The organism is Sinobaca qinghaiensis (assembly GCF_003610495.1).
Taxonomy (GTDB): Bacteria; Bacillota; Bacilli; order Bacillales; family Marinococcaceae; genus Sinobaca; species Sinobaca qinghaiensis.
Map to the genome: position 1 here is coordinate 1 of NZ_RAPK01000001.1, position 43,416 is coordinate 43,416.

General features: G+C 45.2%; 44 protein-coding genes, 1 tRNA gene, 3 rRNA genes and 1 other annotated feature. Of the genes, 1 reads left to right on the forward strand and 47 read right to left on the reverse strand.

The genetic code is table 11. The features are described 5' to 3' along the window. From ATL39_RS00005 to metG, 36 genes are all read right to left on the reverse strand, one after another. Positions 1–245, reverse strand: a 16S ribosomal RNA gene (locus tag ATL39_RS00005); the annotation flags it as partial. 326 nt (positions 246–571) lie between these two features. Continuing rightward, positions 572–2,074, reverse strand: a complete 1,503-nt coding sequence (gene lysS, locus ATL39_RS00010) for a lysine--tRNA ligase (protein ID WP_147419318.1) — start codon at positions 2,072–2,074, stop codon at positions 572–574. A 105-nt stretch (positions 2,075–2,179) separates the two neighbouring features. After that, on the reverse strand, positions 2,180–2,683 hold the full coding sequence (gene folK, locus ATL39_RS00015) for a 2-amino-4-hydroxy-6-hydroxymethyldihydropteridine diphosphokinase (protein ID WP_120191234.1): 504 nt from the start codon (positions 2,681–2,683) through the stop codon (positions 2,180–2,182). Continuing rightward, on the reverse strand, positions 2,684–3,043 hold the full coding sequence (gene folB, locus ATL39_RS00020; RefSeq protein WP_120191235.1) for a dihydroneopterin aldolase: 360 nt from the start codon (positions 3,041–3,043) through the stop codon (positions 2,684–2,686). Next, complete coding sequence (gene folP / locus ATL39_RS00025; protein WP_120191236.1) at positions 3,036–3,881, reverse strand: dihydropteroate synthase; 846 nt, start codon at positions 3,879–3,881, stop codon at positions 3,036–3,038. The genes folB and folP overlap by 8 nt, the downstream gene beginning before the upstream one ends. Positions 3,882–3,898: 17 nt before the next feature. Then, on the reverse strand, positions 3,899–4,762 hold the full coding sequence (gene pabC / locus ATL39_RS00030; RefSeq protein ID WP_120191237.1) for an aminodeoxychorismate lyase: 864 nt from the start codon (positions 4,760–4,762) through the stop codon (positions 3,899–3,901). Positions 4,763–4,765: 3 nt separating this feature from the next. Then, positions 4,766–5,350, reverse strand: coding sequence for an aminodeoxychorismate/anthranilate synthase component II (gene pabA, locus ATL39_RS00035; protein WP_120191238.1), 585 nt, complete (start codon positions 5,348–5,350; stop codon positions 4,766–4,768). Further along, the gene (locus ATL39_RS00040) at positions 5,347–6,810 is read right to left on the reverse strand and encodes an anthranilate synthase component I family protein (RefSeq protein ID WP_120191239.1); all 1,464 of its coding nucleotides are present in this window, start codon (positions 6,808–6,810) and stop codon (positions 5,347–5,349) included. The genes pabA and ATL39_RS00040 overlap by 4 nt, the downstream gene beginning before the upstream one ends. A gap of 67 nt (positions 6,811–6,877) precedes the next feature. Further along, positions 6,878–7,807: a cysteine synthase A gene (gene cysK / locus ATL39_RS00045; protein ID WP_120191240.1), complete on the reverse strand. Its 930-nt coding sequence runs from the start codon at positions 7,805–7,807 to the stop codon at positions 6,878–6,880. 163 nt (positions 7,808–7,970) lie between these two features. Then, positions 7,971–8,867: an Hsp33 family molecular chaperone HslO gene (hslO, locus tag ATL39_RS00050; protein WP_120191241.1), complete on the reverse strand. Its 897-nt coding sequence runs from the start codon at positions 8,865–8,867 to the stop codon at positions 7,971–7,973. A 21-nt stretch (positions 8,868–8,888) separates the two neighbouring features. Continuing rightward, a complete protein-coding gene (locus tag ATL39_RS00055; protein WP_120191242.1) occupies positions 8,889–9,659 on the reverse strand; it encodes a type III pantothenate kinase in 771 nt (256 codons plus the stop codon). A 78-nt stretch (positions 9,660–9,737) separates the two neighbouring features. Next, on the reverse strand, positions 9,738–11,837 hold the full coding sequence (gene ftsH / locus ATL39_RS00060) for an ATP-dependent zinc metalloprotease FtsH (RefSeq protein ID WP_120191243.1): 2,100 nt from the start codon (positions 11,835–11,837) through the stop codon (positions 9,738–9,740). A gap of 33 nt (positions 11,838–11,870) precedes the next feature. Next, complete coding sequence (gene hpt / locus ATL39_RS00065; protein WP_120191244.1) at positions 11,871–12,434, reverse strand: hypoxanthine phosphoribosyltransferase; 564 nt, start codon at positions 12,432–12,434, stop codon at positions 11,871–11,873. Positions 12,435–12,599: 165 nt separating this feature from the next. Then, complete coding sequence (tilS, locus tag ATL39_RS00070; RefSeq protein WP_120191245.1) at positions 12,600–13,997, reverse strand: tRNA lysidine(34) synthetase TilS; 1,398 nt, start codon at positions 13,995–13,997, stop codon at positions 12,600–12,602. Beyond that, positions 13,981–14,427: a threonine/serine exporter family protein gene (locus tag ATL39_RS00075; RefSeq protein ID WP_253076121.1), complete on the reverse strand. Its 447-nt coding sequence runs from the start codon at positions 14,425–14,427 to the stop codon at positions 13,981–13,983. The genes tilS and ATL39_RS00075 overlap by 17 nt, the downstream gene beginning before the upstream one ends. Before the next feature lie 21 nt (positions 14,428–14,448). Continuing rightward, positions 14,449–15,207: a threonine/serine exporter family protein gene (locus tag ATL39_RS00080; protein WP_245960883.1), complete on the reverse strand. Its 759-nt coding sequence runs from the start codon at positions 15,205–15,207 to the stop codon at positions 14,449–14,451. 170 nt (positions 15,208–15,377) lie between these two features. Continuing rightward, positions 15,378–15,454 (reverse strand) — tRNA-Met (locus ATL39_RS00085). Positions 15,455–15,576: 122 nt separating this feature from the next. Beyond that, positions 15,577–16,020, reverse strand: coding sequence for a S1 domain-containing RNA-binding protein (locus ATL39_RS00090; RefSeq protein WP_120191246.1), 444 nt, complete (start codon positions 16,018–16,020; stop codon positions 15,577–15,579). Between the two features lie 116 nt (positions 16,021–16,136). Further along, positions 16,137–16,526, reverse strand: a complete 390-nt coding sequence (locus tag ATL39_RS00095; RefSeq protein WP_170146783.1) for an FtsB family cell division protein — start codon at positions 16,524–16,526, stop codon at positions 16,137–16,139. Between the two features lie 159 nt (positions 16,527–16,685). Beyond that, complete coding sequence (locus ATL39_RS00100; protein ID WP_120191248.1) at positions 16,686–16,946, reverse strand: RNA-binding S4 domain-containing protein; 261 nt, start codon at positions 16,944–16,946, stop codon at positions 16,686–16,688. A gap of 14 nt (positions 16,947–16,960) precedes the next feature. Next, positions 16,961–18,334 (reverse strand): bifunctional methyltransferase/pyrophosphohydrolase YabN, encoded by a 1,374-nt coding sequence (yabN, locus tag ATL39_RS00105; protein ID WP_120191249.1) that lies wholly within the window; start codon positions 18,332–18,334, stop codon positions 16,961–16,963. 1 nt (position 18,335) lies between these two features. Further along, positions 18,336–19,943 (reverse strand): putative polysaccharide biosynthesis protein, encoded by a 1,608-nt coding sequence (locus ATL39_RS00110; protein ID WP_120191250.1) that lies wholly within the window; start codon positions 19,941–19,943, stop codon positions 18,336–18,338. 101 nt (positions 19,944–20,044) lie between these two features. Further along, positions 20,045–23,581, reverse strand: coding sequence for a transcription-repair coupling factor (gene mfd, locus ATL39_RS00115; protein WP_120191251.1), 3,537 nt, complete (start codon positions 23,579–23,581; stop codon positions 20,045–20,047). Between the two features lie 104 nt (positions 23,582–23,685). Next, entirely contained in the window at positions 23,686–24,252 is a 567-nt protein-coding gene (gene pth, locus ATL39_RS00120; RefSeq protein ID WP_120191252.1) for an aminoacyl-tRNA hydrolase, read from the reverse strand. Positions 24,253–24,395: 143 nt separating this feature from the next. Further along, entirely contained in the window at positions 24,396–25,049 is a 654-nt protein-coding gene (locus ATL39_RS00125) for a 50S ribosomal protein L25/general stress protein Ctc (RefSeq protein WP_120191253.1), read from the reverse strand. Between the two features lie 112 nt (positions 25,050–25,161). Continuing rightward, positions 25,162–26,112, reverse strand: coding sequence for a ribose-phosphate diphosphokinase (locus ATL39_RS00130; protein WP_120191254.1), 951 nt, complete (start codon positions 26,110–26,112; stop codon positions 25,162–25,164). Between the two features lie 47 nt (positions 26,113–26,159). Then, positions 26,160–27,518, reverse strand: coding sequence for a bifunctional UDP-N-acetylglucosamine diphosphorylase/glucosamine-1-phosphate N-acetyltransferase GlmU (gene glmU, locus ATL39_RS00135; protein ID WP_120191255.1), 1,359 nt, complete (start codon positions 27,516–27,518; stop codon positions 26,160–26,162). Positions 27,519–27,702: 184 nt separating this feature from the next. Next, positions 27,703–28,002, reverse strand: a complete 300-nt coding sequence (gene spoVG, locus ATL39_RS00140; RefSeq protein WP_120191256.1) for a septation regulator SpoVG — start codon at positions 28,000–28,002, stop codon at positions 27,703–27,705. A 156-nt stretch (positions 28,003–28,158) separates the two neighbouring features. Next, positions 28,159–28,536, reverse strand: coding sequence for a RidA family protein (locus ATL39_RS00145; protein ID WP_120191257.1), 378 nt, complete (start codon positions 28,534–28,536; stop codon positions 28,159–28,161). 3 nt (positions 28,537–28,539) lie between these two features. Next, a complete protein-coding gene (purR, locus tag ATL39_RS00150) occupies positions 28,540–29,376 on the reverse strand; it encodes a pur operon repressor (RefSeq protein ID WP_120191258.1) in 837 nt (278 codons plus the stop codon). 68 nt (positions 29,377–29,444) lie between these two features. Next, complete coding sequence (gene ispE, locus ATL39_RS00155; RefSeq protein ID WP_120191259.1) at positions 29,445–30,305, reverse strand: 4-(cytidine 5'-diphospho)-2-C-methyl-D-erythritol kinase; 861 nt, start codon at positions 30,303–30,305, stop codon at positions 29,445–29,447. Positions 30,306–30,567: 262 nt separating this feature from the next. After that, positions 30,568–30,828, reverse strand: coding sequence for a Veg family protein (locus tag ATL39_RS00160; protein ID WP_120191260.1), 261 nt, complete (start codon positions 30,826–30,828; stop codon positions 30,568–30,570). Between the two features lie 170 nt (positions 30,829–30,998). Next, positions 30,999–31,892 (reverse strand): 16S rRNA (adenine(1518)-N(6)/adenine(1519)-N(6))-dimethyltransferase RsmA, encoded by an 894-nt coding sequence (gene rsmA / locus ATL39_RS00165; RefSeq protein WP_120191261.1) that lies wholly within the window; start codon positions 31,890–31,892, stop codon positions 30,999–31,001. Then, the gene (gene rnmV / locus ATL39_RS00170) at positions 31,885–32,457 is read right to left on the reverse strand and encodes a ribonuclease M5 (protein WP_120191262.1); all 573 of its coding nucleotides are present in this window, start codon (positions 32,455–32,457) and stop codon (positions 31,885–31,887) included. Before rnmV ends, rsmA begins: the two co-directional genes overlap by 8 nt. Further along, positions 32,458–33,231, reverse strand: a complete 774-nt coding sequence (locus ATL39_RS00175; protein ID WP_120191263.1) for a TatD family hydrolase — start codon at positions 33,229–33,231, stop codon at positions 32,458–32,460. A 54-nt stretch (positions 33,232–33,285) separates the two neighbouring features. After that, a complete protein-coding gene (gene metG, locus ATL39_RS00180) occupies positions 33,286–35,283 on the reverse strand; it encodes a methionine--tRNA ligase (RefSeq protein ID WP_120191264.1) in 1,998 nt (665 codons plus the stop codon). 59 nt (positions 35,284–35,342) lie between these two features. Beyond that, positions 35,343–35,602, reverse strand: a binding site (T-box leader). 369 nt (positions 35,603–35,971) lie between these two features. Here metG and ATL39_RS00185 point away from each other — a divergent pair. After that, entirely contained in the window at positions 35,972–36,265 is a 294-nt protein-coding gene (locus ATL39_RS00185; RefSeq protein ID WP_120191265.1) for a transition state genes transcriptional regulator AbrB, read from the forward strand. Between the two features lie 63 nt (positions 36,266–36,328). Here the strand turns inward: ATL39_RS00185 and rsmI are convergent, their stop codons facing one another. From rsmI to ATL39_RS00240, 11 genes are all read right to left on the reverse strand, one after another. After that, positions 36,329–37,201, reverse strand: a complete 873-nt coding sequence (rsmI, locus tag ATL39_RS00190) for a 16S rRNA (cytidine(1402)-2'-O)-methyltransferase (protein WP_120191266.1) — start codon at positions 37,199–37,201, stop codon at positions 36,329–36,331. Continuing rightward, on the reverse strand, positions 37,185–37,472 hold the full coding sequence (locus ATL39_RS00195) for a GIY-YIG nuclease family protein (RefSeq protein WP_425452947.1): 288 nt from the start codon (positions 37,470–37,472) through the stop codon (positions 37,185–37,187). The genes rsmI and ATL39_RS00195 overlap by 17 nt, the downstream gene beginning before the upstream one ends. Further along, on the reverse strand, positions 37,456–38,184 hold the full coding sequence (locus ATL39_RS00200; protein WP_245960884.1) for a tRNA1(Val) (adenine(37)-N6)-methyltransferase: 729 nt from the start codon (positions 38,182–38,184) through the stop codon (positions 37,456–37,458). The genes ATL39_RS00195 and ATL39_RS00200 overlap by 17 nt, the downstream gene beginning before the upstream one ends. Positions 38,185–38,283: 99 nt before the next feature. Beyond that, the gene (yabA, locus tag ATL39_RS00205) at positions 38,284–38,637 is read right to left on the reverse strand and encodes a DNA replication initiation control protein YabA (RefSeq protein WP_120191267.1); all 354 of its coding nucleotides are present in this window, start codon (positions 38,635–38,637) and stop codon (positions 38,284–38,286) included. 31 nt (positions 38,638–38,668) lie between these two features. Continuing rightward, a complete protein-coding gene (locus ATL39_RS00210) occupies positions 38,669–39,484 on the reverse strand; it encodes a PSP1 domain-containing protein (RefSeq protein ID WP_120191268.1) in 816 nt (271 codons plus the stop codon). 2 nt (positions 39,485–39,486) lie between these two features. Continuing rightward, positions 39,487–40,473, reverse strand: a complete 987-nt coding sequence (gene holB / locus ATL39_RS00215; RefSeq protein ID WP_120191269.1) for a DNA polymerase III subunit delta' — start codon at positions 40,471–40,473, stop codon at positions 39,487–39,489. A gap of 15 nt (positions 40,474–40,488) precedes the next feature. Then, a complete protein-coding gene (locus tag ATL39_RS00220) occupies positions 40,489–40,818 on the reverse strand; it encodes a cyclic-di-AMP receptor (RefSeq protein ID WP_120191270.1) in 330 nt (109 codons plus the stop codon). 92 nt (positions 40,819–40,910) lie between these two features. Beyond that, on the reverse strand, positions 40,911–41,552 hold the full coding sequence (gene tmk / locus ATL39_RS00225) for a dTMP kinase (RefSeq protein WP_120191271.1): 642 nt from the start codon (positions 41,550–41,552) through the stop codon (positions 40,911–40,913). Then, the gene (locus ATL39_RS00230) at positions 41,542–43,002 is read right to left on the reverse strand and encodes an aminotransferase class I/II-fold pyridoxal phosphate-dependent enzyme (protein WP_120191272.1); all 1,461 of its coding nucleotides are present in this window, start codon (positions 43,000–43,002) and stop codon (positions 41,542–41,544) included. The genes tmk and ATL39_RS00230 overlap by 11 nt, the downstream gene beginning before the upstream one ends. A 96-nt stretch (positions 43,003–43,098) precedes the next feature. Then, positions 43,099–43,215 (reverse strand): 5S ribosomal RNA (rrf, locus tag ATL39_RS00235). A 62-nt stretch (positions 43,216–43,277) separates the two neighbouring features. Beyond that, positions 43,278–43,416, reverse strand: a 23S ribosomal RNA gene (locus ATL39_RS00240); the annotation flags it as partial.

The following is a 43,416-nucleotide window of genomic DNA, read 5'->3' on the forward strand; positions in this document are numbered from 1 at the left end:
GTGCATGGCCCGAAGGCCATGCTTTTACAAGCAGATCAGGTGATCTGCTTGATTATCGGGTATTAGCTCCGGTTTCCCGGAGTTATCCCCGTCTAGAGGGCAGGTTGCCCACGTGTTACTCACCCGTCCGCCGCTCAATTCCCCGGTTTTCCTCCGAAGAGGTCCGCCGGGTGCATGCGCTCGACTTGCATGTATTAGGCACGCCGCCAGCGTTCGTCCTGAGCCAAGATCAAACTCTCCATGAAAGTTGATGCTTAGTTCTTGCTGGTCTTACCTTGCGCAGCAGGCCCTGCCTGCCGCGACTTGTTGTTCGCGCGTTGTTTTCATTCCATTTTCAAAGGACACGTGTTTTTCTGCTTCGCCTCAATTTGGCGACTTTATTATATTAACATTCTATCTTTTATATGTCAATACTTTAAGTGTTAACATTTTATTTGCTTTGCTGTTGCTCTAAAGCAACGTTTACTAATATATCATCGTACTGCTTAACTGACAAGTCTTTTTTCTATATTTCTTAAAAAAATATTAAAAAAGTAAAAGCCGGCTCATTCTGCCGGCTTCTCTCAGCTATTTACTGGTCACTATGCTGTTGGTTTCTCATCTGCGGGAACAATAATACATCTCTAATAGAAGGAGAGTTTGTTAAGAGCATGACAAGCCGGTCCATTCCGATGCCAAGACCTCCGGTTGGCGGAAGACCATATTCCATGGACTCCAGATAATCAGTATCCATCATATGGGCTTCGTCGTCTCCCTGTTCTCTTTCCTGTACCTGTGCTTCGAAACGCTGACGCTGATCAATAGGATCATTTAATTCTGTAAAAGCATTGGCGTGTTCTCTGCCTACAATAAACAACTCAAACCTGTCCGTAAATCTTCCATCCTCCGGATTTTTTTTAGCCAGCGGCGAGATCGCTACAGGGTGGCCGTAGATAAAGGTAGGCTGAATTAGCTTTTCTTCAACAAAGTATTCAAAGAACTCATTTACAACATGGCCAAAGGACATACTTTCTTTAATAGGAACGTTATGTTCCTTAGCAAGCGCGCGTGCTTGCTCATCGCTCATGTCTTTCCAGAAATCTACGCCGGTTTCTTCTTTAACAGCATCTACTATATGCACCCTGCGCCATTTTGGTGCCAGATCTACTTCCAGCTCTCCGTACATAACTTTTGTTTTGCCCAGAACATCTTGAGCTATGTGGGCAATTAAACTTTCCGTTAAATCCATGATGTCATTATAATCTGTGTACGCTGCATAAAGTTCCATCATCGTGAACTCGGGATTGTGACGCGTCGATATCCCTTCATTTCTAAATACACGGCCTACTTCATATACTTTCTCCAGCCCTCCGACAATCAGACGCTTTAAATGAAGTTCAATCGCTATTCGTATATAAAGTTCCATATCAAGCGCATTGTGGTGGGTAACGAACGGCTTTGCCGCGGCTCCACCGGGAATGGAATGAAGCATAGGCGTTTCTACTTCCAAATAGCCTTTGTCATCGAGGTATCTTCTCATTGACTGCATGATTCTGCTGCGAAGAACAAAAGTATCTCTTACTTCCGGATTAGCAATCAAATCCAAATAACGCTGACGATACCGCTGTTCTACATCCCTGAGTCCGTGGAATTTATCAGGAAGCGGACGCAGGGACTTCGAAAGGAGGTGGATAGAAGAAAGTTTCACCGACAGCTCGCCTACTTTAGTTTTGAACGCTGTACCGGATACTCCAATAATATCGCCGATATCAAGATCCTCAAACAGCTCATACATTTCGTCGCCTACTGCATCTTTTCTTACGTATATCTGTACTTGACCGCTTAAGTCCTGGATATGGGCAAAGCCGGCTTTTCCTTTTCCACGCTTTGTCATCACACGTCCAGCTAAAGATAATACTGTATCTTTCGTTTCAAGCTCTTCTTTTGAGAAGTCTCCAAATTCTGTTTGAACCGTATCTGCCGTATGGCTGCGGTCAAATCGTTCTCCAAAAGGGTCCTTTCCTTCTTCCTGCATTCGCGCTACTTTTTCTCTTCGCACCATCATTTGATCGTTATATTCTATTTCCTCACTCACAGCTATCTCTCCCCGGCTTGCGTTTTTAATCATATTTAAGGGAGCTGAGCCTTTTTGGGGCCAGCCCCCGCTGCTGCTTTGTATACGTGCTCTACATCACTTATGCTATGTCAGCCAGCCGTCTGTTTGTTTATACAGGCGCACCCCTGCTTTTTCTTCTGCAGGCAGACTGCTAAGCCAATGCTTTACTTCATCTGTCTTTGAGTTTGATATAACATCCATAAGCGGAATCAGTACAAATGCTCGTTCGGCCATTCTCGGATGAGGAATAATTAACTCTTCCATCATAATATTTTCATCATTATAAAGCAAAATGTCAAGGTCTATATTCCGAGGGCCCCAGCGTACATCCTTGATTCGACCCATTTCCTTTTCAATGCTCTGCGTCACCTGCAATAACTCTTGTGGCGGACTGGACGTAGCTGCCTTTAAAACCAGATTCAAAAAATCTGCCTGGTCCGTAACCCCCACCGGTTTTGTTTCATAAACATTGGAACATTCCAGCACGGAAATCGTTTCTGTTTTCTGCAAAAGCTCTATTGCAGTTTTCAATGCCTCGTTACGATCTCCAACGTTGGAACCCAGTCCCAGAAAAATATCTTTCTGCATTTATCTGGTCCTCGTAATCTCAATAGCTACGTGGTCATAATGGCCTGGAATCGGCGGATCCGGTTTAATCACCTTTACCGTTACGCGCTCAATGATAGAAAATGAGGCAAACAGACTGGATGAAATCTGCTCTGCTATAGTTTCAACTAAATCATATGTGTTTTCTTCAACAGCTCGTTTTACCGTTTCATAAGCTTCTCCATAGTTAACACTTTTATCAATGTTATCTTCCCGCGCTGCTTCTTTTAAGTCTGTTTCCATGACCAGATCAACACGAAACCGCTGACCCAGCTTGTTTTCTTCCGGAAATACTCCATGGTAGGCGTAAAATTCCATTCCTTGGATATAAATCTTATCCATGTTCGCTCATCCTTTCATTTCTAAGCATTGCATCCATCATAAGAGCTGTTCTTTTCATTTCCAGCACGTCATGAACGCGGACAATGCTGCAGCCCCTCTCAATACCGAGACTTACGGTTGCAGCAGTTCCCTCGACTCTTTCCGCTGAGGGAAGGTTCAATGTTTTAGCAATAAGAGACTTTCGGGAGCTTCCTAGAAGCACTGGATAGCCAAGATCTGTAAATTCCCGCATCCGTCGCATTGCTTCTAAATTCTGTTCATATGTTTTAGCAAATCCAATACCAGGGTCTAAAATAATATACTCTTCCTTTACCCCAGCTTTTTTACATATATTCACACTTTCAGAAATATCTTTTTTCATATCTTCCATTAAGTCGGTATATTCTGTATTATGCCGGTTATGCATAAGAATAATGGGCACATCGCACAGAGCTGCTGCAGAAGCCATATCAGGATCAGCTTTTGCGCCCCATATGTCATTGATGATGCCGGCTCCGGCAGCTACTGCCTGCTTTGCCGTTTCTGCTTTATAGGTGTCAATGGAAATAGGAACATCGAACCTCGAAGCAAGCGCCCGGATCACGGGCAGTACCCGGCCGAGCTCTTCTTCTACCGGTACCGGTTCATAACCGGGGCGCGTTGATTCTCCGCCTACATCAATAATGTCTGCTCCATTTTCAATCATTTCGCGGGTTCGTTCTATTGCATTTTCAATTTGATTGTAACGGCCGCCGTCGGAAAAAGAATCCGGTGTAATATTAAGTATTCCCATAATGTAGGTTCGTGTTGAAAGGTCCAGGGAGTGATTTCCCCATCGGATAATCCCGCTCATTATCATTGCTCCTTGCTCAGCTTCTATAGTAGATCTTTAAAAGACCAGGCAGACCGCCTCGCCTCAGCATAGTCGGAGGCCAGTTCAAAAGATATGCCTGAATGAAATGGATAGGTTTGTTTATCTATTCCCAGCAGGGGGCTGATTTCCTGGATAGAGTTTGTTACAAAGGCTTCTTCTGCCTCTATCAGCATTTTTTTGGAAAAGCAGCCCTCCCGGATATAATAACCCCGCTTTTCTGCCAGCAGCATAACAGCCTTTCTTGTAATTCCCGGCAGAATACCGGTTTTAACAGCAGGAGTGTAAAGAGTGGTACCCTTCTTCCAGAATATGTTGGATACTATTCCTTCTGCTACATATCCTTCTTTTGTTAAAAAAAGGCCCTCTGTACCGGAGAGTCCCCTTATCTCATTTTTGCCGAGAATACTGTTAAAATAATGATGCGATTTTAAGCGGACTTCCGACTCCGGGGTATTCCTTTTTGTTTCCAGAATCTGTCCTTTTTTAGGCAGAAGGTGTACTCCCGTGCATTCCTCCAGCGGCTTCGCATAAATGATCACTTCCGGGTGATCATACTGCCCCTGATCCAGCCCTAAAGGACCCGGACCGGCTGACACGTTAAATCTCACGTATGCATTTTTCCAATTGTTTGCTGAAAGTACCTTTTTGATTTGTGTCCGCACCAGATCCCGATCATATGTCCATTTAATATTCATCTCGAGAAGGCCGCGCTCCAGCCGAATCATATGTTCATCCAATAAAAAAGGGTGCCCGTCGTACACCCGAAAGGTTTCAAACTGTCCAAGGCCATACATAAAACCATGTTCAAATACAGAAAGACGGGCTTCGCCCGCCTTCTGAACAGCTCCGTTCTTTAGTACAAACATTATTTATACTCCCTGCGGAAGGGTATGAGTGGAAATAAAATTCTTCAAAATGGTTTTCCCTACATCCGTCATAATAGACTCGGGGTGAAACTGCACGCCTTCTACTGCCAGCTCTTTATGACGAAGGCCCATAATTTCTCCTTCTTCCGTCCATGAAGTAACTTCCAGGCAGTCGGGAAGCGTTTCTTTTTTGACGATCAGCGAGTGGTACCTTGTCGCTGTAAACGGATTGCTTAATCCTTTATAAATGGTTTCTCCATTATGATGCATGGCGGATGTCTTTCCATGCATCAGACGTTCTGCTCTGACTACGTCTCCACCAAACACCTGGGCAATCGATTGGTGGCCCAGGCAGACTCCAAATATAGGAATAGTACCGGCAAAATGCTCCACAGCCTGCATACTGATCCCAGCTTCATCAGGCGAACAGGGACCCGGGGAAATCATAAGAAAATCAGGCGCCAGTGCTTCAATCTCTTCAATTGTGATCTGATCGTTGCGCCTTACCACCAGGTCTTCTCCCATTTCTCCAAGGTACTGCACCAGGTTATAGGTAAACGAATCATAATTATCAATCATTAAAATCATTGTACATTTCCTCCTCTGCTCATCTCTTCTTCACTCAGCTCTTTCGCGGTCCAAAGCGCTTTTGCTTTTTTGAGGCATTCTTTATACTCTGCTTCAGCATGGGAATCAATTACAATTCCCGCCCCGGCCTGGACATAGGCCATACCATTTTTTGTGATCATCGTGCGGATTGCAATGTTTAATTCAGTGTCTCCATTATACCCAATCCATCCAATAGAGCCAGTATAAACGCCTCGACGTACTTGTTCAAGTTCCTCGATTATTTCCATTGTCCGCACTTTAGGGGCCCCAGTAATAGTTCCTCCGGGAAAAGCTGCCCGGATCATGTCATAGACATCCATATCGTCTGCCAGCACACCTTTAACATTAGAAACAATGTGCATGACATGGGAATACCGCTCAATTACCATCAGCTCATCCACTTCCACCGAGCCGAATTGGCAGACTCTGCCCAGGTCATTTCTTTCTAAATCCACCAGCATAATATGTTCAGCACGTTCTTTTTCCGTAGTAAGCAGCTCTATTCCGAGTTCATGATCCGCCTTTTCATCCATTCCCCGGGATCTGGTTCCTGCAATCGGCCGGGTCGAAGCTTCCTTCCCGCGCTTTTTAATGAGGAGCTCAGGAGAACCGTTTACGAGCTGAAAATCCGGAGTATGAAAATAGCCCATGTAGGGAGAAGGATTTATTTCCCGCAGTTTCCTGTAAATATCAAATGGATCGCTTCGAAGAGGCTTGCCTTCCCGCAGAGATAGGTTCACCTGAAATACATCTCCCTGCGCAATGTATTCTTTTACCTGTTCCACCGCTTCCGCAAACTCAGCCTGCTTCCAGGAAGTTTCCTGCGTCCGTTCTCTGCCGACCGTTTCTTCGTAAATAGCGGAGGCTGACGGATCTTCTTCTGCCGCGGTCAGCCAGTTGTTCATCATTTGATCGAGTTTATCCTCATCATCTTCTTCTGCGCCTGCGAGACGAAGCAACCAAAGCTTCTTTTTCTCATGATCATATACAGCTGCTTCTTGAAACGCTTGAAAGAAACAGTCCGGCGTATCCAGATCATCTGCTGTCGTTTCTTCCAATTGTTCAATATATCTAATGTAGTCGTAGCTTATAAATCCAAATAACCCGCCCTGAAAGTCAGGAAAATCCGGTACGGTTTCTACAGCGTATGTTTTCATCCATTCTTTCATCTGCAAAAGGGGATCTCCCGTTATATGAAAGGCCTCTTCTACTGTCTCCACAGTTAAATGATTATCTTTTCCTGTAAATAAAGCAAAAGGGTGCAGAGCTGCAATGCTGTAACGACCTCTTTGTCCACTTTCTAAAATAACGTGATACTCACAGGTGCGGCTCAAAGACGCATAGGCTGAAAAAAAACGGGCTTCTGGAAAATCAATAGATCTTCCGGAGACCCGGTATGCAGCGCTGGCTGCTGGTAGTGATGCTAATTGAGGCTCCATTGTCCTCCCCCTTTGATCAAAAATAAAAAGAGCAGGACCGTTTCGCCCTGCTCCCGTTTCTTTTATTTTATTGCTCGTCTTCAAAGTTGTAAAGCGGCGTGCTGAGGTACCGTTCCCCATTACTTGCAATAATAGCAACCACTTTTTTGCCTTTTCCGAGTTTCTTTGCTTCCTGAAGAGCCACATAAATAGCAGAACCGGAAGAAATACCGCCGAGAATACCTTCTTCTCTTGCTGCGCGGCGTGCATATTCAAATGACTGTTCTGTCGTTACCTGAACGACTTCGTCATAAATATCCGTATTAAGAATTTCAGGTACAAATCCAGCACCGATACCCTGGATTTTGTGAGGACCTTTCTGCCCTCCGCTTAATACTGGAGAATCTGCCGGCTCAATAGCGACAATACGCATGTCAGGATAGTGCTCTTTAAGCAGTCCGCCTGCGCCCGTGATTGTTCCGCCGGTACCAATACCAGAAACGAAAGAATCGATTTGGCCGTCTACCTGCTCGAGCAGTTCTTTACCTGTTGTCGCACGGTGAATAGCCGGGTTCGCTTCATTTTCAAACTGCTGCGGCATGAAATAACCATTTTCTTCGGCCAGCTCATGAGCTTTGCTGATTGCTCCACCCATTCCTGCTGGTCCTGGTGTCAGTACTAGTTTCGCGCCATAAGCACGAAGCAGGTTACGGCGTTCCATGCTCATTGTTTCCGGCATAACGAGAATAGATTTGTAACCTTTGGCTGCGGCTACCATCGCCAGGCCGACGCCTGTGTTTCCACTTGTAGGCTCTACAATCGTATCGCCTTCCTTCAGCCTGCCGTCTTTCTCTGCCGCTTCAATCATTGCCATACCGATCCGGTCTTTTACACTGCTTCCCGGGTTCATAAATTCAAGCTTCAGGTAAACATCAGCATCATTTTCTCCGGTAAGGCGGTTAAGCTTAACCATTGGTGTTTCGCCTATTAGCTCTAAAACATTATTTGCTACTCTCATGTAAATATCCTCCTCGACAATACCAAGTAATTTCATTGGTTTTATTGATTATATATTATCAGTCTTTTAAAACGGTGTCAATACAGGCATTTTCTATTTTCTGAGTATTCCTTCGCTTTTGAAAAAGGAACCTAATCAAAAATGATCAGATCCCTTTAGGCATTTACTGTACACGGTTTTCTTTCTTTTCTGCTTCTTCGCGGATATCTTCCAGCTCAGGTACATCAAAGTTATATATTTCATTACAGAAGTGACACTGGGTTTCAGCCCCGCCGTCTTCTTCAATCATATCCTTGATTTCATCACTTCCAAGAGAAACTAGCGCATTTGTAATGCGTTCCTTTGAACAGTGGCAGGAAAAGGAAACATCGTGCTTTTCCAAAAAGTTAATATCGGTTCCAAAAATCGTTTCAAGCATTTCTTCAGGTGTTTTACCCTTTTCAATCAGCTTTGAAACCGGGGGCATATTTTCAATTTGTTTTTCCAGCGCTTCAATCGCTTCTTCTTCCGCGCCCGGCATCAGCTGGATAATAAATCCTCCTGCTGCTTTGATACTATTGTCAGGATTGACGAGAACTCCAAGCCCGACAGAAGACGGCACCTGCTCGGAAGCCGCAAAATAATAAGTGAAATCTTCACCGAGTTCACCAGAAACAATGGGAACGGTGCCGGTAAAATGATCTTTCATTCCCAGGTCTTTTACTACGGCCATATGACCGCCGGTACCAACTGCCTGTGCTACATCGAGCTTGCCATGTGGATTTAAGTCAAAATGCACCTGCATATTATGAGCATAGCCCCGCGTATTGCCGTCGGACGTGCTATCTACAATAATAGGCCCCATTGGACCTCCGCCTTCAATTTTAATCGTCAGCTTATCGTCTCCTTTCAGCATTGCTCCCATCATTGAGCCTGCTGTCATCGCACGCCCTAAAGCAGCAGCTGCTGTCGGCCACGCCTGGTGGCGCTGGACTGCTTCATTTACCATATCAGTTGTATTAACTGCATAGGCCCTGATCTTATTATCAAACGCTGTTGCTTTTACTAGATAATCGCTCATGTGTTCTAACATCCTTTCTTCTCATTCTTTTGTGTTTTTTTGGTAAATAGAGTGAAGGCCGGAAAGAGTGAGATAGTTATCTATTTCATCTATTTCTTTCGTTTCCCGGCTGAGCCATTCAGCCGTTGTCCCTGTAGCAATGGTATACGCTGGTGTCCTCTGCTCTTCTTTTATCTTCCGGATAACACCATCTACCTGGGAGGCATAGCCGTAATACATACCTGCCTGCATGGCTTCTACGGTGCTTTTGGCCGTAATGCGGGCGGGCTGTTTCCATTCGATTTTTGGCAGTTTGGCCGCTTTTTCATATAAAGCTTCTGTAGACAGATTCAGTCCGGGGAGGATAACGCCTCCCTGATACTGACTGTTTTTATCAATATAGCAGAATGTTGTTGCGGTTCCAAAATCCACCACGATCAAGGGAGGTGCTTTTTTTTCAAGAGCAGCTACCGCATTAACAATACGATCTGCTCCGACTTCTTTAGGATTTTCATAACGAATATTTAAACCAGTTTTCACTCCCGGTCCTACTACTAAAGGAGATAGATCAAAATAATCTTTACATAACCGGCTCATCGTATTCATTAATGACGGAACAACAGATGAAATGATAATACCTCTGATTTGCTCTACTTTCCAGTTTTTGAACTGAAAAAAAGAAAAAAGCTGAAGTCCGTACTCATCAACCGTTCTATTTTGATCAGAGGAAAGACGCCAGGTATCGACCCTGATGTCGTCTTTAAATAATCCGAACGTAATTGTCGTGTTTCCAATGTCCATTCCCAGTATCATATTTGTCCCCTATCATTTCAAATAATCTGCCTTTAAGTTAAAAGAGATGCCGCGGAGGGCATCTCTTTTTTTTAACTATTATGATTTACGATCTTCATCGGAAGGCGGTTCATTTGTCCAAGGTGTAGCATTTTCCTTTGGATTTTCAGGATTCGCTTCCTTCTGCTCTTCTTGTTCCTGAGCTTCAGATGCGTCATCTGAAGAAGATCCGTTGTCATCTTCACGATCTGAAGACGACGACTCTTCTGTCTGGCCTTCTTCTGACTGATCTTCCTGTTCCGGCTTATTAACTACTTCCACTTCATCATCACTCTTGTTCAAATGATGATTTTCTGGAAGCTTGCCTTCTTCAACAAGCGATTCAATTTGCTCTGCATCCAGCGTTTCCAGTTCCAACAGCTGCTGTGCTACAAGCTCAAGTTTGTCTTTATGCTCTGTTAGAATTTGTCTGCAGCGTTCATATGATTCTTTAATAAAGCGCTGGACTTCCTGGTCGATTTCGTAGGCAATTGCATCACTGTAATTTTGTTCATTCTGCATATCACGGCCGAGGAATACCTGACCGCCGGATCCGGAACCGAATTGAAGCGGCCCAAGCTTATCACTCATGCCGTATTCTGTTACCATTTTCCGGGCGATAGCAGTAGCACGCTGAAAGTCATTATGGGCACCCGTACTTACTTCATTAAACATAACTTCTTCTGCTACGCGTCCGCCAAGAAGGCCGACAATCTTATCCAGCAGTTCAGGCTTTGTCATGAAGTAACGGTCTTCTCTTGGAAGCATAACGGCATAACCGCCGGCTTGTCCACGTGGAACAATAGTTACTTTGTGAACCATATCCGCATTTCTAAGCTTCACGCCGACCACTGTATGACCAGCTTCGTGATGTGCCACGATTTGTCTTTCTTTCTTCGAAATCACACGGCTTTTCTTAGCAGGACCGGCAATAACCCGGTCAATAGCTTCATCTACGTGGCTCATTCTAATCTTATCCATGTCGCCGCGGGCAGTGATAAGCGCTGCTTCGTTTAAAAGGTTTTCCAGATCCGCACCGGAAAATCCTGGTGTTCTCTGGGCAATCGCTTTTAAGTTAACATCATTTGCAAGCGGTTTGTTACGAGCGTGAACCTGCAGGACTTCTTCTCTTCCTTTTACATCGGGAAGACCTACCATAATCTGGCGGTCAAAACGACCGGGACGAAGAAGGGCGGGGTCAAGTACATCCGCACGGTTAGTAGCAGCAATCATAATGATACCTTCATTTGCACTGAAACCATCCATTTCAACAAGAAGCTGGTTCAGCGTCTGCTCACGTTCATCGTGCCCGCCGCCGACACCGGCTCCACGCTGACGTCCTACTGCGTCAATCTCATCAATGAATATAATACATGGAGCATTTTTCTTTGCGTTTTCAAATAAATCACGCACACGGGAAGCACCAACACCTACAAACATTTCAACGAAGTCCGAACCACTGACTGTAAAGAACGGAACTCCTGCTTCTCCGGCTACTGCACGTGCAATAAGTGTTTTACCTGTACCTGGAGGTCCAACAAGAAGTACACCTTTAGGAATACGTGCTCCCATATTGGCGAACTTGCGTGGATCTTTCAGGAAGTCAACTACTTCAATTAATTCTTGTTTTTCTTCATCTGCACCTGCTACGTCTTTAAAGCGGGCTTTTTTCTTATCTTCCTGATACAGCTTGGCTTTACTCTTACCAAAGTTCATCACTTTGTTTCCGCCGCCTCCGCCGCCTTGCGCACGGCTGAAGAGGAATAGGAATAAAAGAATAATAATCACAAATGGAATAGCAGTAACAAGCAGGTTGGACCAGATACTTGGTTCATCTGCCGGCTGTGTATTGATGGTGAGCGCATTTCCATCCGGGCCCTGTGCGTTTAGTATCAGCTGAGTATTTTCATCGGTCATTGGAAGGTAGGCTTCAAATGCTTCTCCCTCTTCCATGCCCTGTTCCTGTCCTTCAACTAAATACACTTCTCCTTCAGGCTGGAGGGTGGCTGACTCAATTTCATTATTTTCAAGTTTGGTTATCAATTCGGTGGTGCTCATTTCTTCTGTGGTCGTTTGATCGCCACTCAAAAAGCTGAAAATACCGATAATGACCAAAAACAAAAGCAAATACACCACAACGTTTCTAAACATTCGATTCATTCCTGACCTCCTTCTGTAAGCACTCGCGGTATTTTATAAAGTTTCTGATGCCGCTGCCTCATTGTTGTAAATTTTCGGTTTTAATACTCCTATATATGGAAGGTTTCTATACCGTTCTGCGAAATCCAGACCATATCCCACCACGAAAGCATCCGGTACGATAAAGCCAGCTACATCCGGTACAAGATCAACTTTTCTTCCATCCGGCTTATCAAGCAGCGTAATGATTTTTACTGATTTTGCCCCACGGTGTTTAATCAGGCTGATCAAATAGTTGAGCGTAATGCCGCTGTCGATAATATCTTCCAGAATAATGACGTCTCTACCCTCTACTGTTGTATCGAGGTCTTTAATAATTTTAACTTCCCCTGAAGATACAGTACCTTTACCGTAGCTTGATACATCCATAAAATCGATTTCAAGATGTGTTTCCACTCTTTTAATTATGTCAGCCATAAAAGGAAGAGCTCCTTTTAGAACGCCTATAACCAGTGGAAAACGGCTGTCGTATTCTTCGGAGATGGCTTTTCCCATCTCTTTAATCTTTGTTTGGATCTCTTCTTCGCTGATTAGTATGTGCTCAATATCGTCATGCATCAGAATCGCTTAAGCCTCCCAGAAAATTCATTATATCAATATACATTAAAAAATAGGGCGAATACCCGGCTTTAATCATATCATGAATAAAGCATGCATTTCATCCTTCACGTCTTGAAAACTGTACGAACCATTCTTTTATAATACCTTTTTCTTCCGCTGAACCTAGTTCTTTTGGCACTTAAATAAAATAGTACTGTGCTCCACCGGTGTTCTTTGGAATCTTTTTGTTTTAGCAAGCATCGGAACCCACAAAATGGTTTCATCGGAAGCAGCAACGACAGGCCAGCTGTCTCTTTGTTCTTTTGGTACTTTTTCGTCGATAAATAAACGGTTTAATTTCTTTCTGCCTGTCATTCCCGCTATATGGAGTTTTTCTCCCTGTTTTCTTGACCGGACCAGCACCGGCAGCCTCAGCTCCGACTCTGCTATGCAGAACACATCATTCCGCTCCGGATCAACCGTGCCATCATAACGGCCGGCCGTAATTGTCCACTCGTTAAAAGAGACGCTTCCCGGCACCTCTAAAAGTTTTGGGGCTTCTACCTGCACTAATGGGGCTTCCGTGCTGGCTTGAAGGTGAAATGTGCATGTATCATATGTCCGCTTAACCAACACTCCACCTGCCCAATTAACAATAAAAGACGAGGCTGGTTTATAGAGAAGCGAAAGCAGCTGTTCTATATGTATAGTAGAAACGGCCGTGTGTTGATTTTTGCAAAGATAAGTTAATAGTAGAGGAATAACCCTTCTTTGTAAAGCCAAATGAAGGGCTTTCCAACCACTTATAGAAAACGTCAAAGAATGTTCATTTTGGTCGAGAATCAGCCCGCGGGCTTCTTTTTCTGCTGCCTCTTTAATAAACAGCCTTTCTGTCGAGATCCATTCATTTAAGGTTTGAAAATGCTCCCGGGCTTCTTTGTTTTCATGAAGAACAGCCGGCAGGGCATGGTGTCTGATGCGGTTTCGTGCGTAGGCATTCGAATTATTGCTTTTGTCTTCCTTAAAAGGAATCGAATGTTGTTCACAATAAGCATAGATAGATTCCTTGCTTACTTCAAGCATAGGCCTGATAATTCTTCCGGATTCCTGATTACGGGAAGCGGATATGCCGACTTCTTCCCACAGCGCTCGGCCCGACGTCATCCGCAGAAGCATTGTTTCTATTTGATCATCGCCGTGATGACCCGTGGCCAGAACATTTGCTCCGCATTGTTTCATCACTTTTTCCAAAAATTGATACCGCAGCAGCCGTGCCTGTTCCTGTACTCCTTTTCCTTGATCAGATAAATATTCTTTTACAGGGAGCTCTTCAGTATAAAAAGAAAGAGAGCGTCTTGCGCAGAAGGCTTCCACCATTTCTTTTTCTACTGCTGCTTCGTCTGGACGAAGGCCGTGATCAGCATGTGCCGCCGATACCGAAATCTGCAGGGAATCCGCAAGTTCGCTGAGTACATAAAGAAGCGCCATAGAATCCGCCCCGCCCGATACAGCAGCTACTAAGTGATCGCCTTTCTGAAGCAGAGAGTGTTTTTTGATAAACGCTTCAATTTTCTGTTTCATAGCGCTGTCCTACTCCTTTTCCAATTGAAAATAAGGAAAGGGCAAATACAAGCCCTGCCGCTATTGCTCCAGCCTGCATAAAAGTCTGAACCCCCTGCTCCAGTCCTCTAATATGATTTTCTTCTACAAAAGCGAGCATGGTGGAATAGGCTCTGCCTCCCGGCACCAGCGGAATGATACCCGGAATGGTAAACATTGTAACCGGGACCTTTTTCCATATAGCCAGCCAGTGAGCAGCAAAAGCAGCTACAAAGGCTGCCGCTGCCGCTGCAAACACCGGACTCATGCCTAATTCCGGAAGCGTACTGTAAACAATCCATGCAGCCACTCCTGCAGCGCCTCCCCACCAGAGCAGCCGGAGAGGTATATTAAATATTACTCCAAAAGCTACCGTGGCGATAAAACATATCAGCCATTCCATAACAATCATTTTCTTTTCCTCCAGACCCTGCTACATATAAAAGATAGAAAGCGCAAGAGCTACCCCCGCTGCAATAGATAAAGAGGTAACCATAGCTTCTGATCCGCGGGCTACGCCGGCTACGAGGTCTCCTGACATTAAATCACGGACAGCGTTTGTCAGAGGGACACCTGGTACAAGCGGGATCAACGAGCCTATAATAACCTGATTTAATTCTGTGCCAAATCCTCCATTAACCATAATCAAAGCCATGATGCCGCCGGTTAAAGCAGCCGCAAATTCCGCGAAGAATTTCACTTTCAGTACTCTTTGTATAAGAACCAGCGTGATCGTCGTAGCGGTTCCTCCAATAAACGCTGGAAGCATATCAAAATAACTGCCTCCGACCAGATAAGAGAAAGCACCGCCGCCGATACCGGAAGCAAGGTAAATGAACCAAAGCGGATAATGCATCGGAGCATCTTTTATTGCTTTCAAACGTTCCTGTGTTTCATCCAAGGTAATATCCCCGTATGTGAATTCTCTGGCGAGCTGATTGACTTCCGTCACTTTCCCCAGATCCTGGTATCGTTCTTTAATTCGAATCATCTGCATACTGTCGTAATCTTCTTCTGTTTTAAAAGAAAGGAATATACCAGTTGTGGTGACAAAGCTGTGGACATTATTCATTCCGGCTGCTTTCGCCATTCTTACCATTGTATCTTCCACTCTATATGTTTCTGCTCCATAGCGGAGCAGGAGCCTGCCGCTCAGAAGACAGATGTCCATTGTTTTCTTCCCACGAACCACGTTATTCCCTCCATCTGTTCCTTATTTTCTTGAAATAAACTATACCTTATATATAAGCTGATGAATATACATTTAAAACACATTGGATACAAAAAAAACCGCACCTTTAACTGGCACAGTTTTATTATCAACAGACATTCTTTTATAGAGAATATCCTTCATATTATATTTGGTAGCGGCGGAGGGAATCGAACCCCCGACCTCACGGGTATGAACCGTACGCTCTAGCCAGCTGAGCTACACCGCCAAATTAGCAACATCCGTAATTATAAACAATGCATCAGGCCGCGTCAACACTTTTCTTTCCTGCACTTCCTAAAGACATTAAAAACCATGCCGGTTTTTAACATGCAGATCCGGCATGGTTTTTTATTTTCGTGAATGCTTCCCCCGTTTGTTATCTGTCTGCTTCCTTAGGGAGGATAAACGCTCTTCACTGTCTTTCATGAAATTATTCATTTTATCTTCAAATGACAGGGGCCTGGGTTTACTGCTGCCAGCAGATCCGCTGCGCCGGCTGTTATCTTTAGGACGGGCATTCGAAGGACGAACCGGTTTTGGCCGGCTTTCGGGCGGACGGTCCACAGCCTTGCGGATGGACAGGCTGATTTTTCCGCTTTCTTCTACCTTCATGACTTTTACAGTAACTTCATCTCCAACATTAACAAAGTCTTTAATATTGTCCACGTATTTATCTGCTACTTCACTAATATGAACGAGTCCGGTTTTCCCGTCCGCCAGTTCAACAAACGCACCAAAATGAGTAATGCCCGATATTCTGCCCTTTACTTTATCGCCTGGTTCTATGGCCATGTAGAAATTGCTCCCCTTCAAATGTTGATAAAAACAGTAAAGCTGTCAGCTTCTTCTTTAAAACAGCGTCCTACGTTTACATTGTAAGAAAAGGTTATACTGCCTGAAGATATCTTTTATTCAGCAGATTCTTCCGGCATTTTGTACAGCGTTTCGTTTTGTTTTGTAAAGTAATAGTCGCTTCTTGCTACTTCTGCAATGTAATCCAGGTCATGATAATTTTCTATGTCCTGCCTCAACTGCTCTTCCTCGGCCTGCATTTCCGTGTACTGCTTTTCTAAATTTGTTCTTTCTGTTTCCTTGGCATGAAGCGTCTGCCACTGTGTGATAAGAATAACAGCCAGTACTACAGCAATAATGGAGCCCGTGACGGCCATTGCTGTTAAGCGGCGCCGGAGTCCTTTTTTCCGCTTTGATTGAATAGCATCCTGAAGCTGTTGTTCCCGTTCCTGCTGACGGACATATGACTTGTTAATTTCTGTTACTTTCCTACTGTTAGAACCCAAGACCTTCATCCCTCCTTCTGTTACTATTTTTATATATTATATTAGCAGTGAGCTATATATTTTTCAGAACTGTTATACAATAACCAATTACTATCATCATAACGAAGGAGGAGGGGTCTTTCAATATAAAATTGTATAAATTATGCAATTTTCTTTTTATTAGCTGCCCGGTGTCTCTTCTTTTAGAATAGTATACATATTTTCTGCAGCTTCTTTTTTGGTTGTATCTTTAATTTCATCAACCGAAAAGGTAATCGTTTTGCTGGCGAAGCGGATAGACACTTCATCACCGGGCTTTACTTCCGTTCCTGCCTTAGCCTGATGCCCGTTCACTTTAATCCTTCCCTGCGCCGCCACTTCTTTAGCCAGCGTTCTCCGCTTAATCAATCGGGATACTTTTAGAAATTTATCTATTCTCATTATTATACTCTCCCTTATTTTCCGTTCTCCGTCCCATACCGCTGCTCAAATTTCCGATTAGCTGTATGAAGCGATTCTTCCGGGTGAAGCTTATGATGGTTAGCTATATTCACAAGCACAAAAAGCACGCTGCCAAACGCCTCTTTCTGCTGTTCTTTATCCGTACCCTGAAGTGCTTCTTTCCACTCCTGCAATTCTGCCTCAACCATTTCCCAGAGAAGCGGCTCTTCCTTCAATGGCCTTCCATGCTTTGCGGCCTGCTTTTGAAGTTCGGCCGTCCTCATCAATGCTGGAAAAGAAGCGGGAACGTCCAGGTTGTCTGTTTCTCTGTCCGAGCCCGCGCGCTCCGCCTGCTTAATTTTTTCCCAGTTCCGGTTTACTTCTTCACTTGTTTCTGCCTGAATATCTCCAAAAACATGAGGATGGCGGCGGATCATTTTTTCATTAAGCGTTCCTACAATATCCTCTATGGAAAAAAATCCTTCCTCTTCTGCAATACGCGCATGAAGCATAACCTGCAGAAGCACATCGCCCAGTTCTTCCTGAAGATGCTCATCATCCTCTTCATCTACAGCATCAATCACTTCGTACGCCTCTTCAATCAAGTACCGTTTTAATGAGGCATGCGTCTGCTTTTGATCCCATGGGCATCCACCCGGCCCGCGGAGGATACTGATAATTTCTTTTAACTTCCCAAATTCACGGTATAAAAGAGCCTCTTCTTTTACCGGCGGCACGTAAAGCGCTGTTAAATTGCTGAGCCCGGCGCGGCGGTCCAGTTCAAACAGCGGAAACGATTCCAGTTTTTCCTCTGATGTGCCTGCAGCCGTAACGAGCGTCACCTCATAATCGTCCGGATATTTTTCCATTAAAGTGAGCTTTGTATTAGAGGCACTCATCTGGTCATATACCTGTGAAATGAGTATGTGCTGAGTCAGCATAAGCTGCTCCGGTACAAGAGCTGTTGCATCCAGCAGTTGAAAACCATCATTGGGATCCACCCGGAGTGCCGAAAAGGCAGGATCCAGAAAGCTCTGGCCTCCCTGAATACGAAGCTGTATGGTGCCCTTTTTTTCTTCTTCTATTAAACGCTGCACCGTCTCTTCGGCAACAAGCGGATGACCTGGAACAGCATAAATAAATGCCTCTTCTTCTACCTCAAGCAGCTTTTCTACAATCTCGGCATATACATTTCCAAATTGATTATTTGCTTCATAAATATGGTCAAAACTTTGAAAGGCAATACCCTCTTCCTCGAGCATCGCAACAGCCGGATGCTCTTTCGTCCGCAGGTATATATGTTCAGCCCCGCGCAGCTGTTTATACACGCCAAAACTCATCTGATCGGCCTCTCCGGCTCCGAGGCCGATAATCGTAATATATTTCATGCTATTGGTTTCCCCTCTTTCGTAATGACTGTAGTTTTTTTATTCCTGGAAGCATTTTTTGCTCTTCTTTTGTAATAACCTGCATCACCGCCGTGAGGAATAAAAATAACACACCTCCTGCAGCACAGGTTATCAACGTGAAGCCGGCAGCCAGCAGCCGGTTTTCCCCATGCATAAGCTCTTCTCCGGCAGTCATTAGAAAATAAAGAAACAGGCTCATGCCGGCGAGTGCCACTGATGCTTTTCCAAGCCAGCTTGTCGAAAAGACGTCGATCATGCTTTTTCGGTAAATCCAGTATATGTTAACGGCAGCCGTTACCCCCAGACCGGCTACTGTCCCTATGGCAGCTCCATGTGTTTCCAGTAAGGGTATTAACAGCATATTGCAGATAAGCTTCACTAAAAATCCTGCCGCAAGCGAAATAGCGGGAATTCTAAAAAAACCGTTTCCCTGCAGAACAGCAGCTGAAATCATTACCGTTCCACTCATAACCAGAGCCGCAGACAAGGTGCGCAGCACACCGGTTCCATTGTCATTAGTAAACAGCATAATATTAATCGGCTCCGCTAAAATAATCATCCCGCCTGCAGCGGCGGCCCCCATTAAAAAGCTGACTTTCATCATGAGGGAGGCGTAATAACGGGCGGCATCAGCTTTTCCTTTTATTCTTTCTTCCTGAAGAAGCGGAACCAGCACCATGGCAAAAGAGGAGGCAATAACCGTACCAAACTGAAGCAGAGGCTGGCCCCGGTCGAAGACTCCTTTTGCTATCATCGCTTCTTCTCCAACTGCTCCGTTCATCTGCAGCAGCCGGACTACCGTAAACGCATCGATCATTTGATACAAAATAAACAAAAGCGATCCGAGGCATACAACAAGTCCCTGCGTGAGAAGCACTTTCGTATGCTCCGGCATTCTATGTACTGCTTTTTTGTGCGACATCGGCTGAAGCCCGGTTTTTTTTCTGTTTTTACCCAATAACCAGATCAGCACCAGCACGCTTACGGCACTGCCCAATACCGAACCTGCCGAGGCTCCTTCACCGGCATCATATGCTCCATTGCCAAACGTTACAGCCAGCCAGGCAAATACCAAAATGCCCGCCACTCTGATAAATTTTTCGGCCACATGCGAATAAGCAGTAGGTTCCATTTGATTTATTCCCTGAAAGTACCCTCTCACCACAGAAAGAACCGGCACCGTCAGTAGAACGTAAGACATGGTCCTGAGCGACCCCGCAAGTTCGGCGTCCCCCATAAACAAAGCAATAGTCTCTGCGCCGGTGTAAAACAATACAAAAAGAACAGTAAAAAGCAGGGACAGAATATAAAAAGCCGACCAGGCTGTCTCTTTTGCTTCCTGCATTCCATTATCCACTCTTGCATCAACGATCATTTTAGAAATAATCACCGGAAATCCGTACATAGCTATGACCATCGCGGCTCCGTATAAAGGGTATACCTGCTGATACACGTAATATCCCAGGTCTCCTGTCATATTTTGATAAGGAACTCTATATAATGAACTCAGCACTTTTCCTATAACAGCGGCCCCGGATATAAACAAAGCACCTGCCCATATTTTCCGGCCCGGGCTCTTTTCTTCCATTGCATTCGCTCCTTTTCCGTTCCCAGTATAGCATACGGCGCCCCTGTATCTTCTGCTGCCGTCATAAAAAAAGCCTCTGCTCTTCAGCAGAGGCCTTCTATTTATTTCATGATGGCTTCGTCTTCTTTTTTCGTATGAGGAAGCTGTTTGAGCAGCTCTTCAAGCACGTTCAGGAAAGACTTTCCGCCCAGGCGGTCCATGTAAACGGCCAGCTTTATCTTGGCACCGTTCGTGCCTATGCCAATTGCTTTTCCATATTCATTTACCACTTCAAATAACTTGGCTCCATCAACCTGCCGGCTGACCTCTTCGGTAACGAGCAGGTTGATTTTTCTGCCTTCCTGCGTAATCGCCTCCGCCCCTTCTTTTGCTGCAAGAAGCTTAATGCGGGATACGGCAAATAAATCCTCTGTTTCTCTTGGATAATCCCCAAACCGGTCGATCATCTCGTCCTGTAGATCCTGCAGGTCTTCCGGCGTTTCGATGCCCTTGAAACGCTTGTACATTTCAATTTTCTGCTTGGAATCATTGATATAGCTTTCTGGAATGTAGGCGTCTACTTTTACATCCATTTCAATTTCAGGCGGCTTTGGTTTAGGTGCACCCGATCTCCGCTCATCAATCGCCTCTTTTAGCATTTGTGAATATAAATCAAATCCTACCGACTCAATGTAGCCATGCTGCTGGGAGCCAAGCAGGTTTCCTGCACCGCGGATAGAAAGATCACGCATCGCGATTTTAAACCCGGAACCAAGTTCTGTGAACTCTTTAATGGACTGCAGGCGCTTTTCAGCTACCTCTGTCAGCACTTTATCCCGCTGATACGTAAAATAGGCGTAGGCCACCCGGTTGGAGCGTCCGACACGGCCCCGGATCTGATAGAGCTGGGACAGACCCATCCGGTCAGCATCTGAAATAATCAGCGTATTAACGTTTGGAATATCCACTCCTGTTTCAATAATAGTCGTCGTTACAAGCACATCCTTGTTTCCTTCTAAAAAGTCGATCATAACCGATTCCAGTTCCTGTTCATTCATCTGCCCGTGCGCATAAGCGACTTCCGCTTCCGGCACCAGCATGGAAATCTGCTCTGCTACCCGGCTGATATTCTCTACTCTGTTATGAAGGAAATACACCTGGCCGCCGCGGCTTAATTCCCGTTCTACCGCTTCTTTTACCAGCCCCGCGTTGTATTCCAGCACATACGTCTGTACAGGAAAACGATTTTCCGGCGGCGTTTCAATAAGGGAAAGATCACGTACGCCAAGCATCGACATATGCAGCGTTCTCGGGATCGGGGTAGCCGTAAGCGTCAGCACATCGACATTAGCTTTTAACTGTTTAATTTTTTCTTTGTGCGTTACGCCGAAACGCTGTTCTTCATCGACGATAAGAAGGCCGAGATCTTTAAAGACAACGTCTTTGGAAAGAACGCGGTGCGTACCAATAATCATATCCACGCCGCCTTCTTTCAGCGATTTCAAGGCTTCCGTCTGCTGTTTTCTTGTCCGGAAACGGCTTAAGAGGCCTATATTAATCGGATGTTCAGCAAATCGCTCTGCAATCGTTTCATAGTGCTGCTGCGCGAGTATAGTCGTAGGTACTAAAAGTGCCACCTGTTTCCCATCAGCAATGGCTTTGAATGCAGCCCGGATGGCTACTTCTGTTTTTCCATAGCCTACGTCCCCGCATAGAAGCCGGTCCATCGGACGCTCGCGCTCCATATCTTCCTTGATTTCCTGGATAGCTTTTACCTGGTCTTCGGTTTCCTGGTAAGGGAAGGATGTAGCAAACAGCGTTTCTTCCTTTTCGCTTGGGGAAAATGCATGACCTTTTGAGGCTTCTCTTTCCGCATACAGCTTGATCAGGTCATCTGCAATGTCTTCAACAGAAGACTGGACTTTGCGTTTTACTTTTTTCCAGTCACTGCCGCCGAGCGCATAAATTTTTGGATTTTTATCTTCTGCGCCTACATATTTCTGCACCTGGTCAATTTGTTCAACAGGAACATACAGTTTGTCATTGCCGGCGTATGATACATTCAAATAATCTTTATGAATGCCTCCTACTTCCAGCGTTTCAATGCCAAGATATTTTCCAATACCGTGATTCACATGAACGACAAGATCACCGATTTTTAAATCGGAATAACTTTTAATTCTTTCTGCGTTGGAAAGCTTCTGCCTTTTTTTGTGGCGGTTTACTTTTTTAGTGAATGTTTCCTGCTCTGTAATAATCGCTATTTTCTCTGCGGGCAGCTCAAAACCGCTGCTCAGCTGGCCGATTACAACGGAAGCCCGTTCTGTCGAAAAAGGCCCGTCGAATCCGCTTCGGTCTGTATCAACTTCATAGTCGGATAAAATATTCTGCAGACGCTGGGCCCGGTCTTCATCACTGGCTAAGAAAACGACTTGATAATCTGCTTTGACCCAGCGGTCCACCTCTGTTTTCAATGCCGGCATTTGACCGTGAAACGGCTGCATCGGCTTGCAGGAGATGCTCGTGGTCGAGCTTGGCTGGGAAGACGGCAGTGATCGTAAAAATAAAGAAAAATGAATCCGCGGCCATTTTTTCTCTGTAAAGAGTTGATCGAAAGGCAGGGATAAAGAAAGATCGAGCGGCAGCTCTCCCTGCTCCAGCACTGCCGTTTTCCATTCAGCTTCTTCCTCATCCAATCGTTCTGCCATTTCCTGAACCCGGCTGATTTCATCCATAAATACGATCGTCTCTTCCGGAAAATAAGACAGCAGCGTAGCCGGCTTTTCGTAAAAATATTCCGTATATTTATAAATGCCCTGAAACCGGCTTCCCTGCTCCAGCTGTTCTTTTTCATAAGAAAGATGTTCATGAAGCTTGTCTTTTACTTCATTATTTTTCACGGTTTGAATAGCTTTCTGCATACCCGTTTCCAGACGGGACGCTGCTTTTTCAAAATGGTGGGCATAAAGAATGGTTTCCTCTGCGGGACCTATCGTGATTTCCTGAATTTGATTCAGGGAACGCTGATCTTCGGCATGAAAATAGCGCAGAGAATCTACCTCGGTATCAAACAGCTCAATACGTACCGGGTAATCCTCTGTCAAAGAATAGGTGTCAATAATGCCCCCGCGCACGCTGAATTCACCGGGTGCGGACACCATGGTAGTCCGCTGATACCCAAGAGAAATAAGTCTGGCAATAAAGGAATCTATGTTTAAATCTTCTCCGGGACGAAGGGAAATACTTGCTTCCTGCCACACGTCCACCGGCGGAAGCAGCCGCTTGGCTCCCGACACCGGCACAATGACAACGCCTGTAAAGGTGCTTGAAGCAAGCTTGTTGAGTATATCAATCCGCTGTGCTCTCATTTCCGGACTGGCTGTAGCAATCTCAGAGGAAATCAGTTCATTTACAGGATATAAATAAACATCTGTGTTCATGAGCTCCAGTAAATCGTCGTATATCTTTTGGGCCTGCAGCAGAGTGTGCGTAATAATCAGCTGTGGGTAGTCAACGGACTGCTTAATATAAGACATAGCAAAAGCCCGGGCTGAACCACTCAGCCCGGCTACAAGCTGTTCGCCGGCCCCATCTTTAATTCCTTTAACTACCTTCTGCATTTCTTCATTTCCTGCGAGGGCATTAATTAATCCCTTCATAACATGTTTATCCTCCTTGTTTCGAACCCTGGTTCTGTATCGGCTGATGCATATTATTATTTATAGTTTACAATGTTTCCCGGAGCGTTAACAGCCGGCAGGCTTCAGGCTTTTTGATTAAATGTATTCATTACTTCGTTAAATGTATTAGACATCCAGGCTTCGGCTGCTTTAGCCGCCTGTTCGGATGCTTCCTGAACTCTATCTTTTTCGTCCGGAGCAAAGCGGCCGAGAACATGGTTCACAACGGAAACGCCCGGAGCCGGCCTGCCTACTCCGATGCGGACACGATTAAACTCTTTAGTACCTAAGTGATCAATAATAGAGCGGATGCCGTTATGGCCTCCGTGGCCTCCTTTTTGACGGAGACGGATCGTGCCGGGTTCGAGGTCAAGGTCATCATAAAGCACAACCAGATTTTCCGGCGGTACATCATAATAATTCATCATAGGCGCAATTGCTTCTCCTGATAAATTCATATACGTCAGCGGTTTTATAAGAATAATTTTCTCCCCGTTGGCAATGGTTTCGCAGGAAAGGAATAATTTTTTGTTTTTCACCCACTGAAGACCTAGACGGTCGGCCAGCTTGTCTACTGCATCAAATCCAATATTATGTCTTGTCTGATCGTATGTTTTGCCTGGATTCCCCAGACCGGCTATGATTTTCATCGTTGAATTCTTCCTTTCAATTCTGCGTCCAGAAAAGCGCAGACAGCGGCTAAGTTCTCTTAAACGCTGTCTGCACCTTTCTTATTAAAACAAGTGGTAAAAAGGCATAACCTGTGACGGTTATACCTTTTTACTGCTGCTTATTATTCGGATTTCTTCTCTTCATCTGTTCCTTCGGAATCGTCGCTCTCTTCACCGATTACTTCCGGCTCCTGCTCTTCATCGTCTTCCTCAGGCTCTTCTTCGATATCCGGCATTACTACTGTAACAACTGTTTCTGTCGGCTCATTGATAATTTCAAATTTGCCGGATGTCTGCACATCTTCCACAGAAATAGAGTCACCGATGTTAAGCTCGGATATATCAACAGTGATTTCTTCAGGAATGTCAGCTGGCAGTGCACTTACTGTCAAAGTGAACAATAGGTTTGATACAACGCCGCCGTCTTTTTCTCCTGGTGCTTCTCCAACAAGATTAACGGAAACTTCTGCTTCCATTTCAGATTTCATATCGACTGCAAAGAAGTCAATGTGAAGAATCTGATCCTTGATGCGGTCAATTTGCACGTCATGTGCAATAACCTGATGTTTCTTTCCGCCTTCTACTTCTAGATCGATGATACCGTTACGTCCTACTTCACGAATAGTTTTTATAAAACCAACACTATGCACTGAAACTGCTGTGCTTTCGGTTGTCTTTCCGTAAAGAACGGCCGGTACCTGCCCGTTGCGGCGCAATGATTTGTTCTCAGAAGTTCTGAGATCCGTGCGCTTCTCGGCTTTTAGTACTGTAGCCATGCTTCTTTCACCTCATTTAGATTGTCTTCGCAGGGGTTAATATTTTTTACCCACTTGAGACGAGATTATACCAGTCTTTTTTAGAAAAAGCAAGTCCCTGCCCGCAGGATACTTATTCAAATAATGTGCTGACAGATGCATGTTCGTGGACGCGTATAATCGCTTCACCCATTAATGGAGCAACTGACAGCTGTGTAATTTTATCAATTTTCTTTTCTTCCGGAAGAACGATAGTATTTGTTACCACAAGTTCTTTTATCTGCGAATTCTCAATACGCTCAATAGCCGGTCCGGATAATACAGGATGCGTGCTGCATGCATAAACTTCTTTAGCTCCTGCTTCGATCAGCGCATCTGCAGCCAGCGTCATCGTTCCCGCTGTATCAATAATATCATCAATAATAATAGCTGTTTTTCCCTGGACTTCCCCTACAATATTCATTACTTCAGAGACGTTCGGCTTTGGACGGCGCTTATCGATAATAGCAATCGGTGCTTTCATTCGATCTGCCATTTTTCTGGCGCGTACTACGCCGCCGTGGTCAGGCGATACGATCACAACATCTTCAAGGCCTTTCTGCTCGAAATGATGGGAAAGAATCGGCTCTCCAAGCAGCTGATCGACCGGAATATCAAAGAAACCCTGAATTTGGGTAGCGTGAAGATCCACACTCAATACGCGCGTAGCGCCGGCTGTTTCAAGAAGGTTTGCTACCAGCTTCGAGGTAATAGGTTCTCTTGAACGCGCCTTGCGATCCTGGCGCGCATATCCATAATATGGAATGACAACATTTATCGTATGCGCAGAAGCACGCTTCATTGCATCAATCATAATAAGCAGTTCCATAAGATGCTCGTTAGCCGGGTCAGAGGTAGATTGAACAAGGAAAACATCGCATCCACGGATGCTTTCTTCAATATTCATCTGCACTTCTCCGTCGCTGAAGCGCTTAACAGAGCTTTTCCCCATCGGCACCCCTATTTTTCTGCTGATTTCTTCAGCAAGAGCGGGGTTGGAATTTAAGGTAAAAAGCTTTAAATATGGATCTTCATAGGTTGGCATTAGTAAATTTCCCTCCGTTAACATTTTAAAATCCAGGCCTGTGCTGCTTATTTTATATAATTTTCTTTGTTTGTCTGACGGGAACGAGCTATTGAAAGAGACTGGCTCGGCACATCTTCGGTAATAGTGGAACCGGCTGCTATAACCGCATTCTCACCGATGGTAACAGGTGCTATTAAGTTGGCGTTGCAGCCTACAAAAGCCCCATCTTGCACTTTCGTCAAATATTTCTTTTTCCCATCGTAATTGACAGTAATGGAGCCACAGCCAAGGTTTACTCCGCTTCCGATTTCCGCGTCGCCAATGTAACTTAAATGCGAAGCTTTGCTTCCTTTACCGAACGAGGCTTTCTTCACTTCCACGAAGTTGCCTACTTTCACCTCGTCTGCAAGAACAGAGGCTGGGCGGATGTGCGCAAATGGACCGATATTGACACTGCTTCCCACTTCACTTTCGGACACCACAGAATGTCTGATTACCGTTTCGCTGCCTACAGCGCTGTCGGATATTTCTGTGTGGGGCCCGATTGTACATTTGCTTCCAATGGTTACATGGCCATTTAGGATCGTTCCTGGGTACAGCACGGTGTCTCTTCCGATGACAGCGTCTGCTGAAACATAGGTTTGTGCATCATCAATAAATGTAACTCCCTGGCGCATCCAGTAGGTATTAATTCTACGCTTCATGGTCTGCTCTGCTTCCGCCAGGGCAACTCGGTCATTCACACCGAGAGTTTCCGAGAAATCCGGTGTCTGCCAGGCAGATACGACTTCCCCTTCTTCTTTCAATATACCGATTACATCAGGAAGGTAATATTCCCCCTGCACGTTATCATTGCCCACCTGTTTTAGGACGCGGAACAGCGTTTCGTTATCAAAGCAGTACGTTCCGGTATTGATTTCTCCAATTGCAAGCTCTGCTTTCGAAGCGTCTTTTTGTTCTACGACGCGCAGTACATTTCCAGTTTCCTCTTCCCGAACGACACGGCCGTACCCGGACGGATTTTCTGTAGCGGCTGTTAATACGGTCGCTTTTGCGCCTGTTTCCTGATGATGGGCAAACAACGCTTCCATCGTTTCAGAGCTGATTAACGGAGTATCTCCGCAAAGCACAATCGTTACGCCCTCTTTATTGCCCAGCAGCTCTTCTGCCTGCATAACAGCATGGCCTGTGCCCAGCTGCTCTTCCTGCAGCACATAAGACGAACGGTTTCCAAGATGCTCTTTCACCATTTCCGCTCCGTGACCGGTTACCGTAACGATGTTTTCTGTGCCCGTTTCGGCTACCTGGTCTACTACATGTTCTACCATTGGTTTTCCGCAGACAGGATGCAGCACTTTATATAATTCCGATTTCATCCGTGTTCCTTTTCCGGCAGCTAAAATAACAGCATAGCGTTTATTCATTATTCATCCTCCAAGTATCCGATTTTCCATAACGAATATATCCTAAAAGGCGCTTTATTTCAAGACAGGCGGAGAAAGTCTCATTATTCTGTAATGCTTTCTCTGCCTTATTCCCTGATGATTACGTACAAAAAACGACCCTGCCTGCTGCAGAGCCGTACATTACTTCAATAAGTATACCATGTTACAGCGGGGTCTGGGCTTCTTTTTCCCACTCCGTTGAATCAATTTCTTTTTGGCGGCTGTACTCCTGCAGGACCGCCTGCTGTATTTTTTCCCGTGCCCCTGTAGAAATCGGGTGGGCAATATCCCTGAATTCTCCATCGGGAGTACGTTTGCTTGGCATTGCTACAAAATAGCCATTGTTGCCGTCTATGACCCGTATATCATGGATCACAAATTCCCCATCCAGTGTTATAGATGCAATAGCGCGCATGCGCCCCTCTGTTTTCACACAGCGAAGCCTCACATCGGTTACTTCCATCTGCTCCACCCCCTTTTTGTTTAAGATGTATATCAGCTACATTCAACAAAAGAAAAGAGAGTCCTTCTAAAAAAATTAAATTTTTAGAAAATGATGGTAAAAAAGCCCTCTTTCTTTTAACAAGAAAGAGGGCGAAGGCATTGTTTCACTGTTTATTCAGGCATTAACTAACGCAATAACTTCTATTTCGATCAGTACATCTTTAGGGAGCCTCGCTACTTCTACACAGGAGCGTGCAGGCTGATGTTCACTAAAGTACTCTCCGTACACTTCATTAATCAAAGGAAATTCGTCCATATTTTTAATAAATACCGTCGCTTTTACAACCGTATCCAGAGAAGCACCGGCTTCGGCCAGAACCGCCTGCAGATTTTTAAACACCTGATGCGTCTGCTCCTGCACGTTTCCTTCCAGCAGTTCTCCGTCTGCCTGAAGCGGGATCTGTCCGGAGCTGTAAAATAAATTGTTCACAATAATTCCCTGCGAATACGGCCCGATAGCTTCGGGAGCATTTTTTGTAAATACTTTCTTCATGTATTATTCCTCCATTTTTAATTTATTCATAATATTGCCGGGCTCTGCTTTTACCTGCTTCTGCTGATTGTTTACATCCGCCAGCCTTGCAATGGAAACATAATCATCAACAAGACGCTCTTCTACGTCTTCTGCTTCTACAAGCACGCCGATGCCGACGACCTCTGCTTTAAATTCACTTAACAGATCCATCATGCCCCGGGCAGTTCCGCCCGCTTTCATGAAATCATCTACAATTAGAACCCGGGCGCCTTCCTGAAGGCTCCGCCTGGCCAGAGACATCGTCTGTATACGCTTAGCTGATCCGGACACATAGTTAATACTTACCATAGAGCCTTCCGTCACCCGGTGGTCGCGCCTTACTACACTTACCGGCACGTTTAAATGGGAAGCAATGGCATAAGCAAGAGGAATCCCTTTCATTGCTACTGTCATCACGGAGTCAATTTTCTGTCCTGCAAATACTGTAGCAAACAGGCGCCCGATTTCTTTCATAAGCTGGGGCTTTCCGAGAATATCCATCATATACAAATATCCGCCCGGAAGAAGGCGCTCTTTATCCTCAAGTTTTTCGCAAATATTCTGTACCAGTTCAGCTGCTTCCGCACCCTGAATTTTTGGTATGTATTTCACTCCGCCGCTCGCTCCGGCTACTGTGAGCAGGGAACCAATCCCCTGTTCTTCAAATACCTCTTTGACAATGGTCAAGTCTTCGCTGATAGAAGACTTGGCTGAATCATACCGATCTGAAAAATAACTTAGTGATACGAGCTGGTGAGGGTGTTCTTTTAAGAAATGTGTCATATCTACAAGCCGTCCGCTTCGTTTCCATTTTTTCATGTAAACCTCCGTATCAAATCCGAATATTATACCCAAAATATATCATTAATATACGGATTTAATCAAGCCTATTCCTCATGACGAATCATCCGTACTGCATAAACCTGGTCGCAGAACCCTCTAAGGGCATTATATACACGGTGCACCTTGGCTTCCTTTTCAATCAGGCCAAACACAGTCGGTCCGCTCCCGCTCATTAATGCGGCGTCCGCACCTGAATCAAGCATCCGTTCTTTAATCCGTGTAACCTCGGGATACATGGGCAGCGTCACTTCTTCAAGCACGTTGTTTAAGTTGGCACACACATCGGTAAAGCTTCCGGCTTCAAGCGCTTTTACAATAGCAGGGCTCGCAGGCTTTCGTTTTTTCCCCGCGTCTACTTTTTTATAAATGTCTCCTGTTGATACACCAATAGGCGGTTTTGCTAAAATCACCCAGCACGGAGGAGGTGCCGGCAGGAGCCTGATTTTTTCACCCCGGCCTGTAGCCAGTGCCGTCCCCCCGTAAACACAAAATGCCACATCAGAACCGATTTCTGCAGCATAAACGGCAAGTTCTTCTATAGAGAGACCCAGCCCCCACATTTCATTGGCACCTTTAAGCGCAGCAGCTGCATCACTGCTGCCTCCTGCAAGTCCCGCCGCTACGGGAATATATTTATGTATATAAATATGAAGACCGCTTTTTACCTTATACTTTTTCTGCAGAAGCCGCGCCGCCTGATAAGCAAAATTCCGGTGATCCACAGGAAGAAAGCCTTCAGACATTTCTACGGTAATTTTACCGTCGGTACGCAGCGTAAAATCCAGACGATCTGCTAAATCCACTTGGGCCATAACCATTTCCACTTCATGAAACCCGTCTTCGCGCTTATGAAGCACATCCAGGCTCAAGTTAATTTTCGCAGGTGCTTTAATTGATCGTTTCACCTAACATTCTCCTTCTCTGTCTTCAGCCGCTGATAGCAGCCTTTGCATCTGCCGCATCATTATCTCTGTATATTTTAGTTGAAAACATCCTGTATGTACAGTTTACGCCCGCAGAAGATCAGGCAGGACTTTTTTGAGGCCGGAATTATTTTTATGTACAAAAAAAAGGCTCTGACAGAAAAATCTTTTCTGCCGGGGCCTTTTGGTACGCACCTTATTATAAGGAGACGCACTTTTCATTCATATGTGGTGAAGGCTGCAATTACATTTTTTCAACTAATACTTCTTCTTCTGGAAGAAAAAGCTGAACGGTTTTCGTGAGTACATCTGTGTAACTGTAAGAAATTCTTTCCACGTGATGCTTTTCCTTGTCAAGCTTCACAATAAAAACAGAAGGATATGTTTCTTCCAGAAAACCGGATCGTTCAATCGTTTTCTTTCTTCCTCCATTAGCAATAACCGTGACTTTTTTACCGACCTTTGCATCTAGCGACTCTTTAATTTCTACCAGTGTTTTTCCCATTGTCTAAGATCCACCTCACTCATACAATAGTGTATCACCAGTGAACGATTATGTCAAGTAAATTTATGATTATATCAAGGATGGCTGGAGCATGTCAACGATTTAATTTGAAGAATTAAAAAGAAGAAAATACAGCTTCATTCTGCAGGTTAAAACGCGGCTCGTGCCCTCTATTCCGCTTTTTCCTGCATGTTCTTCCACATTGGATACATCCGGTTGCTCAATAGGGCAAACTCTTCTATAGAGAGTGTTTCTGCCCGTCTGATGGGATCAATATCAATTTCGGAAAAAAGATTCTGAAGCTCTTCCTTATACGTTTTGTTCATCACGCTGTTCTGTACATTATTCCAAAGCGTCTTCCGGCGCTGGGTAAATGCCCCGCGCACCAGTGTGAAAAAGAAAGCTTCATCCCTTACTTCCACCGGTGGTTCGCTGCGCACGTCCAGCCGGAGGATGGCAGAATCCACATTAGGTTTTGGCATAAATACCGTTCTTGGTACTACGAGTTCCTGCGTGACCTCTGCATAATACTGGGCCGCGATGGAAAGGGATCCATACGCTTTGGAGCCCGGGGAGGCTGCTATCCGCTCAGCCACTTCCTTTTGGATCATAATAACAATCCGGTCCACCGGCAGCTTTTGTTCCAGCAGCCCCATTAAAATAGGAGTGGTAACATAATACGGCAGATTGCCGACTACGGCTGTTTTTCCGGACATACGGAGCTCTTCCAGCAGTGGACGCAGGTCAGCCTGAAGAATATCCTGATGATGTACAGTTACATGAGGATAGGGTTTTAACGTATCAGCTAAAATGGGCAGCAGACGGCGGTCAATTTCGAATGCTTCGACCCGGCCGGCCGCTTTTGCAAGCTGTTCTGTAAGTGCGCCAATCCCCGGCCCGATTTCTATGACTGCATCCTCTTCACCCATTCCCGAAGCCTTTACAATATGCTGCAGGATATTTGTGTCTATTAAGAAGTTCTGGCCGAGACTCTTCTTAAAAGAGAAGCCGTACTTTTCCAGTATTTCTTTTGTTCGTGTAGGTGTGGCAATATCTTTAGACACCTCGATCTTCCTCCTCTAATACTTCCTTCATTGCTTTGGCGAATTCTTCTTTCCGGATCTGAAAAATGACCAGCCTCTTTTGAAATTGTTTTCCATTCGCATAGCCGATTTTTAATTTTTCTCCCATTTTCTCCCGCCGTCTTTTCGCATCAGGACCGGCAAGAAGCCCGGCTGCAATAAGGTCTCCATGTGAAATATCCGTTTCCGGCCGGCTGCTTCCGTAGTCCTCCCGCACAGCAGAGAGCGCCGCCTGAATATCTTCCGGAGAAGCATGTTCAATGCCGAGGCTGCCTTTAAATTTGGAGGCTGCCATTGTTTTTGTAATAAAGGCATGTTTACAGCCGGGAACACGTTCACTTACGATACGCCGGATTCGTTCTCCCGGCGTATCCGGATCCGTAAAAATGATGACGCCGCGACGTTCATTTGCCAGCTCTATACGCTGCAGAACGGATTCTCCAATCGCGGAGCCGTTTGTTTCAATGGTGTCAGCTTCAACCGCTCGTTTTACAGCAGCTGTATCATCTTTTCCTTCCACGACAATACATTCTTTGATACGAAGCATTTATTTGTCTTCCAATCGAAACAGGCGTCTGGCATTAGCTGTAGTCCGGGCATAAAACGCTTCAGGCTCCATCCCTTTAAGCTCAGCGATTTTATCTGCGATAAGCGTGACATAGGATGGCTCATTTCGCTTGCCCCGGTAAGGGTGCGGCGCCAGAAACGGGCAGTCTGTTTCTATTAGAATCCGGTCCATCGGTACGCCTGCCGCTACTTCTTTTGGCAATTTGGCGTTTTTGAACGTTACCGGTCCTCCAAAGGAAATATAAAAATTCATCTCCAGACATTTGGCGGCCATTTCTGCATCGCCTCCGAAGCAGTGCATAATGCCGCCGGTTTTTTCTGCCTGTTCTTCCTGCAGCACCGCCACGACATCTTCATGAGCTTCGCGGTCGTGAATTACAATCGGAAGATTTACTTTCTGGGCGAGACGGATCTGCTTTCGAAATACTTCTTTTTGAATGTCTGCCGGCGATTTATCCCAATGATAATCCAATCCCATTTCACCAAGGGCAATCACTTTAGGATGGGAAGCAAGCTCTTCAATCCAGCGCAGATCCTCCTCTGTCATATCTATAGCATCTACCGGGTGCCAGCCGACGGTCGCATAAATAAATTCATAGGTTTCTGCGAGTTCAATCGCCCTTCTAATAGTGGGACGATCGAAACCAATTACATTCATCCATTCTACGCCGGCTTTTTTTGCGCGTTCTATCACTTCTTCTACATCTTCATCAAATTGTTCTACATTTAAATGCACGTGAGTATCAAACAGCATACGTGTATCCTCCTTATAAAAAAGGCAGGCCGGAGCCTGCCTTTTCACTTCGATTTAATTTACGACGGAACCATTGGGAAGAGAATCCGCTACAGTGGCAAGCGTCAGTTTCTTTCCTTTGGAAGCAGCAAGAATCATCCCCTGCGACCATTCGCCGCGAAGCTTCACAGGTTTTAGGTTCGTAACACAGATCACTTTCCGCCCTACGAGTTCCTCAGGTGTATAATGTTCGGCAATACCAGATACGACCTGCCTTGACTCTCCGCCCAGTTCGAGCTGGATCTTTAAGAGCTTATCCGCTTTTTTCACCGGTTCGGCCGCTGTTACTTCAGCGACTTTGAGCTCTACTTTATGAAATTCATCTATTGTAATTTCATTGTTTTCGCTCTCCTGCGTTTCTTCTTCCTCGCCCGGTTCAGATTCTTCTTCTTTTGCTACGCCCCCCATATCTTCAATAATGTGGGTCACTTCTTCTTTATAATCGAGTCTCGGAAACACCGGGGTGCCCTTTTTGATAACGGTAGTGCCTTCAGAAAGCACACCAAAACTATGCAGGGATTCCCATGTGGTATCTTCTTTTTGAATGCCAAGCTGTTCCCACATTTTCTGCGGTGTTTTTGTCATGAATGGCTGAATCATAATAGATATATGGCGAAGCGATTCTGCTAAATGATAAAGAACCGCTCCAAGCTGTTCAGCATGTTCTTCGTTTTTTGCGAGCACCCATGGCTGTGTTTCATCGATATATTTATTCGTGCGGCTTACCAGCTGCCAGATGGCCGTTAAGGCTACAGAGAATTCCATATCCTCCATTGCGTCTTCTACTTTAACCACTGTCGCTTCGACAAGATCGACAAGAGAAGCATCAAATGGCGTTGCATCTTTTAAATAAGCCGGCAGCGTTCCGCCTTTGTATTTGTTAACCATAGCTACGGTACGGTTAAGAAGATTTCCCAGGTCATTGGCCAAATCGTAATTGATGCGGTCTACGAAGCCTTCCGGCGTAAATACACCATCGGATCCAAACGGCACTTCACGCAGCAGGTAATAGCGGAGAGCATCCAGTCCATAGCGCTCTATCAATGGAATCGGATCGACAACGTTCCCTTTAGATTTCGACATTTTTCCATCTTTCATCAACAGCCAGCCGTGGCCGAATACTTTCTTTGGAAGCGGCAGATCAAGTGCCATCAGCATAATCGGCCAGTATATCGTATGAAAACGTACGATTTCTTTCCCGACAATATGCACATCCGCCGGCCAGAATTTCTGGTAATCCACGTCCTGATCCGTACTGTAGCCAAGCGATGTAATATAGTTGGATAAAGCATCTATCCATACATAAACGACATGCTCCGGATCGCTTTCTACCGGAATTCCCCATTTAAATGCGGTACGGGAAACAGCGAGGTCTTCTAGCCCCGGTTTAATAAAGTTATTAATCATTTCGTTTTTCCGCGACTCCGGCTGGATAAATTCAGGATTTTCCTCATAGTACTTTAAAAGCCGGTCGGCGTATCGGCTCATCCGGAAAAAGTAGGAGCGTTCCCTCACCCATTCTACGGCGTGGCCGCTGTCAGGGCTTTTGCCGCCGACAATTTTTTCGTTTTCATATATAGGATCATCAAGCTGTCTTTCGGTATAGAACGTTTCGTCGGGTACCGAATACCAGCCTTCATATTCGTCCAGATAAATATCGCCGTTTGCCTTCAGCGTTTCAAAGATTTTCTGAACTACTTCTTTATGCCTTGATTCCGTAGTCCGGATAAAATCATCATAGGAAATATCAAGCTTTTCCCAGAGGTCTTTAATACCTGTCACTACTTCATCAACAAATTCCTGCGGGGAAACACCTTTTTCTTCGGCCTTGCGCTCAATTTTCTGGCCGTGTTCATCGGTGCCCGTTAAATAGCGTACGTTATACCCGCGCAGCCGCTTATAACGGGCCATAGCATCCCCGGCAACTGTCGTGTAGGCGTGGCCGATATGAAGCTTGGCGCTTGGATAATAAATAGGCGTTGTCAGGTAAAACGTCTTCTCATTCTCTGTCATCGTGGGGCCTCCTCAATAGAAAAACTTCTTTATATAAAATAAAATAAACCCTCATCCTGCAAAGGGACGAGAGTTTTACTCACGCGGTACCACCCAAATTTCCCCGGCAGTCTGCCTGGGCTCGGTGCGCTTCTGCGGACTGCTTCAGCAGAAAACAGCGCTCATCTTTAACGCAGACATACGTTTCTCTTTTGTTTTATGCAAACTCAAGAGAAAACTCCTCCCGGACCATTTTCGAAAATTCCAGCTGTACCGGTTTTCAGCATTCCCGGCTCTCTGTTACAGCGTCCTTTTGTACTTATCCTTTCACAGGAAAACAGTATTCATATTTTACTGGATATCAACAATAAATATATCGGGGAACGCCTTCACTGTCAATATCCTGGTCGCCGTAATTTAATTCGACTTTTTTCGACAAATTTAAATAAAATCATTTCTTTTTTATCCTTATATTGGATATGTAAATGGAAATTACACCAGGGGAGAAAACTAAATATATTTCATTAATACTGATTTAAATACTGATGCAGTAGTATTTTATGAATATGAAAAAATTTCTATATATTACAATAATGTAAAGTAAAAAATATTTGACTTGGTTTCTAAACATTGGTATTCTTAGGTTACAAATAGAGAAAAATGTCGAAAGATGACATAAAAAGATTTCAATCCTAGGAGGACGAACATTATGAAATCAACAGGTATTGTACGTAAGGTAGACGAATTAGGACGAGTGGTTATTCCTATAGAACTTCGCCGCACATTGGAAATTGCAGAAAAAGATGCGCTGGAAATCTATGTGGATCATGACCGCATTATTTTGAAAAAATACAAGCCGAACATGACCTGTCAGGTTACCGGTGAAGTATCAGATGATAACGTCTCTCTTGCCGGCGGTAAAATTATTCTCTCCCCGGAAGGCGCAGAGGAAATTATGAAAGATCTTCAAAGCTATACAAGCAAGCATAAGACGAACGCCTAAAAAGCCAAATAAAGCAGCGGCATCCAAAAGGATGCCGCTTTTTTTTTTGAAAGAAATGATTATTTATTCTCCCTGAATTTCGTGATAGGCCGCATATACTTCACGCTTGGGAATATCCCGGTCGACAGCGGCCTGTTTAATCGCCTCTTTTGATGTCATTCCTTCTTTTATATAATAATGCACATGGCTTTGCAGGCTGTATTCTTCCCACCAGTCGTTTTTTTTCACAAGGTCTCCGCTTCCTGCTTCCACTACGAGTGAACATTCTCCTTTTATATGATGGGAAGCAGCATAATCAGCCAGTTCCGATATACGCCCGCGTGTAAATTCTTCAAAGCGTTTGGTCAGCTCTCTTCCGAGAGAAGCCTGGCGGTCTCCCCACACGCTGCTCATATCTTTAAGCATGTCTTTCAAACGATGGGGAGCTTCGTAAAAAATCAGCGGCGCCCCAACTTCAGAAAGCCGGTTCAGTTCTTCGAGACGATCTTTCTTTTTTCTTGGCAGAAATCCGTAAAAGTAAAATCCCTGGGCAGCAAGCCCCGATGCAGCCAGTGCAGGCAGAACCGCATTCGCTCCGGGAAGGGGAATAACAGGTATATCGAGGTCCACACACTGCTTTACAATTTCCAGACCCGGGTCGGAAACAAGCGGCATACCTGCATCACTTACTAACGCTACCACTTTTTGTTCATGAAGCGCCTGCAGAATAGCTTCTCCCTTGTACTGCTTGTTATGCTCATGGTAGCTGTTCATAGGAGTATGGATATCGAAATGCGAGCAGAGCTTTTTGGTTTGTCTCGTATCCTCCGCAAAGATAACATCCGCCTCCTTTAAAATCCGGACGGCCCGCCACGTCATGTCTTCTAAATTCCCTATCGGGGTGGCAACCAAATACAGGCTTCCGCCTTCCTGTGCAAAACTATGTTGTTGTTTCATGCCTGCCTCCTCTGTTGTTTTGAATCAACATTTCTTTTTTCTCCCGGTTCCAGGATTTAATTTCCCGTTCCCTCTGCAGTGCTTCCCGCTTGGTCAAATATGCTTCCTGATGCATTAAAACAAGAGGTCCCCGTCCTCTCGTATACTTCGCACCCTTTCCCGCTGCGTGGGCCGCTATTCTTTTTTCTACATTGTCGGTGTATCCGGTATACAAGGTATGGTCGGCGCAGCGAAGAATATATACATAATGCTGCTTAATCGCTTCCTTCATAATATCTCTGAAACTCCTTTGTATATTGTCTCTGATCATCGTAAACAATCAAAGGGGGTTCTATTGTCAAACCCGGCCGGCCGGCTTTTATTCCTTCAAGCAGCAGAATATTTGCCGGGCGGTCCGCCAGGGGATGGATCCATTTCGCCCGTTTTGGTTCAATACCATACTGTTGATAGAGATGCACTAATTCCAAAAAGCGCTCCGGGCGAAGGACCATTGCTACTTTTCCTTTCTGCTTGACCATACGGGAAGCAGCTTTCACGATATCCTGCAGAGTGCCGTTTCGTTCATGGCGGGCGGCGTCAAAATGAGGATTGTTATGGTACTCCGTTTCTCCGGCTGCAGCAAAGTACGGCGGGTTGCAGGTTACCAGATCAGCCTGGGCCGGCGGGGCAGTTGTTTCCCGTACATCTGCTTCGATGCACTGAATTTGGGCGGAGAGATGATTGAGGTGTATACTCCGATCAGCCATATCTTTTAAACGAGGCTGGATTTCTACCCCTGTAATAGGCACCCGGCTTCTTGTTGATAATACGAGAGGAATTACTCCGTTGCCGCTGCACAGGTCAACAATACTGCCCTGCGTGATAGGTACCCAGGCAAACCTCGCCAGTAGTACGGCGTCCATGGAAAACGAAAACACGTCCTCACTTTGAATAATCTGCAGGTTTTTTGTTATGTAATCAATTCGTTCGTTCTGGTCTGTCACGTGCTGCCACTCCCTTATTCCAATAAACTGCCGGCTGTCATCTATTTACACAAAAAGACTGCCCAAAGAGTGAAAAATCACTTTTAGACAGCCTGTTCTTTATTTTTGCTGGAGAAAGGATAAGCAGAATAAACAATCGCCATCTGTACGAAGGCTTCCATAATGCATGTTGCAGATATGAAAACCTTCGTGATAAAGGCGGGCCAGGTTATCGTATCCCTCGCCTACACTTGTACGCTTCGGTTTTTTGTTTACCTGAAGCTTTTCCATTTCCAGTCTGGCTTCTTCTTTTACGTCCAAACGTTTACGCAGATGCTGATTTTCCAGAGAAAGGGCTTGATTTTCCTCAATCAGCATAGCCAGCTGTTCTTTTAATTCTCCCAGCTCATCATGTAAAGCGCCAATTCGTTCTTCCATATGAATGACCTGCGAAAATATTTCTCGTTTCTCCACGTTCCTCCCCACCCCAATTTTCCGTATGCTATCAGCGAGTAATGAATCCCTGCTCCATTAATTCATCCAGGCTGTATTCCAGCGCATTTTCATGTTCTGCAATATGAACCTGTACCAGGCGCTCCAGTATGTTAATTCCGGCTACTTTTCCACGGCCTTCCGGTGTTTCAATTTTCTGCCCAATGTCAGGCAGATCTTTTTTCGCCTGCTCATAATGATCGTTCTCATATTTAAGACAGCACATTAAGCGTCCGCACAGTCCGGAAATTTTGGCCGGGTTTAATGAAAGATTTTGGTCTTTGGCCATTTTAATGGAGACCGGTTCAAAATCGCCGAGAAAAGTGGAACAGCAGAGCACCCGTCCGCAGGGACCGATACCTCCAAGCATTTTGGCTTCATCTCGTACACCGATCTGCCGAAGTTCAATGCGGGTCCGGAACACTGAAGCTAAATCCTTTACTAAATTTCTGAAATCGATGCGGCCGTCCGCTGTAAAGTAAAAAAGCACTTTATTGCGGTCAAAAGTATATTCTACATTGACGAGCTTCATATCTAAGCTGTGTTCAGCAATTTTTGCCGCACAGGTGGCGAATGCCTTCTCCGACAATGTTTTATTTTCTTCCATGGCTTTTTTATCTTTGCTGTCTGCGATACGCAGCACCTTTTTCAAAGGCAGCACGACATCGTCTTCATTAACCTGTTTATTGCCAATGACTACTTTCCCATATTCCACACCCCGGGCGGTTTCTACAACAATCCATTCCTCGGCGGGAATCGTTAACTCACCTGGTGAAAAGTAATATATCTTGCCTGCTTTCTTAAACCTGACTCCTACTACGTCATGCAAGGCTATGATCCCTCCTGTAAATGAAGCACTAACTGCTCCATCAGAAGCTGGTTATTTACATTAGCACGAAGACGTCGTTTTGCGTCCAGGATAAACTGCATCGATGCAGCAATCTCTTGTTCTGTTATAGAAAGGGCTTGTGATTCAAGCTTTTGCATTTGATCGGGATAAGCAAATTCTCCGCCTGCTTTCTGAACAGAGAGTAGATCACGGTACCAAAAAAGCAGAAGATCCAGGCCAATGTCCAGCTCTTTTCTATCTTTAAAATGAACGAGCCACTTTTCCTGTAATGTTAGTAATGCCTGCTGAGGCCTTTGCTGTACCTCGCTTATTAATTGTATCACTAGAGCCCGCCCCTGTACAATCCACTCTTTGCTCTCTTCCTCGTAATTGGCAAGGGTTTCATCAGGAAGCCGTGCCAGCAGGCCGGCACTGGCCGGACTCATTCCCTGCTCTTGAAAATAAGCGGTTCTTGTAGAAAGAAGCGGCGGAGCAAAGCTGATCCGCTGTGCTCTTGATTGGATGGTCGGAAGCAGAAAATGGGCATTTTCTGTTAACAAAACCGCCATCGTTGGACTCGCAGGTTCTTCTAAGAATTTAAGAAGGCTGTTACCGGCACTGGCAGTCATCGTATCAGCCTGGTGAACAAGATAAACTTTTGTTCCTGCTTCCATCCCTTTATACGTAAACTCTTTTTGAAGAGCTTCCACCTGGGCTTTTTTAATAGAGTCTCCATCCGGATGCAAAAACATAACGTCGGGGTGGTTTCCATGCGCAATCCGCTTGCACTCCACACAGGATTCACAGGGACGGCCTTCAGTCTGCCTGGCACAAAAAATACTTTGTGCCATCAGAAGGGCCGCCTCTTCTTTTCTACTTCCGTGCATGCCTTCAAAAATATAAGCATGCGACAGCCTGTCTTTTTTGACAGCCTGCCGCAGCATGGTCATTACTGTGGGCTGCTCCACTTCCATTTCCGTCCATTTCATTAATTAACGCCTGCCTTAAAACTTCTCAAATCGTTCTACATCCATAATAAATACCGTAGCGCCGCCCACCTGCACTTCTACTGGGTAGGGTACATAGGAATCGGCATTGCCTCCCATCGGAGAAACGGGTGCTACAAGCTGATCCCGTGATTTGCAGTGATTTTTTATTATTTCAAGGACAGCATCTGTCTCTTCATCTTTTATGCCTATGAGGAATGTCGTACTGCCTGCTTTTAAAAATCCACCGGTGCTGGCAAGTTTTGTCGCCTGAAAATCGCGTTCTACCAGGGCGTTGGAAAGTCTATTGCTGTCTTTATCCTGAACTACAGCCACGATTAACTTCACGCTGATCCCCCTCTTTCTATAGGATAATATAAGTATGTTTTCTTTAATATTACTGGAAATCCCAAAAATCGCAAGCAGGAAATCCGGGGCTGTTACGCTTGATCAAACAGTCTGGCCTGAATAATCTGCACAGCCTCCTCTATAACCTCTTCTCTGGGCTGATCGGCATTAACCCGCACTATACGGTCCGGAAATCGTTCCATCAGCTGATGATAGGCATGATACACAGAATGGTGAAACGACATCGCTTCTCCATCAAGGCGATTAAACTCTCTATCCTGATTTTGCAGGATGCGGGCCATGCCGTTCTCCGGTGATATATCGAAAAACAGGGTTAAGTCCGGCATACAGTCCTCAATTGCAAAAGCATTGATACGATAAACAGCGTCTATGCCTAGTCCACGGGCAGCTCCTTGATAAGCCAGGCTGCTGTCAACAAAACGATCACATAAAACAATACTCCCCTGCTGCAGCGCAGGAAGAACCTTTTCCACCAGATGCTGCCTTCTCGCAGCAGCATACAAAAGAGCTTCTGTTCTGGCGTCCATCTCCTGATGCCCCGGATCTAAAATGACAGCCCTGATTTTTTCAGCGATAGCGATCCCGCCTGGTTCTCTTGTCACAACCACATCTTTTCCTGCCTGTTTTAAAAATTGTTCCAGTTCATGCATTGCTGTTGTCTTTCCGGAGCCTTCTCCGCCTTCTAACGTGATAAACCGGCCTTTATAAGTCATATGTATCCTCCATAATTGTTTTAACCTTCCAGAAGCCCTGATGCTGGTATATACCCTGCACGCGGCCCCCCTGATGAATCCATTCGTTTAGAAAATCCCATCGGCCGCCTTCCAGTACCTCTCCTTTAAAAAATAGAGGAACTCCCGGCGGATAAGGAATAATATCAGATGCCGCCGTGCAGGATTTTGCTTCTGCCAGTATCTTGTTCTGTCGCTTCCCGCGAAAAACAGCCGGAAGAACCTGACCTTCAGTGATAGATTTCTCTAAAAACGGTGATAAAGGAACAGTAGAAGAACGCTGCTTTGACGGGCTTTTCTGCTGTAGCCTTTTCAGAGCTTTTGAAGCCCTGTTCTTCCATTCTTCCGGCCAATTCGTACGTTCGAGCGGAAGAATAAGCAGAACCGTTTTCATAGTAGCAAGTTCAGGGTACAATCCTTCCTCTTCCAATAAAGAAGCAAGCTCCCAGCCGGTATAGCCTGCCGGTGTTCTAATAATACACTTTAATGGATCTTTATGATAAGGCGAAGGGGGAGTATACAATTCAAAACCAATATTCTGTATGTCCTCTTTAACCTGGATAAAGTACTGCTTCCACTGTTCCGTAGAAACCTGCTGCTGATCAACAGCATACTGCCTGGCTGCATCCAAAGAAGCCATAATAGGGTAAGAGGGGCTGCTTGATTGAAAAACCGCACAGGCAGCCTGTACTGCCTCAAAGGATATACGACTGTTGGAACCTATGTGTAGATAAGCACCCATCGTCATGGCAGGAAGCGTCTTATGAGCAGAATGTACAACAGCGTCTGCCCCCTCAGCAAGACTGGATACTGGAAAGTATTCGTTCACCGCAAAGTGGGCACCGTGTGCTTCATCGACTAATACAAGTCCTCCCTTATCATGAACGAAAGAAATAAGCTCACGCAGAGAAGAAGAAACGCCAAAATAGGAAGGCGATGTTAAAACAATTCCCTCTGCTTCCGGATAAAGGTGATAAGCCCGCTTCACTGTTTGAATTTCCAGACCCAAAGAGAGTCCTGTTGTTTTTTCAACAGCAGGCATTAAAAAAATAGGCTTCAATCCGGCCAGGCGGATACCATTTATTACTGACACGTGCGCATCCCGCTGTACAAAAACGGCAGCACCTTTTTCAAATGCGCTAAATATCATTGCCTGATTGCCTGAGGTGGATCCGCCTGTTAAAAAAAAGGTATGGCCGGATTGATAAAAAGAAGAAGCCAGGTTCTGCGCTTCCTGAATCACACCCTCTGGTGCATGCAGATCATCAAGACCCGGAAGTTCCGTAAAGTCATAGTTGAGGATTGAAGTAAATATTGTTTCTTTGGCATAAGGAACAATACGGCCATTCTTATGGCCCGGTACGTGAAAAGAAACAGGTTTTTTTTGATGATGGGCAAGCAGAGCATCTAATAAAGGCGTATTCGGGACCATAATATAGATTTCCTCTTTTCATTTAAGAATGTTTCACGTGAAACAAAAACATATAGAAAAAGCACCCTTCCCTTTAAGGGAAAAGTGCTTGCAGTAGCCCGGCAACGTCCTACTTTCACAGGGGGTCGCCCCCCAATTATCATCGGCGCACAAGAGCTTAACTTCCGTGTTCGGCATGGGAACGGGTGGGACCTCTTGGCCGTTGTCACCGGACAACATCGGGAACCGGTGGTTCCTTCAAAACTGGATAGCGACATCCGAAATGGAAAAAGTATTTGGATAAGTCCTCGATCGATTAGTATCTGTCAGCTGCATGCGTCGCCGCACGTCCACCTCAGACCTATCTACCTTGTCATCTCCAAGGGATCTTACTCACTTGCGTGATGGGAAATCTCATCTCGAGGGGGGCTTCAT

Bases quoted from the DNA above. Each gene is read 5' to 3' on its own strand.
- folK (WP_120191234.1), bottom strand. From the start codon at position 2,683: ATGCAGAAAGATATTTTTCTGGGACTGGGTTCCAACGTTGGAGATCGT.
- folB (WP_120191235.1), bottom strand. From the start codon at position 3,043: ATGGATAAGATTTATATCCAAGGAATGGAATTTTACGCCTACCATGGA.
- folP (WP_120191236.1), bottom strand. From the start codon at position 3,881: ATGATAATGAGCGGGATTATCCGATGGGGAAATCACTCCCTGGACCTT.
- pabC (WP_120191237.1), bottom strand. From the start codon at position 4,762: ATGTTTGTACTAAAGAACGGAGCTGTTCAGAAGGCGGGCGAAGCCCGT.
- pabA (WP_120191238.1), bottom strand. From the start codon at position 5,350: ATGATTTTAATGATTGATAATTATGATTCGTTTACCTATAACCTGGTG.
- ATL39_RS00040 (WP_120191239.1), bottom strand. From the start codon at position 6,810: ATGGAGCCTCAATTAGCATCACTACCAGCAGCCAGCGCTGCATACCGG.
- cysK (WP_120191240.1), bottom strand. From the start codon at position 7,807: ATGAGAGTAGCAAATAATGTTTTAGAGCTAATAGGCGAAACACCAATG.
- hslO (WP_120191241.1), bottom strand. From the start codon at position 8,867: ATGAGCGATTATCTAGTAAAAGCAACAGCGTTTGATAATAAGATCAGG.
- ATL39_RS00055 (WP_120191242.1), bottom strand. From the start codon at position 9,659: ATGATACTGGGAATGGACATTGGAAACACGACAATTACGTTCGGATTA.
- ftsH (WP_120191243.1), bottom strand. From the start codon at position 11,837: ATGAATCGAATGTTTAGAAACGTTGTGGTGTATTTGCTTTTGTTTTTG.
- hpt (WP_120191244.1), bottom strand. From the start codon at position 12,434: ATGCATGACGATATTGAGCACATACTAATCAGCGAAGAAGAGATCCAA.
- tilS (WP_120191245.1), bottom strand. From the start codon at position 13,997: ATGAAACAGAAAATTGAAGCGTTTATCAAAAAACACTCTCTGCTTCAG.
- ATL39_RS00075 (WP_253076121.1), bottom strand. From the start codon at position 14,427: ATGATTGTTATGGAATGGCTGATATGTTTTATCGCCACGGTAGCTTTT.
- ATL39_RS00090 (WP_120191246.1), bottom strand. From the start codon at position 16,020: ATGGCCATAGAACCAGGCGATAAAGTAAAGGGCAGAATATCGGGCATT.
- ATL39_RS00100 (WP_120191248.1), bottom strand. From the start codon at position 16,946: ATGAGAATAGATAAATTTCTAAAAGTATCCCGATTGATTAAGCGGAGA.
- yabN (WP_120191249.1), bottom strand. From the start codon at position 18,334: ATGAAATATATTACGATTATCGGCCTCGGAGCCGGAGAGGCCGATCAG.
- ATL39_RS00110 (WP_120191250.1), bottom strand. From the start codon at position 19,943: ATGGAAGAAAAGAGCCCGGGCCGGAAAATATGGGCAGGTGCTTTGTTT.
- mfd (WP_120191251.1), bottom strand. From the start codon at position 23,581: ATGAAGGGATTAATTAATGCCCTCGCAGGAAATGAAGAAATGCAGAAG.
- pth (WP_120191252.1), bottom strand. From the start codon at position 24,252: ATGAAAATCATAGCCGGTCTGGGGAATCCAGGCAAAACATACGATCAG.
- ATL39_RS00125 (WP_120191253.1), bottom strand. From the start codon at position 25,049: ATGGCTACAGTACTAAAAGCCGAGAAGCGCACGGATCTCAGAACTTCT.
- ATL39_RS00130 (WP_120191254.1), bottom strand. From the start codon at position 26,112: ATGCCAACCTATGAAGATCCATATTTAAAGCTTTTTACCTTAAATTCC.
- glmU (WP_120191255.1), bottom strand. From the start codon at position 27,518: ATGAATAAACGCTATGCTGTTATTTTAGCTGCCGGAAAAGGAACACGG.
- spoVG (WP_120191256.1), bottom strand. From the start codon at position 28,002: ATGGAAGTAACCGATGTGAGGCTTCGCTGTGTGAAAACAGAGGGGCGC.
- ATL39_RS00145 (WP_120191257.1), bottom strand. From the start codon at position 28,536: ATGAAGAAAGTATTTACAAAAAATGCTCCCGAAGCTATCGGGCCGTAT.
- purR (WP_120191258.1), bottom strand. From the start codon at position 29,376: ATGAAAAAATGGAAACGAAGCGGACGGCTTGTAGATATGACACATTTC.
- ATL39_RS00160 (WP_120191260.1), bottom strand. From the start codon at position 30,828: ATGGGAAAAACACTGGTAGAAATTAAAGAGTCGCTAGATGCAAAGGTC.
- rnmV (WP_120191262.1), bottom strand. From the start codon at position 32,457: ATGCTTCGTATCAAAGAATGTATTGTCGTGGAAGGAAAAGATGATACA.
- ATL39_RS00175 (WP_120191263.1), bottom strand. From the start codon at position 33,231: ATGCTGTTTGATACTCACGTGCATTTAAATGTAGAACAATTTGATGAA.
- metG (WP_120191264.1), bottom strand. From the start codon at position 35,283: ATGACAGAGAATGAGAAGACGTTTTACCTGACAACGCCTATTTATTAT.
- ATL39_RS00185 (WP_120191265.1), top strand. From the start codon at position 35,972: ATGAAATCAACAGGTATTGTACGTAAGGTAGACGAATTAGGACGAGTG.
- rsmI (WP_120191266.1), bottom strand. From the start codon at position 37,201: ATGAAACAACAACATAGTTTTGCACAGGAAGGCGGAAGCCTGTATTTG.
- ATL39_RS00195 (WP_425452947.1), bottom strand. From the start codon at position 37,472: ATGAAGGAAGCGATTAAGCAGCATTATGTATATATTCTTCGCTGCGCC.
- holB (WP_120191269.1), bottom strand. From the start codon at position 40,473: ATGAAATGGACGGAAATGGAAGTGGAGCAGCCCACAGTAATGACCATG.
- tmk (WP_120191271.1), bottom strand. From the start codon at position 41,552: ATGACTTATAAAGGCCGGTTTATCACGTTAGAAGGCGGAGAAGGCTCC.
- ATL39_RS00230 (WP_120191272.1), bottom strand. From the start codon at position 43,002: ATGGTCCCGAATACGCCTTTATTAGATGCTCTGCTTGCCCATCATCAA.